Here is a 57,671-nt window from a genome sequence, read left to right on the forward strand (position 1 = left end):
GGGCCCAAACTGACGAGTAAGGCGCCAATTCACGAGTAAAAGTCGGAAACTCACGAGTAAAAGCACCAAATTCACGAGTAAAACGCCCAAACTCACGGGTAAAAGCACCAAATTCACGAGTAAAAGGCCCAATTCACGAGTAAAAGGCCCAAACTCACGAGAAAGGAGCCTATTCACGAGTAAACGCTCCAAAAAGTGATCATAAGAGGAGGATTACAGGTGTCAAAGGGATTTCTTCATCATATTGAGCTGTATGTTTCAAATTTAAAGAGGAGCATTGATTTTTGGGGCTGGTTTTTGGACGAGATGGGCTATGAGCCATTTCAGGAGTGGGAAAGCGGGAGGAGTTGGAGATTGGGTGAGATGTACATTGTTTTTGTACAAGCGGAAACAAGGTTTCTTGACATTCCCTATCATAGGGGACGAGTGGGTCTTAACCATTTAGCCTTTCACGCCGCTTCCCGGCAACAGGTTGATGAGGTTGCCAGGAAAGTTAAGGGGAGGAGTTACCACCATTTACGCCGATAAGCATCCATTTGCCGGCGGGGAGGAACATTATGCTGTATATTTCGAAGATCCAGATCGGATGAAGGTCGAACTCGTGGCCCCTTAGCAATAGTTGGCATAGCTATAATGGCGGTTATGTCCATCTTCCCCTTTCTCAGGTTCGGGTTCTGGGTCAAGTGAAAAGGCCTCGATCAATATGAATGCACCGAAAACTTGGGTCCAGCTGCCTAGTAAAAGAATATGTTCTCCCAACCGTACTTTTTCATTTAAAATGAAAATATTTCCGACCGATTCCAAAAAAGAACCGGCTGCAATGAGGCCATTTCCCTTGATCTCAAAAGAGCGTGAAATGGACTCCTCAGTCAGCGATGCCCCGAATGTTTCAAAAGCGGCACCCAGGCCTTGGATTCCACTGCCGATTGCATCGGTTCTGGTGCCCTCTTCCACTGAACCACTCAACTGCATATCTATTCCAACTGCATTTGCGATATTGCCAATGGCCTCAAGCCAAGCACCGAAAATGAAATAGGTTTCCGAACGTTCATTTTCCGGGTTCAGCATTTTTGAACGGCCGATCGCTTGCAGCGAATTTCCAACGGCTTCAATGCCATTCCCTTTGAGGACGAGATCTTTTCCGAGGTTAGTGCTCGTTAAAGTTTGCCGGGTTTGCCCGATTGCACCTACAAGTGTGCCGATGCCGAGTAACCATGCTCCTGAAATAAGGAGGTCATCTCCATGAGTGATCATATCTCAAACGCTCCTTAAAAGTGGTTAGATTATATTATTCAGGATACAGTGTTTGTTTACATATTGCTTTATCACTTTAGGTCCGGTTGAAAATTACCCACATATTGGTATAATGACAGCTGGAGGAGATGATATTGACTTTTAACAATTTTTTGCAAATGATTATCGCAGCAATTTTCTTTATGGTTTTTACGTTTTGTACTTGGTATGAAGGAAGCGAAATTCTGGATAGACCTTGGGAATGGAAGCATTCCACGCATTTCACACACATAAATGATGAACAGGCGATAGAGGCAGATGATATTTCGAATTTCGATCATTTCGTGTATGCCGCAAAATTCAAACCGTTATTTCCATTTCTTATGGTCACCACAGCATCGTACTTAATCATTCTTACGGGATATATCCTGTTCCAAAGAAGGATTAAAAAGATGGCCCTATTCTTGTTGGGATTTGGAGTCCTTTTTCTGTTTTCTAGCGGTTATGTATCCAATTCCCCAACTGTTGGAGGAAATATCTTTCAAGCATTTTTTCTGATAGGCGGAATGATAGCGATAATGGCTGCAGCCCTCTATTATTATCGGATGCCAAGAGGATTCAATACGCTCATGAAGTAAGCAAACTGCCGATGAGGCAGCTTTTTTTTGTGCAAATTGTTGACACAAAATAACGAAAAATAATAGTCATTTTTGCGAAATTCTTAGATTGAACTTCACTGTAATGTAGTTTATAGTTAAGTCGAAATTTAATAGACCAGTTGCTATAATACCGGCGGTGAACCTTATCGATTGGATAAACCAGTGATTGAAGAATAAAGCGAAAAGGTGATAATATGTCAGGCAAAACCAAAATTGAACAGCCAAAGATCCCCCAAGACTTAACAGAAGCGAACTTTCAGGAAATATATTATCAAGATGAGCCTTATCTTGAGTCCTGTATCATAACCAACTGCACGATCGATAGAGAAAAAATGGACAAAATCGTATTATCACAGGTTGTTTTTAAAAATGTGACGTTCAGTGATGTATCATTCAGGAATATCGAGCTGACGGATGTCATCTTTGATCATTGCGATTTAACGAATGCCGATTTCATGGGCGGCTCGATTCATCGTGTGGAATTCAAAGAGTCCAAACTTTTAGGCATTAACCTTTCTGACGCAAGCTTAGGGAATGTCTTCTTTGAGAATTGCAACCTGAATTTAAGTGCCTTTGGTTATTCCAGTTTAAAGCAAGTGAGGTTCGATCATTGCTCATTGGAAAGTGCTGATTATTATGAGTGTAAATTCATTAAAGTGAAGTTCGAAACATGCAGATTAAATGAAGTCAACTTTTCCCGGACACCGCTCAAGGGAATTGATATTAGCAGTTCTGCATTTCAAAGGATTACCGTATCCCCGGAAGATTTAAAAGGATGCGAAGTTTCCCCGGACCAAGCGATAGTCTTTGCAGCCATGCTCGGACTGAAAATTAAAGAGTGAACCTTTCAATAAGGCTGAAGCGAGGGACCGCCGAATTTGGCGGTCCTTTTTGAGTTATTTTTGGTGAATATAGGCAGAGTGAATAAAATGATATGTATAGAAAAGTACGGAATCTTTGCACAAATGCAGTATTGCTTTACAATATTTGTTAAGTGAAAGGGGGATTGAATGTTGATTATCAATAAGGTCACTTTGTATGGTCATGCCTGGAATGAAATGCGGAATTTTTATGTTGATGTGTTAGGATTTGAGTTACTATCGCAAACGGATGATGCTTTTGAAATTAAGGCAGGGGATAGTGTGCTTGAAATCAAAAAATATCATCACAAAGATAGGCCCTTTTACCACTTTGCCATGAACATTCCGACCAATTTATTTATTTCGGCAAAAGCATGGGCGAAATCAAAAGTGGAATTGACCAGGGAAGAGGATGATGACGAAGTTTATTTCAGCTTTTTAGACGCACGGTCTTTTTATTTTTTAGACCCTTCAGGCAACATTGTCGAGTTCATATCGAGATATTCCGTATCACCCGAATCCGCGGCTGAGTCTTTTTCAGCTCAAAACGTTCTTTGCATCAGTGAAATAAACATTACGACAGATGAAGTCAGGGCTTTGGGGAATCGGTTGATCAGCAATGGTGTGCCAGTAAGGAATGGTGAAGCGATAAGAGAAGATGGATTGAATTTCATGGGTGAACATGAAGCAGGTTCGTTTTTACTTTTAGGTCCAAGGAAACGGCGTTGGATTTTCTCGGATAAAGAGTCGGAAACCTTTCCGCTTTCGCTAGTCATAAATCAGCATCTATATATTTCATTGGATGGCGAAGGATTTATGGAAATGAAAAAGGTGGAATGATGTCGATTTATATTTTGGCAATAAAGCAGAAGCAGGGCTGCCTGCCATTGATGTATTTCCTATGATGGTTTTGTCTTCGGGATTGTAAAAGAATGAATAAAGAATAATCTCCAATAATAACAAGAAGAAGGTAATTTATGCTTAACATGATAATTCTCCTATTAAGTTACTTAATAGGTTCCATCCCATTTGCTTTGGTCATCGGGAAATCGTTTTACAATACCGATATCCGCGGATATGGGAGTGGAAATCTTGGCGCAACTAATAGTTTTAGGATATTGGGCAAGACAGCAGGGACGATTGTAGCATTTGCTGATTTATTGAAAGGCATCACAGCCTGCGTACTCCCGATAGCGCTGCATTCGAACGTTTCCCCTGCACTATGCGGCTTACTTGCGATAATTGGCCACGCCTTTCCTGTTTTCGCGGGATTTAAAGGGGGAAAGGCCGTGGCAACATCGGCGGGAGTGTTTTTATTTTTAGCTCCATTAGGTACATTCATTGCTTGCATGGTATTTCTCATTAGTTTGCTATCTTCAAAATATGTATCTCTCAGTTCGATGCTGGGGAGCATTTCCATATTGATATACAGCTTATTTTTTGAAGGCAGGCTCATCATTGCACTCTCATCATTTATTTGTTTATTCGTCGTCATTTTGCATCGAGAAAATATAAAGAGAATATGGAAGGGCACGGAAGCAAAAGTGGGCAGGACCTTTTGATAGCAGAAATGAATTACATACAAATTTTTATGGTTCGCTCAATATTCTAAGTGAATACTGCACCATAACCCAAGGAGCAAAGCCATGAAAAAAAGAAGTTTATTGATAGCGGTGGGCGTGATCGTTTTTGGGATCATTGCCTCGATAGCATTGGTTTCTCAAACCAAAAAGAAAGATGTCGCCGGTAAGAGGGCATTTCCCCAGCATACAGTCTATCAAGCGGGGACGATAAAACCTGACAATCCGTCACAGGAGGAAATGGATGCTGCCGTGACGACTTTTTATGAAACCTGGAAAGATAACTATCTTAAGCAGCCTGCCGATAAAAATGATGAATATTATATTTTTTACAATGATAAAGGATATGCTGAGCCAAAGAATGCAGTGACCGTTTCTGAAGCGCATGGTTATGGGATGATGATAACGGCAATCATGGCAGGCAGCGAGGACAAGAGATACTTTGATGGGCTTTATCGTTTTTATAAAACGCATGGAAGTGATCATGACCCTTCGTTGATGGCCTGGCAGCAAGTAAAGGATAAATCGGGTAAAATCATCAATACGCCAGGGGATGCCGATTCAGCAACTGATGGCGATATGGATATCGCCTATTCATTATTATTGGCTCACCGCCAGTGGGGTAGTGAAGGGGATATCGACTATCTTGCAAGTGCAAAGGACATCTTGGATGCGATCATGTCGAATGAAATAAATCGATCGCAGTCCCTTGTTAAACTAGGGGACTGGGCGGAAGATGAAGATGATGTCTACGGACAATCGACTCGTTCCTCTGACCTTCTTCTCAATCATTTTAAGACATTTGAGGCGGCGACTGGGAATGAAGAATGGAAAGATGTAAGAGATAAGGCCTATAAGGTCATCCTATCTATTTATAAGGAGAAAAGCGGCAATACTGGCCTCATCCCGGACTTCATTGTACAATCCAAGGGAGAATATCAGCCGGCAGAAGCGGACTTTTTAGAAGGGGAGAATGACGGCAATTATAGCTGGAACAGCAGCAGGACCCCATGGCGCTATACGCTCGATTACTTACTGACTGGTGATGAAAGAGCGCTGCCGCAATTAAAGAAGATGAATGATTGGATTAAAGCGGAAACGGATGGCAACCCTGAAAATATCCAATCCGGTTATACGCTAAGCGGAAAAGCCGTGGAAGAAGGGAATAGTACAAGCTTCGTCGCTCCATTCATGGTGAGTGCCATGGTGGATTCCTCCAATCAGCAATGGATTAACCGCTTATGGAACCKGACCATACAGGAACAAGATGATGATGACTATTTTGCCAATACGATAAAATTACAGACAATGATCGTGGCTTCGGGTAACTGGTGGGCGCCATGATTCAATGGAAGAAACCAATTAAAGATGAAAAGGAGTTTGATGAGGATGATGAAGGTCACAGCTTTCTTGATGTTCGAAGGTAATGCGGAGGAAGCGATGAATTATTACACATCTTTAATCGAAGGATCGAAAATAACCAGCATTGTTCGGTATGGTGCAAATGAATCAGGTATAGAGGGAGTAGCATGCAGGCTACCTTTACCTTGAAGGATCAGGAATTCATGTGCATCGATAGCAATGTTAAGCATCAATTTACATTTACACCATCGTTTTCCATTTTCCTTACATGTGATAGTGAAGAGGAAATTGACAGGCTTTATTCGAGCTTAACTGATGGAGGACAAGTGATGATGCCATTGGGTGACTATTTCTTTAGTAAGAAGTTCGGCTGGGTATCCGATAAGTTTGGTGTTTCCTGGCAGCTTACTCTCCCAATATGAATGAAATGAAAAGGCCACTGGATAGTGGCTTTTTTCAGTTTGTTGACCAAAGGGGGTCCGTAAGTGACACCCCGAACCATGAGGAACGGACGGATCGAAAAAAGTGCGTTAACAACGAAAAAACATAAACAAGACCTGGTTGTAACTATATGATTTCCACTCCAGGCACTCGCTTTCCGCGGGCGGTCCGGGAGCCTCCTCGACGCTCTTTGCGCCTGCGGGGTCTCCCTTGGACACGTTTTTCCCGCAGGAGTCTCGCACCTTCCGTTCCAATCAACTGGAATGTTTTTTTAAGAAAAAACTGTAGGCTGGCCTCATCCTGAACCTTGATTATGTTTTTTTAGTGTTTTATGAATCCACCCGCTAGATTGAAGAAATTTGCGACACTCCTGCCGAATAACTGGCTAGCCAAGACCCCACAGCCGCTTACGGTGAGGAGGCTTGGCAGACAGTCGGCGGAAAGGGAGCGGATTTCTGAAATCAATTGAATATTTTTTCAGACTGTAGAGGCATCGATTCACATCGTCGAATAGATTCCTGACAGTGAATTGATCATTTTTGAAAAAAGCTGCCACTATCATTTCATTGATGAAAATAGGGAATTCATTTCGAGGATTTCTTCTTTCATAAACGAGAGATCTGTACGGCGGCATCGCGAAAGCATATCCGGGCAAGAGTTAGATACTTTTAGGATAAACCGTTTGTGCTGTGAAGGAATTAATTATATATTAATCCTTGAGTACATTAATTCATGGATTAAAGTATGATGATAAGAAAAGCCCGGAGGAGACAATCATGAAAAATATCAATACAGAACAAGAATATCGTGAACAAATCAACCAAGAGGGACTGACGGTCGGGATTTTTACGACTACATGGTGCCCGGACTGCAAACGTTTAGACATGTTCATCGATGAGATCACTCAAGAACATCAAGACAAACAGTGGTTTACAATCGATCGTGACGAATTCCCTGAGATTTCCGAAGAGCAAACAGTAATGGGAATTCCATCACTTTTAGTATTTAAAAATGGGGAAAAGGTTGCGCACCTGCACAGTGCAAATGCTAAAACTCCAGAAGCGGTCAATGAATTTTTAAAAGACCTATAAAAGAAAAGGTGAACCCCATGGTGCTGTAATGAGGGGTTCATTTTTTTTTTTTAGAAATTTTTTCTGGAAATGACTTGATTTCTAAGGTGAAACGGGGTTTAATTATAGATACCTAATATCCATTATGGATATATGATATCCACATACATGCTAAAAGAGGTGAAATGATTTGCAATTAACAAAAGGGGTCGAGCAAGCTATATGCATCATCGTTATACTCTCTACCCAGGATAAAAATGTCCCGCTTTCGTCAAATGAGATCAGCAGGCGACTAGAGGTGTCTCCTTCTTATTTGAAAAAAATCATAAGGAAATTGGTCGTAAAGCAGTTAATCACTTCCGTTCCTGGTAATAACGGCGGCCTTACTCTTGCCAAAAGTGTAGATAAGATTAAAAACCTTGAAATTATTGAGGCGATGGAAGGTCCCATTTCGATGTTTCCGGATACAGGACTTATAGAAAAAGCGTTTAAAGATGGAGAGTATGCAGAGAAGGGAATGGACGTCCTTCGTCGGATGTTTTCTCGGGCGGATCAACTTTTAATAGAGTTCTTTTCCAGCCAAACAGTGGCGGATTTGCTTAAAGAAAGCTTTAGCACCACGGACATACCGACTCTTAATTGGAATACCGCGTCATTGAGTGATGTACTGCGTGAAAAGAAAGGTGAAAAGAAGTGAATATGCTTAAACAAGAATGGAAGCTTTTCCTTACGAATCGAAAATTGGTCGGTGTCGCAATCGTTTTACTGTTCGTCCCGATTATTTATGGGGGGTTATTCCTTAGTTCCGCTTGGAATCCATACGGAAAAACAGGCAAATTGCCTGTTGCAGTCGTGAATAAGGATGTAAAGGCGGAATATGAGGGGAAAACCTTAACAGTCGGTAATGAGCTAGTCGAGCAATTAAAGGACAATGATGATTTAGAATGGCATTTCGTAACGGAAAAAGCGGCGAAAAAAGGGTTCGATGATGGTACATATTATATGGTCGTCACCATTCCGAAGGACTTTTCAAAAAATGCTTCTACCGTCATGGATGATGAGCCTAAAAAAATGAATCTGACGTATGATGTGAATCCTGGACGCAGTTTCGTTTCTGAAACGGTCGGGAAACAGGCAACGAATAATTTGAAAACGGAAATTGCCGAAAGTGTCACAAAAGAATATGCGGAAGCGATCTTCTCCCAACTGGATGAAATCGGAGAAGGATTCGGCGATGCGGCAGATGGGGCATCCAAGCTTGATGACGGTACAAAAAAACTGCATGATGGAAACAAAGAAGTGACGGAAAATCTGAATAAGTTAGCTTCGAGCACATTAACTTTTAAAGATGGAGCGAATAAACTCCAAGTGGGCGTTGGCGAGTTTTTGGAAGGAGCCAACAAGCTTGAAAGTGGCGCGTCGGAATTGAATAAGGGGATTTCACAATATACCTCCGGTGTCGGTCAGTTGCAAAAGGGTGCGAACGAACTCGCATCAGGCACAGGGGAATTAACTAATAATAGTGAAGCACTTATAGAAGGTTCTTCCCAGCTTTCCACTGGGCTGGCCAAAGTGGTTCCAGGAGCGCAAACTTTAAATTCTGGATTGGCACAAGCGCAAACAGGCAGTGCGAATTTGAATGATGGGTTGAATCAATTATCACAAAATGCAAGCCAGCTGACGGATCAATCGACAGGAATTCCAAAATTGGCAGCAGGTCAGCATAGTTTAAATGAGGGAATCAATAAACTGGCAGGAGGAAGCCAGGCGCTAAATGACGGCCTGAAAAAAATGGATGGTCAATTGCCCGGAGAAGAACAGCTGGATCAGCTTAAGCAAGGACTGACAAGCATTCAAAGCGGTGTAAATCAATTGCAAGAAGCGGTTCCAGCAGGAAGCAGCGCGTCCGGTACCGTATCCGGCATTACCGAAGACCTCAATAACAGTCAAGCGGCGTTAACGGAACTTCAATCAACGATTGCGAATAATGGTCAGAGCACGATCAGTGCCGTTCAAAACACGGAAGCCTTCAAAAGCATGACCAGTGAACAGCAATCAGAAGTAATCGGAGCCATTCAAAATGAACTTCAAAGCCAAGCGGAGGCACAAAAACGAATTGCATCGGCTCTTGCTGCAAGTGTATCAGACTTATCAACGCAATTAACGGATAAGGTAATGCCTGTATTGAATGGATTAGGGCAGCTTCCGGAACAAGTGGCCCATTTAAATAATGCGGTGAATAAAGTCAATCCAAACGCCGTTTCAGCGTTAAACGGCTATACGTCAATAAGGAACGCACTTGAAGAACAATTGATTCCTGGTGCGACCCAATTAAATGGCGGCTTGAATGAAGCTGTAGAAGGCAGCAATCAATTAACGGCGGCAACGCAAAGTTTAAATGAACGGACACCGGAATTAGTGAAGGGGATCAACCAGTTAGCACAAGGCGGTTCCTCGTTGAATAATGGCCTTTCAAAACTAACTGAGGGATCTGGTCAATTGGTTGATGGAGTTTCACAACTGCAAGCAGGTTCGTCCTCCTTTGGGAGTGGTCTTGAGAAGTACGCATTTGGTGTTAGCCAAGTTGGAGAAGGGGCAAGCAAACTGGCTAATGGGGCCAATCAACTGGATGCCAACTCAGCGGCCTTGAACGAGGGCTCATCAGCACTTGTTAAAGGAACTGAACAATTGGCAGGCAATCTGCCTACTTTGAGCAATGGGGTCATCCAGCTTGCTGATGGCGCGGGTAAGATCAATGAAGGTTCATCAGCACTTGCTGAAGGTTCCGGTAAATTGGGTGAGGGAATCTCCTCACTTCAAGATGGAACGGTCGAGCTTTCGGAAAAACTCAGTGATGGTGCAAAAGAAATTAGTGAAAATAAAACAACCGATGATAACTACAGCATGATTGCTGAACCGACACAGGTCAAAGAACAAAAAAGCAGTGACGTGCCGAATTATGGTCATGCACTGGCTCCTTATGTCTTGTCTCTAGGGTTATTTGTTGGAGCCATTGCCTTCAATATGGGATTCCCGACAGGCTTGCCTTCTACTAGGCCAACATCAGGAGTGGCATGGTGGTTCAGTAAATTTACGGTCCTATTCATCCAAGCGACGCTTTCTGCTTTAGTGTTGGATGCGATCATGATTTGGGGAATGGATTTACAGGTAGAGAACATGGGGCAATTCATTGGGGTTTCCATACTGACTTCCCTAACGTTCATGTTCATCGTTACCTTCTTGACCGTAGGATTTGGAAATCCAGGTCGTTTATTGGCGATGATATTCCTTGTATTACAGCTAGGTGCAAGCGGAGGAATGTTCCCTGTGGAACTGACAAATAACTTCTTCAGTCATGTTCACCCGTTCATTCCGATGACATACTCTGTCATGGGCTTCCGCCAGGCGATGAGTACGAGCCTTGGGGCGGATGCATTGACAACAAGTATAGTGTTCCTTACTGGATGCATCATTGTCTTTAATCTGCTGCTATTGCTAACGATGGTCATCAAGAAGCGAAAAGCACATAATATTGAGATGAATGCATAAACAAAAACAAAAACCCCCGGTGCAATGCGCCGGGGGTTTTCTCATTATGATGGTTCAGTCGTGTCCTTTTCTTTTTCGATGACTTTCAATCCATTTTCCCCTGAATTTTCAATCACATGTTTAAGGATGGATAATTTGTTATCCCAGAATTGATCGTAAAAAGAAAGCCACTGTTTCAATTCCGCTAAAGGTTCCGGCTGAAGCCGAAAGCGTTTCTCTCTTCCTACCTTCCGGCCACTGACCAATTCAGCTTCAGAAAGGATATGAAGATGCTTGGCAATCGCCGTACGGCTCATGGAAAAGTGAGAAGTGATTTCTGAAATGGGTAAATCCCCTTCAGCAAGCAATTGCAGGACCTTCCTGCGGGTTGGGTCGGCGATAGCCTGGAATACATCATGTTTTTCTGATGCAGACACTTAGCCCTCAACAGCCTTTTTAAGACCTTGATTAACGATCTGTTCCCAGCCATGATTCATTCTATCGCGAATCACTGAGCTTTTTTCGTTCGGTTTCGTAAGAATCGTATCAGGCTCTTTCCAGCCGCCATGAATAAGGGTGAACTCCGTTTTGCCATCCACTTCTTTTAAAAGGAAGGAAATGAACCAACCGTCCGTATCCCAACTGAATGAAAGGCGATGAGGAGCATCTAACTCCGTTACCTTACAAGGAGATGGGCCGAAGGGTGATTGCACATGGAACTCATGTCCCACTTTCGGTTGAAAATCATTTGGCATGAACCATGAAGCTATGCCCTCTGCAGTGGAAACTGTATCCCAAACTTTTTGGATAGGTGCTTCAAGAATAACCGTCTTCTTGATATCCTGTAATGTATTTTCCATACTGATTCTCCTTTGTAAGTGAAAATATGAAACCAATTGGTTTTGCTTTGTTGATTATATAAAACCTTTTGGTTTCATGTCAATAATTTGTTTCAAGCGATTCCTTTTTATTCATTGCAGGAGGTTTAATTTCCCAACTCTTCGATTTGTTTTGCCAATCCCGTTATATTATCGATTGATTTCATTATCTCTGAATCTTCCAATGCCTTAGGATCAATTTGGCCCTTTTCAATATTATTCAGATATAATTCAATTCCATCTGACAGCTGTTGATTTGAGCTGACGATCTTCTCATGGATGCCTTCAGCGATTTGGGGTGGTTCAGTTGCATTGAATTCTTCAATCTCCGTTTTCATTAATTCCAGTTCTTTTTCAAGATTTGCTCTTGTTTCGGCATTCGTGATGGCGTCTTGTGACATGGCGGGAACCTCATTGGCAAAATCCTGAACGGTATTTACATACTCCGTCGCATCATCTGCATACTCCAATGATGAATTGACTTCTTCTAATGCTGAACATCCGCTTAATGTAAGGATGGACAGCAGAGCAATGGTCATTATTTTTTTCATATGTGCCTCCAATGTGATTTTTTATAGTAAGGATCAGATGGGCAGAAATCTTTTTTTATAAATTGCTGCAATGGAATTGAGTATGAAGCTGGGAATCTTCTTCGGAAAAAACGACTTCGAATAGAATAGGTGAAAAGCACTTTTCAAGTCGTGCCACTGATTACAGGATTTCACTTGCTTAAACCTTGCAACGTCAATGATCTTCACCTTTTTTTCAGAAGTGATGAAGATGTTTCGTAAGTGGATATCCGAAGGGTTCAATCCCTCTTTCCTTGCCAATTGCAGCGCATGGTCTATCTCCGCAATGTTTTCTTCCGTTATCGGGATTCCCAATGTTAAACATTCAAAAAGAGTGTTGCCTTCAATGTGATCTATAACCAGGTAATTTACCCCCGCATCATATAGGGTTGGATAGTATTCGATGGATTGGACGGTTTTGTATATTTCAGCTTCAACTTTAGCTGTGTGAGTATGATCCGGGAAAAACACTTTTAATGCCTTATTGGTGGAATGTATTCGGAAAACATATGCGCTTCGGCCTTTTCCGATCAGTGATAAAGATGGGTCGGCATCGAGCAATACATGCTTTTTATCATCGGAAATCTTAACGCTTTGAGCTAATTCATTATAGTTCTGCATACTTTTCACCTCTATTGTGCAATTTTTCGAATCAAAAAAGACGGTATAACCGATTATTGGTTATACCGTCTTAAATTAAAAGACCTCACCAAATAATCGGCAAGGTCTTGCAAACAACTAAAATCAGTTGCCAATAAAGCCGAGGATTCAATCCTGTACTGACGACTTTATTGTATAGCTACTCCCCTTAACAGAAGGATTCTTATAAGTTATATACAGTAATTATATAGGTCATTGCCTCGGTCCGTCAAATATAAGGATCGTGTGCCTACCCTTTATATATATTCGATTTAGGCAGAAAGATGCTCGTCTAAATTAGCATTAATTTGAGCGACAAGTAATTATATCAATATACTTAATAGTCATCATTTGCTTGTCGCATAAGTTTCATTGCAAATGTTTCTATATAATTACTTAAATGTCTGTTAGTTTACTATTGTGTTACAATCGCTTTTATCTCCCTATAGATCTAAAGGAATATGTTATATTTTAGACGAATAAGCATATTTACCTATATTATCATACTGATTTTAACCGATATTTAAATAAATGTTAAAAATATAATTCTTTAGTAGGGAGAATGGGATGAAGAAATTAATTATACCAACTTTCTGTTTTGCAGTGTTGTCCACAGTTGCTTTCGAAGAAAAAATATCTGCAGCTCCACTACATGCCGAACAGGCCAATATTGAGGACGTCATGTTTGTGCAGGTGAATTCCGGATCGCTCAATATGAGAAAAACCGGGGCGGAAGGTGCCAGCATAGTCGCAAAGCTGGCAAATGGCACACAGGTGACGGTGTATTCGGAATCCAAAGGCTGGGCGAAGATCAAGGCCAATGGAAAAGAAGGATATGTCAGTACCAAGTATTTATCGGCAACGAAGCCAGGGACTTTAACGAAAACAGCAGTAACCATTAAAACGACAACTAAATATGTGAATGTGAGCACAGGTTCACTTAATATGCGAAAAAGCGGGAGTGATAGTGCCAGCATAGTCGCAAAGCTGACAAGGGGTATACAGGTGACGGTGTATTCGGAATCCAAAGGCTGGGCGAAGATCAAGGCCAATGGAAAAGAAGGATATGTCAGTACCAAGTATCTATCGGCAACGAAGCCTGGAGCGGTAAAAAAGGCTGCGGCGACCGTTAAAACGACAACGAAATATGTGAATGTGAGCACAGGTTCACTTAATATGCGAAAAAGCGGGAGTGATAGTGCCAGCATAGTCGCAAAGCTGACAAGAGGCACACAGGTAACGGTCTATTCGGAATCCAAAGGCTGGGCGAAAATCAAAGCCAATGGAAAGGATGGATTTGTCAGCACGAAGTATCTATCGGCAACGAAGCCAGGAACAGTGACCAAAGCTGCGGCAACGGTTAAAACGACAACGAAATATGTGAATGTGAGCACGGGATCACTCAATATGCGAAAAAGTGGAAAGGCTACCGCAAGCATAGTTGCCATCCTTTCAAAAGGAACGAAAGTGACGGTGTATTCGGAATCCAATGGCTGGGCGAAAGTCAAAGCCAATGGAAAGGACGGATATGTCAGCACGAAATATCTGTCTGCTTCTAAGCCGGGATCGGTATCAACGGCAGCCACCCCTGTAAAACCGACAACGAAATATGTAAACGTAAGCTCTGGAACGCTCAATATGAGAAAAAGCGGATCGGAAAGCGCTAGCATAGTCGCAAAGCTGTCAAAAGGAACGAAAGTGACGGTGTATTCGGAATCCAAAGGCTGGGCGAAGATCAAGGCCAATGGAAAAGAGGGCCATGTCAGTACCAAATATCTATCTGCTACAAAGCCGGGCTCGGGATCAACGGCAGTCACGCCAKAAAAAACGACGACGAAATATGTGAACGTGAGCTCTGGAACGCTCAATATGAGAAAAAGCGGATCGGAAAGCGCCAGCATAGTCGCAAAGCTGTCAAAAGGAACGGAAGTGACGGTGTATTCGGAATCCAAAGGCTGGGCGAAAATCAAGGCAAATGGAAAGGATGGGTATGTCAGTACCAAATATCTATCGACAACAAAACCAGGAACGGGATCAACGGCAGTCACGCCTGAAAAAACGACGACGAAATATGTAAACGTAAGCTCTGGAACGCTCAATATGAGAAAAAGCGGGTCGGAAAGTGCGAGCATAGTCGCAAAGCTGTCAAAAGGAACGGAAGTGACGGTCTATTCGGAATCCAAAGGCTGGGCGAAAATCAAGGCAAATGGGAAGGATGGATATGTCAGTACTGACTACCTCTCAACGGCAAAGCCTGGAACGGACTCCAAACCATCCATACCTGAAATAACGACAACCAAATATGTAAATGTCAGCTCGGGTTCACTGAATATGCGGAATAAGCCGTCGGATAGTGCTTCCGTCATTGTGAAATTGGCAAGGGGTGTAGAGGTAGAAGTCATCTCGGAATCAAATGGCTGGTCAAAAATTAAAGCGTATGGCGGAGAAGGTTATGTCAGTACGAAATATCTATCAGCAACGAAGCCAGGTTCTGTACCGGGACTGAATCCAGATGGAGAAGCAAACACATTAGTTAAATATGTAAATGTAAGTGATGGCTCGAGTCTGAATATGCGTTCAGCAGCATCGGCTTCCGCTTCAATTATAGCCAAGCTCGTAAATAATACGACCGTAACGGTGTATTCAGAGTCTAATGGCTGGTCAAGAGTCACGGCCAATGGAAAAACCGGATATGTCAGTACGCAATATTTAACGGCCAAAGCACCGGAAGGTCCGGGAAGCTCGAATGGATCGATAATCAGGATCGATAAAGAGTATAATCTTACGATGGAAAAGATGGTTGGAATTCAAATGGCCGTAAACGGTCAGACGGATAAGAAGTATAAAACCTACATACGCGAAGATGGATTAACTTTAATCAATTCAACAAAAGGTACCGTTAAAGGAACCGGATGGCGTGTCAGGGGCGGAGCTGGATCGAATTATTGGGCAGTCGGCCCTGTAAGCAATTATCAATCATTGACCATTAAATCAAAAGTAAGGGGCTCTGACGGATATTATTGGTATGAGGTGGACTATAACAAGACATGGGTAAATGCCAGTCCGGAAGATATAGAATATAATCTTAACCCAAATAATTTCGTGAATGATCCAGTCCATTCATTCCAATTCGTCAAGCTCTCCCAAGTCACCAACATGAACGTTTCTGAAGTGAATGATAGAATCCTTTCAGGCAAAGGGATACTACAAGGCAAAGCGGCAACCTTCACTGCGGCAGGGGAAAAATACGGGGTCAATGAAATCTACCTGATTTCACATGCTTTGCTGGAGACCGGGAATGGCACTTCTCCATTAGCGACTGGCGTAAAGGTGAACGGGAAAACGGTCTATAATATGTATGGAGTCGGGGCGTTTGACGGAACGGCGCTAAGCAGCGGCGCTCAATACGCCTATAATGCGGGCTGGTTCACCCCGGAAGCGGCCATCATAGGCGGTGCTGAATTCATCGCCAAAGGATATATCTCTGCTGGGCAGGACACGCTTTATAAAATGAGGTGGAATCCTACAGCTGCAGAGAAATATGGATATGCATCACACCAGTATGCGACTGATATTGGCTGGGCAACAAAACAAGTGAAACAGATTTATAATTTATATAGTTTATTAGATTCGTATAAATTGACGATTGAGGTTCCTAAGTATAAATAACAGGAAAAAACACATGAGTCCGGCTCATGTGTTTTTTCGCTACTCAGTTTTATCCTTTTCCAGAATCCCCTTGACGACATCCTCGATCGTCACCGCTCCCAACGCCTTTTCCAAGGCAAGTTCAGCAACGGAAAAGATGGGTTCTATTGTATCTTGTATATTTCTTCCAACGGTGCATGCTGGATTAGGATTTTCATGAATTCCAAATAATTCTTTATCGGAGACAATGTTGACAGCGTGATAAACATCGAGCAAAGTGATATCAGACAATTCCTTGGCCAATGTCGCTCCTGCGATACCCGGCCGAACGTTAACTAAACCTGCATTCTTCAGCATGCCAGTGATTTTTCTGATTAAGGCTGGGTTGGTGTTTACACTTTTTGCAATAAAATCGGAAGTGTTAACGCCTTCTTTGTTTATTTCTAAAAGAGATAATATATGGATTCCTACGGAAAAGCGGGTACTGATGGACATCTCTTTTTTCTCTCCTTTAAAATCTCTATTCCTATATAGTATAAATTATTTAACATGTAATTCAAGTGGTTACAAGTTATAATGGTCTGCAAGAATAATATTTATCCATTAACCGTTTCCTTGTCAAGTCACGCCGTTGCTGCAAAGGCAAAAATAAAAGGTATGTGTAATTGACAAACAAGCATGGTGAAACTTATATTATAACGTGTAAATGAATCAGTTACAGGTGAAAGGTGCGGGAAAGGGGGAACTGAAATCGGCCGCCATGGCTGGATAAGGAATATCGACACAACTACAAGTGATGGAGGTATATGATGGCTAATAAAAAAAAGGGTAATCAAAAACAATCTTCTGCATTCACGTTTTGGATCATCGGGTTAATCGCTGTAATCATTATTGGCTTTATATTTTTAGCAAATGGGAAAAAAGACGAAGATACAGCCGTTAATGAAATCGATTATAAATCACAACCATATTTGGGAGAAAAATCGGCTCCTGTCCAAATAGTGGAATTTGGGGACTATAAATGTCCAGTCTGTAAGACATTCGAGAAGCAATTCTTCCCTTCTATACAAAGTGAATTGATTGATACAGGAAAAGCGCAATTTTATTTCATGAATTATTCGTTCATTAACGTCGATTCAACCAGATCCGCTAAATTCGCGGAAAGTGTTTATCAGGAATTAGGCAATGAGACCTTTTGGGAATTTCATGAGCTTTTGTTCGATAAGCAGCCAGCTGACTTGAAATATGAAAAGGAAGATGTCTTTACGGACAAATTCTTAGAAGAAACATTGAAAGAAATCGCAAATGACAAAGATGTGAAAAAAGTCGTTACCTCGTTTAAAGCCAAAAAGTCCGAGGACCAATGGAACAAGGATATGGAGTTGGCCGACGAATTAGGTGTTACTGGAACACCTTCCTTATTTGTCAATGGCAAGAAGTTTGAAGGAAATACAATCGATGATTTAGTGAAAATGGTTGATGATGCAGCGAAGGAGAAATAGTGATGAACAAGCCTCTATTATTTTCTTGGATCCTGTCCATCATCGCCACTGCCGGAAGTCTCTACTTTAGTGAGATTCTCCATTATGTACCCTGCACCTTTTGTTGGTACCAAAGGATCCTGATGTACCCGCTCGTCATCTTATTGGGCCGGGCCTTTTATGAACAGGACCTGAAAATCTATCGATACATCCTCCCATTATCGATTTTGGGCATGGCGGTGTCAGGGTATCACTATAGTCTGCAAAAAATTCCAGCACTACAGCATTTCGAAATGTGCCAAAGCGGTGTTCCCTGCTCAGGTGAGTATATAAATTGGCTAGKATTCATCACGATCCCGTTTTTGTCATTCATCGCCTTTACGCTCATCACAATCTGCATGGCACTGCTAATGAAAAAGAAAATCAGCATGTAATGAAGCGCACCATTCTAAAAGGAATGGTGCGTTTTTATTTATATCGGATGAAAAAACAGGATATACCTGCGTAAATCGGATTATATCGACGAAAAACAGCAATATACCAGCGAAAATCGGATTATACTGACGAAAATCGGCAATATATCAGCGAAAATCGGATTATATCGACGAAAAACGGCAATATATCAGCGAAAATCAGGATATATCTCCGAAAATTGCAATATATCGACAAACTGCGGATAATCTCCGAAACACCTCTAAATAATAAAGTTGACAAATCGTTAACCTGTAACTTATATTATTACATGTAAGTAATTTAGTTACAATTAATATTTCAAAAACAATATATAGGAGGAATGTAAAATGAAAATCGGTATTATTGGTGCGAGCGGAAAAGCTGGAAGTCTGATTTTAAAGGAAGCATTGACTAGGGGACATGAAGTTACGGCCATTGTCAGGAATGAAGCTAGAGTCCAAATTCAAGGAGCTTCCGTATTGGAAAAAGACGTATTCGATCTGAAAGAAGAAGATATTAAAGAATTCGATGTTGTAGTGAATGCATTTGGCGCTGCTCCGGGGAAAGAACATCTGCATGTGGACGCAGGAAAAATCTTGATTGAAGCAATGAAAGGCGCTCCACAAACGAAACTGATCGTTGTTGGCGGAGCTGGAAGCCTTTTTGTTGACGAAGCAAAAACGATTCGTGTCCTGGATACGCCTGAGTTTCCTAAAGAATACTTTGCAACAGCGTTTAATCAATCCAAGAACCTTGGAGATCTGCAAAACGCCACTGACATACAATGGACCTTCATCAGCCCTTCCGCCTTCTTTGATCCGCAAGGAAATAGAACAGGCAGGTATAAACTGGGTAAAGACAACCTTCTTGTAAACTCAAAGGGCGAAAGCTATGTAAGTTATGCCGATTTTGCTCTTGCAGTACTTGATGAAATTGAAAATCCGCAGCACATCAACCAACGCTTTACCGTTGTTGCCGAAGCTGAATAATTTAGTGACGTCTCTCCTCTGGGGTGACGTCTTTTTTTACGAAAGAAACTTCTGAATCGCGCATACTCGCCAAGGAAGCCGTTAATGTATATTTCATCGCTGATGAGGATCAAAGAGCTGACGGTGGGCACCGATAGGGAAGAAGCCAAGCGGAAATTTGAAGCGGGTGAGATGATCAATAATTGATAAGTCTTTAGATCTATGAGCTGTAAGTAAGAAAATAAGGCCTTTTCCTTAAAATTGGGGAAAGGCCTTAAATATTTTGGTTGCGTTTACAAATGAAGGAATTTTTTCTGTTAATATATTTACAAAAAGAGAGTCTATGTTACTATAAAAAGGATGATTCAGAAAAAAATGGGTTGTTTTGTTGATTTATCCTAATATGAAGGAGTTACAAAGAATGAAAAAAGTTAAAAAGGCCATTATACCTGCAGCCGGATTGGGAACCAGATTCTTGCCCGCAACGAAGGCCATGCCTAAAGAAATGCTGCCAATAGTCGATAAACCAACTATACAATATATTATAGAAGAAGCCGTGAAAGCGGGAATTGAAGATATAATCATTGTCACAGGAAAGAATAAACGAGCGATAGAGGATCATTTTGATAATGCGTACGAACTAGAGAATAACTTAAGTGAAAAAGGGAAATTCGATTTATTGGAGAAGGTGCGATACCCATCCAATTTGGCTAATATCCATTACATTAGGCAAAAAGAACCGAGAGGCCTCGGACATGCTGTTTGGTGTGCACGTAACTTTATTGGTGATGAGCCATTTGCCGTCCTTTTAGGCGATGATATCGTGGAAAGCGATGTGCCCTCCCTGCGTCAATTGATCAACGAATATGATGCGACAGGTTCGTCCATCATTGGTGTGCAGCCGGTGAATGAGAGCGAAACACATAGATATGGCATCATCGACCCGCTTACGCAAGAGGGCAGGAGATACGAAGTGAACCGTTTCGTCGAAAAACCAAAGCAAGGAACGGCACCATCCAACTTAGCCATAATGGGAAGATACATACTGACTCCGGAAATATTCGATTTCCTGGCCAAGCAGGAAACAGGGGCTGGCGGTGAAATCCAGTTAACGGATGCCATCCAAAAACTGAATGAAATCCAAAGTGTCTTCGCTTATGATTTTGAAGGGAAACGCTATGATGTCGGAGTTGTCGATGGTTTTGTGAAAACGACAATTGAATTTGCCCTGCAACGTCCCGAATTAAGAGACGACATTTTAAAAGTAATGGAAAATATCCTCGAAATGCACAAGGCAGTGGAAAAGTGATCTTTTAATTTAATAGAGTAATTAGTTTAGAAAAAATCTCCAACTATTGATCATTCATAGTTGTTATTTTTGGTTACTGAAATGCAAACATAATTTTGAATGGTGAATATAAATCCATAAAAGGGGATGCCTATTTAGTGAATAAGAAGGTAATAAAAAGAAAAGTCGATTTCCTTAAACAGCCTATTGTTAATTTCCTATTAAAGGAAAATCATCAGCGTGTAAATAGATATGCAAAGTATTATGAGAAATTAAGCATTCAAAAAAACACCATTCTATATGAGAGCCGTGATGGAAACAGTATGACCGACAATCCATACGCGATGTTTAAATATATGCTGGAAAATCAGGACTATCAAGATTTTGTGCACATTTGGTCCATCCAGGATTTCAGTGTCCTCTCAGGTGTAATGGCGAAGTATAAGGATATGCCGAATGTTCAATTTGTTCAACGTAATTCAAAGGAATATTTAAAGTGGTTGGCGACAAGTGAGTATTTAATCAATAATTCCACATTCCAGTCTTTCTTCATCCCTAAAAGCGATCAAATTTACATCAATACCTGGCATGGAACGCCCCTTAAGAATATGGGCTTTGATATACCCGGTAACCCTTCGGTCTCTCAAAACGTGGTCAGGAACTTCTTGAGTGCAGATTTCATTTTGAGCCCTAATGCCCATACTACCAACATATTTACACATAGCTATAAGTTAAATGGATTGTATAAAGGTGAAATAATAGAAGAAGGATATCCGAGGATCGATTTGACGCTGAATACGAATCCGGGGGAGTATAAGGATTATTTAAGGACCCTGGGTTTGAAAATCAGTGATGCTAAGGAAAATATTTTATATGCCCCGACTTGGAAGGGGACGAACCTGGCCAAGGTGGATAATGATCTTCTTCAAATCATTGCTGATATTCATTATTTACAAAGTCAAATCGGTGAACAATATAACTTATTAATTAAGGTGCATCCATTTCTATATAAAGAAGCGGCCAAGCATTCGGAAATCAAGGATCGGCTAATACCAGACCATGTGGATACAAATGAATTGCTTGCTGCAGTCGATTTGCTTATCACGGATTATTCCAGCATTTTCTTTGATTACCTTGTTACCGATAAGCCCATTCTATTTTACACTTGGGATACGGACGTTTATGCAGAGCAAAGGGGACAATATCTCCAAAATGACGAACTTCCGGGACCCATGCTTTTTAACTCAAAAGAATTGGCGCTAGCCATTAAAGATATTAAAGATGTGAAATTGAGATATTCCGATAAATATAAAAAAATGCAGGAAAAGTTCACGAACCATGAGGATGGAAAAGTAACAGAGAGAATAGTCAAAAATATATTCAATAAGTCTACGAAACAACTAAACATAATTACCGGGCTGGATTCTGCAAAGGAAAAAATATTAATTTATCCGGGCGGTTTGAGGGATAACGGGATTACATCCTCTTTCCTTAACTTAATGAATAATATTGATTATGATAAATATGATGTCAGCTGTTTTACGGGCACTCCTCACTCATACGAGGTTTTGAAAAATATGGGCAAGGTTAATAAGAATGTGCGTTTTCTATTCAAACCTGGCTTGCCTGTTTATAACATACTGGAAGTCTATAAAGATAAATTCATCCATAACAGAGGGGAAAGAGGTTTCTTAGGGAAGAAGCTTTACCCGGAAAATGCCTATATTAGAGAGCATGCACGTTTATTCGGCAAAACAAAGTTTGATTTTGTTATCGATTTTAGCGGTTATAGCCATTATTGGGCTAAATATCTGCTTGCGGCGGATGCAAAAAAGAAAGTTTGTTATATGCATAATGATTTGCTTTCTGATAGTGAACGCATCATTAACGGAAAGAGACCGCACCGGATTAATCTAAGGGGGATTTTTTCGGTATACAATCGATTTGATAAACTGGTAAGCGTGTCTGAGGGAACGATGGAATTAAACCGAAAGAATCTATTGGAGTATGCAGACTTCGATAAATTTGATTATGTAATGAATTCCATCAACCCGGATAAAATCCTTCAAATCGAGTCAAATGAGCCTGAAGGTAGCGAAAATGATGAAAAGGCGATGATCACAGAAAACTTCAAAGCGAGGGCGATTTTAAGGGATGTCAAGGATCATCCTGTTTGGAATACCCTTCCGGGAATTTCGAATGCCGCTCAATTTCCATTGGAAGAACGATTTGAAGGTGCTGAAATCGTGATTTCGAGGAAAACCCATGCTGATCAAAAGACTTTTTATAAATTCAGTCATGACAATCAAATAATAGGCTGGATTAGTGAAGAAGCTGTGGAGCTTCTGCCAGACAGCATCATTTATGAAAAAGAATTGGATAAAATAGCAAGGTTAGTAAGACCTCGATCGAACTATATTTGGTCCTTGCCGTATAAAGTTGAAGGAACGTACAAAGTTTCCGGCAGTCATGATTTTAAAGGGATCATTGTAAAAGTCGATAGGGAAGCAAAAACCCAGCATTCGATTTATAGCAGAATATCAGTAAAAGACAAGATCATAGGCTGGATAGATAATTCGGCTTTATCCGTGCTTGAACATTGTACAATCAATGAAGACATGAGCTATAATGACAAGCTGCAAATCATGATGAAAAGAAAATATATAATATCGAGAAACTATAAAAACAATAAAAAGTTCATCGATAAGATCGAGAATAGAACGCTGAAGGAAATAAACACCGGTAATCAGAAGTACGGTAAAATAACCAACCCGGAAGATCATACAATCTGGACGAAGGCATATCCGAACTACAAGGCTAAAAGAGTGAGCAAGGCAATCGATTTTGAAGGGCAAATCGTCAGAATCATCAAGTATAATAGAACCAACAAAGGCGGCTATTACCTTTTCGAGATAGACAATAAGATAATAGGCTGGCTAAATACTGGAGCATTTGAAATGATAGAAGAGCCAATGGTGTTAAAGGAACGGGAAGTGCGCGGCACTGCCGAAATTAAATTAGGCGATTATCATATATGGGATAAGCCTTATGGGCTGCAAGATGCCATGGTCTTGGAGAATGGGCCATCCTTTAATGGCCGGATCGTTGAATTCGATAAAGAAGCGGTTACTCAACTTGGTACGTATGCCCATATATCATTGGATGGGGTATCTATAGGCTGGATCGATAGACAGGCGTTAATCGTACAAGAGGTCCATGGGTTGGAAGTGAATGATCAATTCGTTCCATATCCTGATAAAAATGATTTTAACTTTGTCAATATGGGAAGGTTATCCCCTGAAAAAGGGCAAGATAATTTGATTCGTGCATTCGCAGGCTTTCATGGGAAACACAAAAATAGTAAACTGTATATTTTAGGACAAGGACCTTTAAAGGAAGATTTGCAGGCAATCATTGATGAGCTGGACTTAAATCATTCCATTCATCTTTTGGGTCAGCTTGAAAATCCATTTTCGTTCATGGAAAAATGTGACTGCTTCGTTCTTTCCTCACATTATGAAGGCCAGCCTATGGTATTATTGGAGGCAATGACCTTAGGAATGAAAATCATGGCTACTGATATAGTGGCTAACCGGACCGTTTTGGAAAACGGTAAATATGGTTTGCTTGTCGAAAATAGCATAGATGGACTGGAAAAGGGCTTATCTACCATGGTTAGTGATGATAATCCTGAACTAGCGAAGTTTGATTACACCCAATATAATGGACTGGCCATGGAAACCTTCAATAAATGCTTATAAAACGAGGGAGGTCCTTATAATTAGACCTCCCACTAATGACATATGCGAGATTTAAAGATTCATTCAAGCTTAAAGTAAAAGGGGTAATACTATATGATTTTGGTCGTTGGCGGTGCAGGATATATTGGAAGTCATCTTGTAAAAGAGTTAGTGAAAACTGAAGAGGTTGTCATTCTGGATAATCTCTCAACTGGATTTCGTTCGCTGGTTGATTCGAAGGCCACCTTGGTGGAAGGGAATTTAGGGGACGAAGCGGTCTTGAATGAAATTTTCCTTAAGTACCCGATTAAAGCGGTCATGCACTTTGCCGCTAATAGCTTGGTCGGGGAGTCTGTTCAAGATCCTTATAAATACTATGATAATAATGTAGGTGCAACTCTTACATTATTGAATACCATGCTTAAACATGATGTTAAGAATTTCATTTTTTCATCAACGGCAGCTACGTACGGGATACCAAATGTGGATATGATTGATGAAGATCAGCCAACGAATCCGATTAACCCATATGGCCGCTCTAAATTGATGGTGGAACAGATCTTAGGGGACTTTGCAAAGGCATATGGACTTCATTATGTCGTCTTGCGTTACTTCAATGCGGCCGGAGCACATGCGTCAGCAGAAATCGGTGAAAGCCATGATCCGGAAACACACCTGATTCCAATCATTTTACAGCATTTATTAGGTCAACGTGAGAAGATTTCCGTGTTTGGTACGGACTATGACACAGAAGATGGCACATGCATTCGCGATTATATCCATGTAACGGATCTAGCCCAAGCTCATATAATCGCGCTTCAAGCCCTATTAACCGGGAAGAAGGATACAGCCATCTACAACCTTGGGAATGGAAAAGGATTTTCGGTTAAGGATGTAATCGACACTTGCGAAAAAGTCACAGGAGTTAAACCGACAGTTGAGTATGCAGACCGTCGCCCTGGAGATCCAGCCCGCCTGGTTGCTTCGGCCGACAAGATATATGAAGAACTCGGTTGGAAGGCATCGATAAATTTGGAAGAAATCATTGAAAGTGCGTGGAAATGGCATAAATCTCAAATGAATTAATGGTCCCTTGGGACTCGGTAGTCATTTCGGACTGTAGACAAACTCGAAGAAAAAAAACGAGTTTGCCTGCAGTTTTTTTATTTGAAGAAGTTGCAGCTGTTTTCAGAAACCCGCCCCCTTTCCGCCAACTGTCTGAAAGCCCCAAGCGCCTGCTGTGTCGGGTCTTGGCTAGCCAGTAATACGGCAGTTTTCATTCTAAGCTTGAAGAGCTTTCCAGATTGATTTTTTCAGGGCTTTTACAAAATTTTGACGTGTTTCTTCGGTTAATTCCAATAGGGAAAGGTACGGATTTAAATCTTCCAGCTCTACTAATAAAAGTTCACCTTGCTCATTCCGACAGGCATCTACTCGTTGGATGCCCCAATCAAGATTGTTCCAATCAATAAATCGTTTAGCAAAAGCCAGGTCTGCTTCAGTAGGGACATATTCTTTTAATTCCCATCTTTTCTCTTTATCAGGCGCATAAAGGGCGTATTGAAATTCCTTATCGATAAAATAAAAAGAGACTTCATACTCAAAGTTGATAAATGGCTGTACCAATGTGTTCTTTGATTTTGCATCCATTTTATCTCCCAATTCTTCTTTCGCGGCAAATTCCAAACCGATGGAATCCGCGCCATCTTTAGGCTTCACTATATACGTTTCCACATTGGGAAGTTTATGTAAAGATTCAAGTGTATCGATGGTCGGAATGACAGGGAATTGTGCATTCGTCAGTTCAATTAAGTATTCCTTCCCGTTCATATCAGCTTTTCCAACAAATGAGTTGTATGTTTTCAAATGGCCAGYAGCCACTCTATTACGGAATGCTAGATACTTGTCTTTAAAATTGGCTACTGGACCGGCATTTCGAAAGACGATCAAGTCAAAATCCTTTTCAAACGTTTCAATGTCTTCAGGATGGCAAAGCACTAACTGAAAATCCTCCCTAAGCTTCGAGGTAAGGAACAAATCCTCCTCATAATAATTTCTTCCTTTTGCCTCATAGTATAAATCCGTTACGAATAATAGTGTCTGCATGACTCCTGCACCCGCTTTCCCGATATTTTCATTGATTGGTTTACATACAAAAAATCCCGTCTCATTAAGAGACGAGATTTGAACTCGCGGCACCACTCTTGTTTAATAATTAAACACACATCCCATTTAACGGGGGAAACCGGTAAAGCTTACTGAAGCTTCGGCTTTACTTCTCGGGGATGATATTCGGTCAGATTCTGGACACTGGCTTTCAGCAAAGCACCAGCTCTCTTTGGAACAGAACGATGACGTACTCCTTCCCTTCATGGAATTTTACATTTGATGAATTTGAGTAATTGTATAATAGTCAGAAAATAAAATCAATGGTTGTTTCACTTACTATAGGACGAAAAGGGAATATGGATAGAGATATAGAATTACTATTCAAGTGAAGCACCATCATTTAATAGGAGATGTTAGATTTGAAAACGGTAAGGGTTTTTCATTACGATGCGTTCAGCAGTAAACCGAATAAAGGAAATCCGGCAGGTGTGGTTTTAGATCCGGATGGACTGACCGAAAAGGAAATGCAGGATATAGCGATGAAGGTGGGGTTCAATGAAACCTCTTTTCCGATGAAATCCGATATTGCCGATCTTAGGATCCGTTATTTTACACCGGGACACGAAATGAATCTTTGCGGACACGCGACAATGGCTACCATCCATGCACTGAAGACCAGGGGATTATTGGATAAAGATGAGCTGATGATTGAAACAGGAGCGGGAATATTGCCAATCAAGATCCATGCGACGGCGGGGCCTGATATATATATTACGATGAAACAGGCCGCGCCGCAGTTTGAAGCGTTTAACGGAGATAAAGCTGGCTTAGCCAGTTCTCTCGGCCTTGATATAGAAGATCTGGAAAGTGAATTACCTATTGTTTATGGAAGTACAGGTTTATGGACTTTACTGGTTCCGGTAAAGGAAAGAAGTTCATTTAAAAGGATGAAGGCAAACAATAGCCTGTTTCCGCAATTATTAAAGGAAATGCCAAGAGCTTCCGTTCATCCCTTTTGCCTGGAAACGTACGATAATGATGCCCATATGCATGCCCGGCATTTTTCCTCGCCCTTTTCAGGTACGCTTGAAGACCCGGTTACAGGAACGGCTTCAGGTGTAATGGGCGCTTATTATGCAAAATACATAAAGGGTGATCTTGAAGATGAGGTGCATCTGTTAATCGAACAGGGACATGAAATCGGAAAGGATGGCAGAGTTCACGTTACAGCTACCAAGAACGATGGCACATACGATATTGAAATCACCGGGAATGCTGTCTACGTTAAAGAATTTGAAGTGGAAGTCTAAAGGTTCATACTGAGATATAAGTCTGAAAAAAAGTATATTGAAAAAACCCTGTGCCAAGACGTTACGTGTCTTAGCACAGGGTTATTGTAGATCAGAAACACGGGGTGGAAGCGCCAATCGCTGTCCTTTAGATGAGGGTCACGCCGCTAAGATCAACCTTTGCTCCATGTAAAAAGTTGTAAGTGAGTTTATCCATCGAAGCTCCTGTAAAGTCGATTTTCTTTAAATCGGACATCCGAAATTGAACATTGATGAGGGTGGCATCGCGGAATGATGCCTTTCTCAATGAAGAGCCTTCGAAAATGGTTTGTTTGAAAGTTTCCCCATCGAATATAAGTCCAGATAAATTACAGCTTTTAAAATGTGTTTTATTATAAATGCTGTTCTTGAAAGTTACGCCTTTTAAATTGGCACTTTTAAATAATGTGCCAGTTAAATTGGCATTTTCAAAGATGCAATGATCTAAGTTACTGCTTTTAAATGTGCTGTTCGTCAGGTCGGAATGGCTGAAGTCAGAACGGCTTAAATCGCAGAAATTAAACTTCCCATCATGCACCGAAACCGAGCGGAAGTCGGAATCCAATAAGCGTTGCCTGGAATAGTCCATGTTTATCGCCTGCTCAAGCACATTGTATTGCAGATTGAGTGATTCCATGAGCTCTGATACCTCCCCAATCGAATCCACAGTCAGTTTATACGCTTCCTGCTCGCTGGCACCATTCCTTCTATGGTCATTGTATTTTTCCAGTAAGTTTTGCAGCAGTTCTTCTTCCAATTCCGTTGCTGTTTTTGCACTTTTGTACGGAGCAAAAATGCCATGAACATGTGCATTCAGTTTTTCAATCACCTTTCATCTTCCCTTCTTAGAGAAGGCGCTCAAGTATTAGCTTGGCCTGCTCCCAGTCATTTTTATTTTGGATATATGTGTTTTCCCCGATTGGGGTGATTTTGTAATATTTCCTTCTTCCGCCTTGTGTGGCATCTCCCCAATAAGAGATGATGCATCCATCCTTTTCCAGTCGTTTTAGGCTGGAGTACATCGTCGCTTCCTTAATTTCATATTGCTCGTTGGAATTCGTATATATCAGTTTGCTGATTTCATAACCATATTTATCGCCACTTTGCAGGAGTTTTAGAATCATCGTATCTACATGTCCGCGAAGCAAGTCAGAGGATAGTTGTCGTTGAACCAAATCCTCACCTCCTTTGGTATATCTTATAGTATATTACTATGACAGTCAAGGTAGTTTGGTTACTATAGATCCTACAGATTTGGAGGGTTTATGAAAAGAAACATGCCAATTTTCGTGAATCACTGCATCGCATACTTTTTAATTGTACTAATTTTCCATCCGCTTGGAAGGGATTTATGATGTTTCATGGAAGAAGTATGTAAGGGGGTGGGCATGTTGAATAATTCGTGGAATAAAGTGGTTTATAAATTTTGGTCGCCCGTTTATGACAAAATCTTCAACTCTCATCTCTTTTTAGATGCCAGGAAAAGTATGTTTGAAGAGCTGGATTTTCATGATCATGCAAAGGTCCTGTTTGTGGGCGTAGGTACGGGGGCCGATTTGGAGTTGATCAAAAACCTTGACCTTGAGATAACGGCAATAGACCTGTCAGCGGATATGTTAAAAAAAGCGATGGGGAAGTTTGATGATGCATCGATCAAGTTCCTCGAGATGGATGCACAGCATATGGAATTCACTAATGAATCGTTTGACTATGTAGTGGGAAGTTTGGTTCTTTCCGTCGTACCTGATGCCAATGAATGTCTTCGGGAAATGATCAGGGTTGTAAAAGGCGAGGGGAAAATAATACTATTCGATAAGTTTATTTCTAAAGATGAAATGCTTTCAGTGCCCAAAAAGCTTCTGAGGCCGATCATTCGATTTTTAGGAACGGATATTGGCTTGAGGTTTGAAGACTTGTTCAGTGGACATGGGGATATTATGGAAATTGAAGAAGATCGGCCGATCATGTTGAATGGAATGTATAGAAAGATAATCATCATTAAACGGTTATGAGGACATCAGGATACCAGATAGAGCTGAGTTTTGTTTTTTGAAGCTAAACCGGATACGCTGTAAAGAGCATGTAATATTTGACATGCATGTATAAAACCCATGTCTTCACTAACATGGTTAATGAGCTGATCATCGGGTTATGGAGTAAGAACGGATCATACCATCAGAAGGCAGTTCGCATGCATCATTGATACCTTTAAATTCCAGTGAACATTATATAAACAACAAGGTCCAATGGTGTCTGAACGTCATATGTAACGAATTTTTGATGCGGCTGTTACAGAGGCACCGGGCGAAATCAGTATAATTAAATCGTGGGATAAAATGGAAGAGGTGATGGTTTTGTCGGAGACGATTACAGCCTATGAAGATCTATTGAACATGCTGGACTCATTATTGCGTGAACCAACTGGATTCTGGAATGGTTTTTATGAAGACCGCTCAAAAGGGGTTCCATTTTTCGAAAATTTCCCTGATGAGAATTTGGTTTCATATTTTGATGGTGGGTTAATTGGGCCAGGAAAGGTTCTTGAGCTTGGATGCGGACCTGGCAGAAATGCCATTTACCTTGCTCAAAAGGGCTGTTCGGTTGATGCGGTGGACCTTTCGAAGGAAGCCCTTGAATGGGGAAAAGAACGGGCAGGAGATAAAAATGTCCAAGTGAACTTCATTCAAGAGAATATATTTGATTTGGATATTGCAAAAGGACAATATGACTTCGTATATGATTCAGGTTGTTTTCACCATATTGCCCCACATCGAAGGATGAATTATTTGGAGATGGTGAAAAAGGCGTTAAGGCCTAAGGGGTTCTATTCGATCACTTGTTTTGTCGAAGGCGGCATATTGGGTGGTTCCGATATTTCAGATTGGGAAGTATATAGGCAAAGAAGCCTTAAAGGCGGTTTAGGTTTTACTGAAGAAAAACTCAGAATGATCTTCAAGGAATTCGAAGTGGTGGAAATACGGAAAATGAGGAAAATGGAACAATCGGATGAAACCTTTGGGGTGCAAGGTTTATGGACGGCTTTATTTATGAAATGAGAAGGAGAAATGGTTTTAAACCGAAGGATCTGGGATCAGGTCCTTTTTTGTGTGGAAATTGTTAACAAAAAATAAAAATGGTAAACTATAACAACACTATAAAGTTTTAGGAACGGGTATTTACCAGAATGATAGAGAAGGCTTTTGCTGATCTTTTTTTAAAAAACATGGTTTCAAAAACAGCTGGGAAGGTATATGGAAAGAGGGAGCCATCAGGAATCAGAGAGCATAAGGTTTTAAGTATGGAAGAGGTTGTCTTTGATGCTTGCTGTTTTGATAAATTAGATTTATCGATTGCTTTTTATAAAAAACTAAATAGGAGGAGTTTATGCACGTAAATAAAGAATTATATGCCTTTTTATTGGGTGTGGCAGCACAATTGACTGAGGATTGGTACGCATCCTTGAATAAAAGTGATAGTACTGGTGTATATTGCTCAACCGATCCCAAAGTGATTAAAAAACTTAAGCAGCAAAATAATGAATTCCATTTACGTTTCTTTCAGGTCTTTGATACAGAGGAGAGGGAATTCTTTAAGCAGCTTGGTGATTGGATTGAAGCGATCGGTCAGGATGAGCAGCATTTAAACACACCCATCTATTTTATATTGAGGGAGTTTTTCCGTACGCAAGAGCAATACCTGGGTTATATTGACCGGTTTGTGAAATTGCATGGAGATCAATATACACAGGAGGAAATAAACTCCTGGTATCGGATAGTGGTGAAGGTGTTCAGTGAAGTGATGGAGAGGTTTACGGAAGCGAATCATAGGTATGCCAATAAAATCATGAAAGCCCAACAGGCAACGATCGATGAATTGAGCACACCCATCATTTCCCTTAAAGATAACACGGCATTGCTTCCCCTGATAGGCGATATTGACACGACGAGGGGCATGTCCTTGCTTGAAAACACCTTACAAAAGTGCGCTGAAAAAAATGTCACCAGACTTTTCATTGACCTATCCGGCGTTCATTCAATAGATAGCGGATCCGCACACCAGTTGTCTCAATTGATTGAATCCTTGCATTTGATCGGAATTCAAACAACCCTTTCAGGACTTCGACCGGAAATAGCCATGACTGCCGTTAAGCTTCAATTGCCTTTTGATAAAGTGACGATAAAGTCCACTCTTGCCCAAGCGATCAGTACGATAAAATAATACATACATACCCTGGGCTCGGGCATGTTCGTTATACATTTCATCGAGAAGACCTCCATATGGCGGTCTTCTCGTATGTATTAGCCTTCAAAAGGAGCAAGAGCCGGAACCTGCCGGATTTTATTCAATATTGGCAAAGACGGCCAGATCTTCTTTATTGCCAACCACTAAAAGCATATCTTTTTCATGGATATCCTGATCCGGTGACGGTGCTATTATAATTTCTCCATTACTCACGATGGCAATGACGCTGATATTATATTTTGCCCGTAAATCAAGCTCCCTGAGGCTTTTTCCCTTCATGCTCATGGGGAGGATGATTTCCTCGATATTGTATTCTTTAGAAAGCTCTATGTAGTTCAGCATGTTAGGGGAAAGGAGCTGGTTCGCGACCCGTTCCCCCATATCCCTCTCAGGGTAGATGACCCAGTCGGCACCGACTTTTGTGAGCACCTGACCGTGATTTTTATTAAGTGCCTTGGCAATGACCTTTTTGATCCCAAGCTCTTTTAAAAGCAAGGTAGTTAAAATGCTCGATTGCATGTCATTTCCGATGGCTACGATGACACAATCGAAATTACGGATTCCGATTGCTTTCAATGTCTCTTCTTCGGTCGTATCCGCCATGACGGCATGGGTAACGTTCAGTTCCGCATTCTCGACTCTTTCCTCGTTCACATCAATACCCAAAACCTCTTGGCCTGCCGTATATAATCTATGGGCCACACTGGTTCCGAATCTGCCTAAACCTATTACGGCGTATTGTCGTTTTCCCATCTTTTACACTCCTTCATTCATTATTATCCAATCATGATTTTCCCTTTTGGACGTCGGAACGGATCTGGCTTGCGCCTCATGGCGATAGCAAAGGCCAAAGTCAAAGGGCCAACACGGCCTGCAAACATCGTGAAAATGATGAGCATCCGGCCAACCGGTGATAATTCCGGGGTCAAACCCATTGAAAGTCCCACGGTGGCGAATGCTGAAGTGGCTTCGAACAAAATCATCAAGAAATCAGTTCCGCTTTCAGTGATGGTCAGCAGAATGGAGATGATGGAAACCATGAATACACCAATGAACGTAACGGATAATGCTTTAAAGATCGTTTCACTCACGATGCGGTGACGGAACAAGACCACATCACCCTTACCTTTGATCTGTGACCAAACCGTTCCGACAATCGTCGCCAATGTTGTCGTTTTAATCCCGCCGCCAGTCGATCCGGGTGATGCCCCAACGAACATCAAGAAAATGATGAGCAGTAATGCAGGCTGAGTTAAATCAGGGATATTCAGAGTGTTGGAGCCTGCCGTCCGTGGTGATACCGATTGAAATAAAGACGACAGCATTTTACCCATGAAAGATAAAGGCTGCAATGTCTTGGCATTGCCGTACTCGAATAAAAAGATTAAAATCGCGCCGGCAATCGTAAGGGTCAAGCTAGTCGTCAGAACGATCTTCGTATGTACGGATAAACGATGTGTATTCCGATATTCGTATAGTTCATTCATCACGATAAAGCCTATCCCGCCAAACGTGATGAGGAAGGCAACGGTAAGGGTTACGAATGGATCCGATACATATGGGGTCAAACTCCTGAATTCCCCCATTAAATCAAAGCCGGCATTATTGAAATTCGAGACGGAATGAAAAACACCGTAATAGATCGCCTTGCCGGTTGGCATGTCAAAAGAAAAGCGAATCGATAAGATAAGGGCACCCATGCCTTCAATGATGGCCGTGAAAATTAAAAGCCGTTTCACTAATCTGACTACACCCGCCATGGATAGATTATTTAACGACTCCTGCAGAACTAACCTCCCTTTTAAAGAAATCTTTTTGCCTAATAATAAAAAGAAAAACGTCGCAAATGTCATGAACCCTAATCCGCCTACCTGAATCAGTGTTAAGATGACCAACTCACCAAAAGTGGTGAAGGTCGATCCCGTATCCACAACGACCAGTCCTGTTACACATGTAGCGGAAGTCGAGGTGAATAAAGCATCCAGAAAAGAAAGACCATGGCCATTTTCCGTGGAAATCGGCAGGGTCAATAAATAGGCCCCGATAAGTATCAGGATGGCGAAGCCGAGTACAAGTATTTTTGGCGGATCCAATAAATTTTTTGTCATTCTCAAATGATCATCCCTACTGTATGACTTTTAATCAACAATCTCTTTCTAATCTGTTTAAAGGCATAATAAAAAGACCTGCGAAAACATCGAATAGCTCTATTGCCACAAAAAGCGTGCAAAAAAGGCTCCCGAAATAGGCGGTCCTATGACCTCCTTCGCTTTAGCCGACGAAGTTAGCTGACGGGTAGGATGGCGAAAGAGCTGATCTCATCCCTTCTGCAAGGCAGAATTAACCCCAAATGATTGGGTCCTCCGTACTCATTTATAATGAGTTTTGGCCGAAATGCATTAAATTGATAAACGTATTCTACTCCCATCATTTAGCAGTTGTAAACCCCTAAATCGTAAAAAAATATTTCTTTAATAAAACTGAAAATTTACGTTTTATTTACATTAAAAAAACGTATTGACAAATATTAGTTGGCACATTATGATAGGTTCGATTAATCCAATTATGATAACCGGCATCGATATACTTTATTCAATAATTTCAAGCAGAACATGCTATTGCCAATCGAAATTTGTAATAGATATATTATGTTTCTTTTGTAAAAGATAAAGGAAAAAGCAGTACATTATTAGTTAAATTCAATACATTTTATTAAAAAGGCGGGCAATTATGGAGAAGACGTTCAATAGATATGTTATTAATGCTACAGGCAAGGGTGGCCAAACATATTTAACACAATGCCAGGATAAAGATGCACTAAGGAAATGGATAGCCGATCATGAGGATCAAATCATCATGAATGAATTAAGGATAACGGATAAGAAAAAGAATCCGTTTTTAAAACTGTTTTCCCCAAGGTAAATCAACTGATTCCAACATTCATAGCGGTATTCAATTATTGTAATCCCTGTGCTTTATCCAGGAACGGTGAGCGAAAAATCCATATCTTGTTTTGCTTTTAAACTCATTATATTTAATGAGTTTTTTTGCGTTATTTACAGTATTGAACCTTAGATGTTAAAATTTAGTAACTACTAATGTGGACGTGAAGCAGAGAAAAGTAAAATGAAATGACCACTTACCGAGAGCAGCCGAGGATTGTTGGGTATGAATGGGGGGCATCGCAAATTGGTCTCGTTCCTTGGGGACGGGGTTTTTTATTGTACAGTCAAAGGTGGAGAAGCGATGACATTAAAAAATGCATTGGTATCCTGGAAATCCCCTTCCATTCTTTTGTGCGGAATAGGTATCTCCAACTAAAATCGTTCATTGGATGAATGTGCGCAATTGGCTGATGAAGTTCAAGATTTTAAAATGGATTTTCGCCATTTCTTCCGCCGTTTGTTCTTCGCAGTTCTCCAGCCACTCAGTAATCACCCCTAAAATCGCCGATGTCAGGAAGGCGTGCATATACATGCGGAATGCTTCCTCTTTAGCTGCTGGATGCAGGCTGATCAAACGCTCCAACAGTACTTCCCCGAAAACCCGTTTTATTTTTTTCGCAAAAGAAGGGTCGCCCTGATCACCAAGAATGGCCCTTAATGCGTGAGCATGTTCACTGATGAATTGAAAAATCGCTTTGAAAGGCGGATAAAGTTGCTGTTGATTAAGAGCCAAAAAAGCCTCTTTAGGCAAAATGGCAGTAATGCGGGTTTGAAGTTCATGTAACAATTCCTGCTGTAAGTGATCCATCAATTCATATTTATCTGTGTAGTGCAAATAGAATGTGCCCCGATTAATATTGGCACGCTCTGCGATTTTCTTCACGGATACATGTGAGAACCCCTCTGCTTCAATAAGTGCAATAAAATGATGTTGTATCTGCTTTTTCGTCTTTTGTACCATATCCTCATGAATCGATGCCATGGAATGTCTCCTTCACTGAACATTTTTCCAAATGTGTTGATTGTATTAGACCGAATGCTACCTTAGAATGATGATACACTCAACACCGTGTTAATTAAAGAGGGAGGATGTGTGTGCAATGAAAAATGCGATTTCCATTGATGGAATTGCTAAGGGTTTTCAGCAGAAGAAGGTCATTCAGCCAATGAGCCTGAATATTGAAAAAAGTGGAATTTTTGGTTTGCTAGGTCCATCCGGATGCGGAAAGACTACCTTGATTAAAATGATTGTCGGATTAATTAAACCCGATGCGGGTAAAGTCACGGTTCTGGATCATGAAGTGCCAAATGAATCCCTGTTAATGGATGTCGGCTATATGGCACAGTCCGATGCTTTATATACAGAATTGACGGGAGCTGAAAACCTCGAATTTTTTGCGAAGCTATACCGTTTTTCGAAAAAGGAACGAAGGGAACGCATTCAATATGCAGCTGAAATCGTACAGCTGACGAATGATTTGAACGTTCGGGTTGCCCATTATTCAGGGGGAATGAAACGCCGTCTTTCACTTGCGGTTGCACTCATCCAAAATCCGGAGATTCTCATATTGGATGAACCGACAGTAGGAATAGACCCTTTGCTGAAACAATCGATTTGGGAGGAACTTGAACGTTTAAGGAATGAAGATGATAAGACGATCATCATCACGACGCATGTGATGGATGAAGCGGAACGATGCGATAAACTGGCGATGCTGCGTGAAGGTGAAATCATCGCGGCAGGAACCCCTGCAGCTTTAAAAACTCAATTTGCCGCGGAAACGCTTGATGATGTTTTTTTAAGGATTGGAGGCGGCCTAAAATGAGAATTGCCTCTCTTGTTACTCGTATTACCCAGCAGATGCGCCGGGATCGAAGGACGCTCGCTTTATTTTTCCTGGCTCCATTGCTCATTTTAACGCTCATGTATTTTATTTTCGATACAGAGGCAAGTGATTTGAAAATCGTTGTTACAGGCAGTGATGAAACGATCGTTAAAGCATTGAAAAAAGCGGATTTTCAAGTGACGGCTGCTGAGGAATTCTCACAGGAAAAGATGATTGAAAAGGATACGGATGGCTGGCTTCATGTTGAAAATGGGAAAATGAAACTCACACTTTTGAACGACGAACCGACCCGGGCAAAGGCCGTTCAAATGCAAATGATGCAAGGCTTGCAAGGGAATGAAAAAAACACTCCTTCAATTGAGGAGAAATATGTTTACGGAGACGCCAACACAAAGGGGTTTGATACATTCAGTCCGATGCTCGTAAGCTTTTTCGTTTTCTTCTTTGTATTTTTAATAGCGGGGATTGCGCTTTTGAAAGAGCGTACAAGTGGTACGTTGGAACGGCTGCTTGCCACACCGATTAAAAGATACGAAATCGTAGCGGGCTATGTGATCGGATATGGCTTATTTGCTCTAATTCAAACCATAATTGTCGTGCTATATGCTGTCAATGTATTGGATATCGTCCTTGTTGGCTCCATTTGGCTCGTTTTACTGACGAATATACTGGTCGCGCTCGTTGCATTATCCCTTGGTACATTACTATCGAGTTTCGCGACATCCGAATTCCAAATGGTACAATTCATTCCGTTGGTCATCGTGCCGCAAGTCTTCTTTACAGGGATTTTCCCATTGGATGGCATGTCAGACTGGCTCCAAAAAATCGGCAAGGTCATGCCTCTCTATTACGCATCGGATGCCATGAATGGCATTATGTACAAAGGTTTCACGTTCAATGAGGTCTTACTGGATCTGCTCATTCTCCTGGCCTTTGCCATCGTTTTTATCACCATCAATATCATTAGTTTAAAAAAATACCGTGCACTATGAAATCAACAACAACTTAACAAAAGAAGCCGGATTCCTGGAAAGTGAGGAAGCGGCTTTTTTTACTGGATACTTTTAGTTGAAAGGGATTTTGATACTTACACCTTTTTGACCATGAGCCTTTCATTGTTATAATCTGATTCGCCATTGAATGCAAAGCCGAATTTCCTATACAAATGAAGGGCAGCCTGATTATCTTCAACTATGCTTAAATAGATTTCAGGACAATCATATACCTCTATTATTCTTTTTATTAAAGCCTCCAACATGATACTTCCAAGCCCGAAACCCTGATGTGCAGCGTCAATGAAAAAGCGGTCTAACCACACTCTGCCATTTTCGCCTTCCCCAGGGAAAAATCCATACATCGCAAAGCCGACCAAGATATCATCATAATAGAGCCCAACTGGCCTGTAATATTTACATTCCTTAGCGTCTTTTAAACATTGTTCAGTCGTTTCAATGTAAGCCTTTTGCTTTTCGTTTATTCGCAATTTCAAAATATCCGTTACATTTTCTTTCGAGACTTCATTTATTTTGGTCTTCATCAGTTATTTTCCTTCCTCATTTCGCACTTGGTTATCCGCTTTGTTATCATGATATATAAATACCCTAAGGTATATGGTTACCATATAGTCAAGAGGAGAGATCGTAATGCCCGATGGAAATGTAGGCAAATATTTCACTACTGGCGAATTCGCCAAATTATGCAATGTAAAAAAACAAACGCTCATTCATTATGATGAGATTGGGCTTCTCACTCCCGATATAAAAAACGAAAAGGGCTATCGGTATTATTCCTATCAACAATTTGAAGTTTTTTCGGTCATCGCGCTTTTAAAAGAATTCAATATGCCTTTGAAAGAGATCAAATGGTTTCTTACCAACAGGTCACCTATGGAACTGATTGAGCTTTTCAAAGAAAAGACCATAGAATTAGAAAAAAAGATAAAGAACCTTCACAGAGTGCAGAAAATCATTGAAACGAAAATATCCTTCACTGAAAAAGCGATTTGTATGGATGACTCTCAAATCACCTTGAAACTTCAGGAGGAAGAACAGCTCTTCCTTAGTGAATCCATCCTGAACTCTTCTGATGCTGAATTCTTAAAAGCTACTTCTGACTTCATTGACTTCTGTAATGAAAATGAATTTTACACAGGATTCCCGATCGGGACCATGATTAGTAAAGAAAACATCATCGAAGGGAATCATGATGACTATTCCTTTTTGTACACGAAAGTCATGGAAAAGCACCCAGCATCCACCTTCTATTCAAAACCGAAGGGACTCTATGTTGTTGCCTATCATAAAGGCAGTTATAAAAATATCTCCGAAACGTACGAAAGAATCTTACAATTCATGAAGAGTGAAAACTTGAACCTCAAATCGTTTGCATACGAAGAATACATCTTGGATGAAGTCGCAGTAAAGGGGTATGAAAATTACCTGACGCAAATCATGGTTGAAGTGGAATGAGAATAGGGGGAGAGGACTGAAACATGCGAATGAATCATTCCAAGCAATGCCATTAGCCTTGAAAAAAATGACCCATGACGAGCATACTGACAGTTTTCTAAATGGCAGGTTTTTACTCTTCAGTTTGTTGACGGACTGTTAAAGTTGTCCTAGGATATAAGGATATGCAATGATTTGGAAAGAAATAGAAGGGGGGGAGTTATATGTCTCTAAAATCGGTCATGCTTTCCCTTTTGCTGTCGCAAGCATTGTTTTTGTGCGGTTTGCCTTTATTCCTTCAGCTTCTACTCTATTTGAATCCTTTAGTGATCATGGTTGTCTGGTTTTGTATCCTTCTTTTCGTTTCTTTTGCGGTTCTTTATTTTCGAGGTGAAACGGTCAGAGTTCCGCGCCTTTTAGGGCAGGCAGTATTGTTTGGCTACAGTTTATCATTATTGGTTTTGCTGTTCTTTCGGCCAGAAGGGCAGGTATATTCATATAATTTGATTCCTTTTTCTACGATGCTTTCCTATTTATCGAACGAAACGAACGGGCTTGTGTCATTTTATAACCTTAGCGCCAATGTGGGGCTGTTCATTCCATTTGGTCTGTATTTGTTGTCCAGGGAAGGGCAAGAGCCCTCCGCTAAAAGGAAATTCATTTATCCATTACTTTCGATTTCGAGCATCGAAATCTGTCAGTTTGTTTTTCGGCGAGGAAGTTTGGATGTTGATGACCTGATCCTGAATATGATTGGTGTTTACCTGGGGTACATTCTGTATCCTTTGTTCAAGAAAGTCGTAGTGTTCCGTTCTGGAAAAGTAAAAGGATGAGAGGCTTTAAAAATAGTTAAATGAAAGGGTGTATTTCCATGTATAGTACGTTAGAAGAATTATCGAGCCATCCGGTGTTTCACTATTTTGCAGCGATTTCCAAAATCCCGAGAGGATCGGCTAATGAAAAAGCGATCAGTGATTATCTGGTTCGCTTCGCTAAGGATAGGTACCTTGAGGTGATTCAGGATGAGGCGCTGAATGTGATTATCAAAAAACCTGCCACAATTGGATATGAGAGTGCACCTACAGTCATTATCCAGGGGCATATGGATATGGTTTGCGAAAAGAACAAGGGAACGGTTCATGATTTTGAGAAGGATCCGCTTCAATTAAGGATTGTGGGAGACATGTTGTATGCAACGGATACAACATTGGGGGCGGATAATGGAATTGCTGTTGCTTATGCTTTGGCATTATTGGATGCGAATGATATTCCGCATCCCTCTCTTGAAATAGTCATAACGACTGAAGAAGAAACGACAATGAACGGTGCACTTGCCGTGGATCCGGCTCACTTCAAGGGAAAAATGATGATCAATATCGATTCGGAGGAAGATGGGAAGCTGCTGGTCAGCTCTGCTGGAGGAATACGTGTGCGGCAGATCCTGTCAATCGGATGGGAATCAGCTTCCTTTGTTGATGCTGTATCTTATAGCATCAGGATTAAAGGGTTGAAGGGCGGACACTCCGGTATGTCCATTCATAAGGAAAGAGGGAACTCCAATAAACTTTTGGGCAGAGTATTACATGAATTAACGACAGACTTCCCTTGCTGCATCCAGCAAATCAACGGGGGCCTGAAAGGGAATGCAATCCCTCGTGAAGCGGATGCGACTGTACTGATTTATGTTAAAGATGTTCAGAAGATAACGGAGAGACTCCAGAAATGGGAGGATACTTTTAAAAAAGAATTGCAATCTTCCGACCCTGAGATATCAATTAGGTTTGAAAAAATTGAAACGATTTCTTCAAACGTTTTTTCCAAAGAGACKGTGACTAAAGCCATTACCTCMTTACTGATAATCCCTCATGGCGTTCAAGGAATGAGCATGGGAATAGAAGGGTTAGTCGAAAGTTCCACGAATCTAGGGGTCGTTACAACGAATGAAGCGGAAATGATATTCGAAAGTGAAATCAGGAGTTCGGTCAAAAGCATCAAATATAATATGGTCACGCAGGCAAAAGCGATTGCCGGCATGCTTGGGTGCGAGCTATTGGTCGACGCGGATTATCCGGAATGGCCCTATAATCCTGATTCGAAACTCAAGAAACTATTTGAAGAGACATACAATGAAAAATATCATGAAGAAATTGAAATCATCGCTGTGCATGCAGGGATCGAATGTGGGGTATTCATAGATAAGATACCAGGGTTGGATACTGTCTCAATCGGACCGGATATGTTTTCCGTACATACACCTGAAGAACACTTAAGCATCCCTTCGACCATAAACAACTGGGAATATTTTGTTTACACATTAAAGAGGATGAAGGATCTTTGAACAACTGCATGTTTGGGGCAAGGGCAAAATGATATTCAATAGATTTGGAGACATCCTATCGTTAATCGATGGGATGTCTCTTTTTTTAGATTTCCACTCCAGGCACTCGGTTTCCGAGGGCTGTCCGCCCTCGGCATCGCCTGCGGGGTCTCCCTTGGCCACGCTTTTCCCGCAGGAGTCTCGTACCTCAACTGGAATGTTTTCTAGAAAAAACTGTAGGCTGGTCTATTCGGAATCTAGTTTTAGACTAGTTTATCCTTTGAGTTATTCACTTGTAATCCTTATTGGATGGAAGAAATATGCGACACTCCTGCCGAAATACTGTCTAGCCGAGACCCCACAGGCGCTTACGCCGAGGAGGCTTGGCAGACAGTCGGCGGAAAGGGAGCGGATTTCTGGAATCAGCTGGAATGTTTTCTCGAAAAAACTTTAGGCTTCTCTTCGGATTTGTCAGCAGTCTGAAAGTAACAGAGGTTTCTTTACAATCGTTATAAAATAAACTATTGTAAAGAAAACCTATCATTCATTCTAAGTTATTGTTCTAAATCATTATGTATAGAGGAAGGTATATGGAAATATGGTTGTAAAGTATAGAATGGTCGTAGAACAAATGGAGAAAGAAATATTAGATGGAAAATATACATTAAATACTAAGTTGCCTACTGAAGAAGAGTTGATGAAGAAGTTCGATGTCAGCAGGAACACCATTAGAAAAGCAATCAACATATTGGTTGAGCAGGGGTATATCTATCAAGTTCAAGGAAGCGGCATATTCCTTAGGGAATTTACCAGACCGGGCTGCATTTCGATGAGGGATATGGGTGGCTTAACCAAAGTGTTTCCAAATGATGAAATGAAAAGTAAAGTGTTGAAATTAGAATTAATAGAAGCCGATGAGGAATTGGCCAAACGAATGAAATGCAATGTAAAAACCAAAATCTATAACCTGAAAAGGGTTAGATACTTAAATGGTCAACCCATTGTAATAGAAGAGTCCTTTTTCAATAAAGATATCATTCCCATCATAAATAAAGAAATCGCAAATGGTTCCATTTATGAATATATAGTCGAGGATTTGAAGTTGAATATCGGGTTTGCGGATAAAATCATTTCGTGTGAAAAACTTAATGACAATGATGCCAGGCTTTTGGACTTGCAGCCAGGTGATCCGACTTTAATCGTTGAAAGTACGGTCTTTTTAAAAGCGGGAGCCGTTTTTGATTTATCAATCGAGAAATATAATTACACTTCAGCCAAATTATTAACATTGACTTAAAAAGTGCAGGAAAATTCTTAAATAAGATTTTACGGTGTGAATGGGAGATATCGATTCACACCGTTTTTTCTTAAATTCATTTCTCTTTTTCCCCAACGATCCCATAAAACAAAATCCTCATAATATCCTCAGTCAAAGGCAGGATGCTTTGATAAACCTCTTCCCGTTGGATATATTCATTCATTGCTTTTATATAAAATAAAATCGCTTCATTAGATAAGTTCGGATCAACATATCCTTGTTCCTTCCCCTGGTTAAACAGATCGATAAAGCGGGGCAGGGCCTTTTCTGTATATATTTTTTCCATTAATTGACTCCGGAAGTATATTCCTTCATTAAATATTGATAAAAATCTTCATGAATTTGTTTGCTTATGGGCAGCTATCTTATCATCTCCGTTATTGGCGGTTTTCTCATGCTTGCGCTTGCTGACATCGGTCTTTGGGCAGTCGGGAATTCCGTGATGGATGAAGGGGTTGCTTTCGGCACTATATTTAGTGCAGCGATGGTCTACCTGCCTGCGATGTGGATCATGATTGGTATAGCCGTGCTGTTTACTGGATTTGCACCAAAATTATCCGGCTTGACTTGGCTTTACTTGACCTATTCAATCTTAGTCGTTTATTTAGGGGGAATGCTTCAATTCCCGGAATGGATGGGAAAACTAACACCGTTCGGCCATATTCCGAAGCTTCCTGTTGAAGATATGGACTTTATGAAAGTATCTATGCTTACAATCATAGCTATCTTATTACTTGCTGCAGGCTTTCTCGGATATAACAAACGGGATATCCGCGGTTGATGGTTCGACTATGATTCTATTATTGTTGCAAATTGTCTTCAGACTAAAGCCTGATTTCTTTGTTTAGAAATCAGGCTTTTATTGGTTATCAGTCATGGGGAATCAATAATAGTACACCTAGTGCAATGATGATGAAGAATAAATAACTTTCGAATTTCTTCGCGGGAATTCGCTTATTCATGAAGATTCCGAGACCTGTCGCAAGTAATATAGCTGGAATGGAATAAGCGTAAAGAATAAGTGAATCGGCTGTCCATAGTCCGCTTAGCGCATGACCCGTCACGACCAGGATCCCGGATATCAGGAAATGGGCTTGCAATGTTCCGCGGAATCGATCTGGATTCCACCTTCGCAAAGTTCCATAGACGACGACCGGAACCCCGTTAAAGTTATAGGCGCTGCCAAGGGCTCCTGAGGCAAAACCGAACGGCCATACCCAGCGCTTCGAGTTAAGTAATGGTTTATCCACAGTCTGAAAAAGTTTTTGCTTTAGAAGAGAATATCCTCCATATGCAATCAAAAAAACACCGAGTGCAGAAGTAATGATCAAAGAAGGTGCGTAATGGAGCAAAGCCAGGCCGGCTGGTATGCCGATGACCGTTGAAGCCGCCAGTCTGATTAAAACGGAGCGTTCGATATGCCGCCATCCGCTAACGACGGTTAGTGAAGCGACGGTAAGACCAGCCAATCCAATCAGGGAAACCGAAGTATTAAGCGGAATGTGAAGTAAGGCAAGCAGAGGCATGCTGACAATTGCTTCACCGAACCCGAACATCGTCCGCATCAAGGCGCCGATAAACACTGCCGCCACCACCAATATGATGCTGCTGATCGTCATTCGTTCACCTCCTAAAAGCACAGTATACCTTCTATTATTATACCATACCAATCCAGTTTTAGACCGAGGTAACCGCACTTAAAAACGGGTTATTTAAGGCGTTTTACGCTCTTTGTGAAGTGTTTGAAATGATATTTAATAGAGAGGTACACACCCCTTATTTTTGTTGCTTATGAGTCGAAAATAAGGCAGGGGAAGCGGGTGTATATCTTGAAGTGTTAATTCAGATGAAACTCCATTAATTTCTACTTTCGCATCAACTAAAACAAAAACAATTAGTCATACTGGAACTTTAGGAGTTTTAGGAGTCCCTAAGCCATAAAAGTGAAAGACAATAAACCCCTTGGCTACAAGTGGTTTATTTTGGTGTAACTGCGTACACTATCGCTAAGTTTCATCGAAAAAAACAATGAAAAAGTAAAATTAATAAAATAGGGGGACATGAAAGGGACAGTGATGGTTTTATTAGGGGAGTTTTCATGTACCCACAAAAACACTAGGCTTTGCCTATTTCAACAACTTAGTTGGGGACAGTTCTTCCTTATGCTCTTTCTTCTACCAACCTTTAAGTTATGACACTTTCCATTTAGATAAATCAAGTAGTTATTTTCCTGCATAAGAAAAGGCTGAAGTGGAAATACATCAGCCTAAAAAACCCTATATATATTAGCAGTCATATTAAGGTGTTTACGCACTCATTCTAGAAGAATATCCTTTAGCATTTACGAATCAATCTCAGGTCTTTTTTTCATTCAGTTAGTGAATTAATCATAAAAGATTAAATGCATATCACTGTTAGTCCTTGATTTCGCAAAAAATTCTGCTTCATTTCCTCCATCAACAAAGTTACCAATACCCCGGAAAATGCCACATTGGCCTCGATCTAAATATCTTACCCCTACATAATCATTATAACTGTCAGGATCATACTCCCATAATTCAACTTTTAACTTACCAGCTGGACCCACGTAAGAATCCCGACAAATCTTATAATCACCACCAGTAGAGGCAAACTGATCACTTTCAGCACCATTAGAATAAAGAGATTGTTCTCCTAAGTAATCCCAGCCACTTGCAAATGTAGAAGAAGGGAACAACAACGCAGCGACCAATGCCACAGCACTCATTTTAAACATTTTCATGCTCATTCCTCCTCACCCGTTTTGACTTATTATTCTCCATATAATTCTAATCAATATTTTTTATATTATCATCTATCCAAAGATTCACTTTTTCATGAAGCGTTTTTGTAGTATTCACTACTTCATGCCCAACATATGGAATTAGAGAAAAAGTGAAATGTGCTCGTCATTCAGTTTTGAAATGTATTTCTGAGTCATCTTTAAACTTTTAAGCCTTCCCGGATCAGGTAAACGAATTACCTCTGAATCCACCATTTGTGTAGAGACGTCTCGATTTCTAATACCAGCAATCAGCGGCATAGTTGCTGCTAAACTAACACTGCAATCCATGGAATAGGCCAATGCTGAAATTCTTTCATGCTCATAAGCTTTGAATCTTAAATGAATCCTTTCCCTCTGAATAATAGTTCTCTTCTGGATTACTTAGGCTTCAAAATCCCCCTCTAAAAATCGTATTATCATGCCTGCAGTCTCATTTAAAATACATGGACGCCCTCCATACATTCCCTGGAATTGATAGCTGCCATTATTATTTTTTTCCCTATATCCTTTACAGGCTTATGAATACATTCATTTAATGAGTGTTGAACGCAAAAAACATATTAGGGCTATCCAGGGAATAAAATGAAAGGGATATTTTAAAGGAAAGCGGGGCTGTGCATGTGAAAATCCATGTGGTGAATAGGGGGGATTCTTTGTGGGGAATTTCCCAGCAGTATGGTGTCAGTATCAACCGGATTGTTCGGATCAATGGCCTTGAAAATCCAGATAAGCTGGTGATTGGCCTAGCTCTTTTGATTCCTGAACCTTATCTTCAGTACAGGGTTCAGCAAGGGGATACTCTAAATAATATCGCAAATCAGTTTGGAATTACGGTACAGGAAATCATGCAATCGAATCGCATCACAAATCCTTCCGCTATCTATCCAGGGCAGAGACTAACCATCCCGGTTATTTATCATACCGTAAGGGAACGAGACACCCTTTATGATATAGCGAGACGTTATGGAACGACAGTTCAGGCCATTATGCAGATGAACAGGATTACAGATCCGTCCAATATCCATATCGGACGGATAATAAGGATTCCCCAGAAACCAAAACCCATCATTGAAGTAAATGGTTTTACAAACGTTTACGGGCAAGCCGGTGCGGAGCAGGTACGTGAAGTAGCCCACGATTTGACCTACGTAAGTCCATTTGGTTATAGAATGAGGCAAGATGGCAGCTTAGAAGTCATAGATGACATCCCGACGATCCGGGCGGCACAGTCGACTGGCGTCATACCCATGATGTGCATAACGAATTTTTCCGCGACGGAAGCGGGAACTCAGCTTGCCCATACGATACTTTCCGATTTAAGTTTAGTGGAAACATTATTAACCAACGTCATAAAAACGATGAAAGATAAAGGATACCGTGGATTGAATATCGATTTTGAAAGTGTAAGACCAGAGGACCGTGATTTCTATAATCGCTTTCTCCAAAGAGCGGTGGAACGATTGCATCCTGAGGGTTACTTTGTGTCATCCTCCCTTGCCCCAAAAACTAGCGCCAATCAAAAGGGGCCATTAGTTGAGGCACATGATTATCCAGTTCACGGACGGCTGCTCGACTTCGTGGTGCTGATGACATATGAATGGGGTTACCGAAAGGGGCCGCCGCAGGCAATCTCTCCCATTAATGAAATAAAGCGTGTCCTTGACTATGCCGTAACGGTGATACCAACAAATAAAATCTTCATAGGATTTCAAATTTATGCACGGGACTGGCTTATTCCTCATGAAGAGGGACAGGAAGCAGAGACTTTCGACATGCAGGAAGCCATCAGGCGCGCCGTCCAATATAATGCAGAAATAAAATATGACGAGACAGCCCAATCCCCTTATTATAGGTACAAAGATAATCAGGGACGCACACATGAAGTTTGGTTTGAGGACGCACGCAGTGCCAAAGCCAAATTCGATCTGGTGAAGATTTACAGGTCAAGGGGTATCAGTTATTGGGTACTTGGTTATCCGTTCCCCCAGAATTGGGAACTGCTTGGGGATACATTCATTGTACGGAAACTGTAGGGTGTTTTGTTACGGCAAGGTAGATCACATAATTGATATAGTGATGGGCAGCTTTTTTTATAAAGCTGTCTATTTTAGTGATTTCGAAATGCACTACAAGAATTACCGGTTTTTTATGACAACGTTTAAAATCGTCTGGAACCTGAGTAGATAAAGGGACTTAATCGAGGACGCCATATGGTGGTCCTTTTCATATTAATGAGAACTCTTTAAAAAACCAAGGGAATGGTCATTCAAAAAAGGAAAAGGGCTCCTCATTGTGGAATTAGGAGACTAGAATATCACTTACCGGAGGCACATTTTATGGAACTAACCATTATAAATACGTTTACAGATCAACCTTTTAATGGAAACCCTGCTGCAGTCTGCCTTCTTACCGGGGAAAGTGACAGCGAGTGGATGCAGAGAATAGCTAAAGAGATTAATATGCCTGTTACCGCTTTTATTCAACCTCATAATGGTGAATGGAAGCTGCGATGGTTCACACCTTCTATTGAAATCCCGATTTGTGGACATGGGACGCTGGCAAGCTCTTTCTTTTTATGGGATAAAGGATACGTGCCAAGGAATCAGCCGATTGCCTATCAGACGAAAAGCGGGCTTCTCACTGCAAAATTTGTTGATGGGATGGTTCAGTTGGAATTTCCGTCATTAAGGGAGAAGGAGACCGCTGCCCCTGATTTACTGATAAAAGCTTTAGGAGTTATGCCTGCGTATGTTGGGCACAACAAATGGGATCTTCTAGTCGAAGTTCAATCAGAGGAAATCGTAAGGAATTTAAAGCCGGATATAGACTCCATTGCCCAAGTGCCGGTTCGGGGCGTCATCGTGACGAGTCAATCCGATAACAATGAATATGATTTCGTTTCACGTTTCTTTTCCCCTGCCCAAGGCCTTGACGAAGATCAAGTAACGGGCTCGGCCCATTGCTGTCTGGGACCCTATTGGAAAAGCAAGCTGGACAAAAGTATTTTTATAGCTTATCAGGCATCGGAAAGAGGCGGACTGTTGAAAGTTGAAGTAACGGAAGACACAGTTAAACTTTCCGGACATGCCGTCACAATATTCGAAGGGAACTTAACCCTTTAATGCAGGGGGAAGATTTGAGTAGGTTCCATCAAAATTTTTAAAAAAGTTGATTGGAGCTGGTTTTCGAGACTCCTGCGGGAAAGGCGCTTCCAAGGGGGTTCCCACAGGCACAAAGGCACCGGGGGCGGACCGCCCGCGGAAAGCGAGTGCCTGGAGTGGAAATGAACGTTCGAAATTTACAACTCAGCAATCCTTTTTAATGAAGGTTTGCACCCTTACCCTTTTTAGTGTGTAAGAATCGAAATGGCACTATACACTAATAACAAAGCCATGATTACATTAAACTGACTTCTATACTTTGATAAAAACGTTTGAAAAACAGAACCGAACATACTCCAGCAGAACGTACTCATAAAACCAACGAAAGCCAGAAATAATGAAAAGAATAGTAAGCTGAAATTTGAAGAGTAATAAGGTAGGATGAAGGTCGATATTGCCGTGATGCCATATAAGATTCCTTTTGGATTTATGAATTGTAAAAGCATGCCTGCTATAAAACTATTGTTCTTGTCATCATTATCGTCCTTCGCTTTAGTTGAACTGGAAATGATTTTTATGGCCAGATACAGCATGTAAATTGCACCAAGGATTGTCATGATAAATTCAATCTTTGGTATGAAATTTTCAAGCAAAACATTAAAATAACTGCACAATAACATGATTACAAAAAAACCGGCACCTACTCCGAAACAAAATTTAATCGTCTTTTTTAACCCGTACTTGTTCGCAAATAACATGGCCATGATGTTATTTGGACCCGGAGTGAAACTTGTAACAAAAACAAATAGCAAAAAAGATAGTAATGGCATGGTTGACTCCCCTTTGTATGCTATAATGACCAAAAATGACACTATAACGATTTCCTTTTTATTGTACAATGCCGACGTTATATTGTAAATAAGGAGCATTTATATGGAAGAAATAAATTTTATTATTGCTAACAATTTAAAAGTCATCAGGGAAAGTAAGAAATTAAGTCTTGAAAAGGTTGCAGAATTGACTGGAGTAAGCAAAACGATGATTGGACAAATAGAAAGGGGAGGATCAAGCCCTACGATTACAACGATTTGGAAAATAGCCAATGGATTAAAGATTTCATTTTCTTCACTGATAAATAGTCCGCAGCCGGATACAAAAATTGTTTTAAAAAGTGAAATTCAATCATTATCTGAAGATAACGGCAAATATCGAGTTTATCCCCACTTTCCCTTTGAGGATGAGAAGCGCTTTGAAGTATATTCAGTCGAGATAGAAAAAGGTGGATTCCTAAGTTCCGATTCGCATAGGGAAGGAACAGAAGAGTACATAACTGTTTTTGAAGGGGAAGTGACAGTACGTGTAAATAACGAAGAATATACGGTCAGGAATGGTGATTCTATCAGGTTCAAGGCTGACAGACCGCATGCCTACCATAATTCAGGGGATACAATAACTCGATTAAGCATGATCTTATATTATCCAACTTAAAAAGTAATGTAGTTCTGTTAATATATCTTAGCAAATCCCCAATGGATTGACTGTTGGTATGGTCTGCCTGTTGGGGATTTTCTGGTTTTCTTACAGAATCGGCTCTTTTTATTTAGTCTTCTTCAAGCCCAATTACTTGAAGTGCAATATTTCACAATGTCTATAAACTATATTTAACCTTCCCCTACTAATATAGAAATGTACCTACTTATCCACTGTAAGAAACCCTTGGAGGATTCGTCCATCCTGCACCAAGGCGTCTCTTGATTCTCGCAATACGCCAATTTCCTATAACCCACATTGATGGAAGAAATTTGCGAAACTCCTGCCGAATAACTGGCTAACCAAGACCCCGGAGACGCTTGCTTTGATATGGATTGGCAGAAAGTCGGCGGAAAGGGAGCGGATTTCCGAAAGGGGGTATGTGTAATGATTTACACTCCAGGCACTCGCTTTCCGCGGGCGGTCCGGGAGCCTCCTCGGCGCTCGCCTGCGGGGTCTCCATTGGCCACGCTTTTCCCGCAGGAGTCTCGCACCTTACGTTCCAATCAACTGGAAACTTCTCTTTTTAGAAATATTTTAGGAAAACTGGCTCTTCTTCTCCAATTCGTCTACAGTCTGGCGGTTCCGCCAATTTTCCGGCAAAAGGAGTTGTGAATTGCTCTCGCCCCGAACCATGAATTTAAAAGAAGACTAGAATATCCTTAATGTTTTTTTACTATAATCCTCATTGGATGGAAGAAATCTGCGACACTCCTGCCGAAATACTGGCTAGCCGAGACCCCGGAGTCGCCTGAGTCGAGGAGGCTTGGCAGCCAGTCGGCGGAAAGGGAGCGGRTTTCTGRAATCAACTGGAACGTTCCTTGAAAAAAACTGTAAGCAAACTGGCTTTCTTAGAATTTGTCTACTATTAGAGGTTCGGAATAGTCTCATCCCGAACCAGGATTTTATAAGTAAACTAGTATCCTTAATGTTGTTTTTCAGTACCCCTCATTGGATGGAAGAAATTTACGACACTCCTGCCGAATATCTGGCTAGCAAGACCCCACAGCCGCTTGAGTCGATGAGGCTTGGCGGCCAGTCGGCGGAAAGGGAGCGGGTTTCTGAAATCAGCTGGAATGTTCTTTGAAAAAACCGCAGGCAAACTCGCTTTTCTTCGAATTTATGTACAGTCAGAGAGAGAGCAAAATCTCTCTCTTTTTTATTTTTGGTTAAATTAGGTATAAAGGCCAAGGGTGATACCGACCAAAACTGATGCTATTTTACTAGTGAATCGTTTTTTTGATATATCATCTATCTGTTACTAGGTATTTTAGGGTGACTATAATGAAAATATTCTGTTAATATTCGGTGTGGTATTGTAAATTTGTTTTAAAATTGGATTATTTTGTTGTAATATAGGAGATACACGAATCTTTAGAGGAAAAAAGTAGGGTGGATTTGTGTATGGGTAAGTAAATTTGTCGGAATTCAGTTTTTGGAAAAGCGTGTCAATTATATGGATAAGTTAGCAGAATGTTATGCCAGTATAGAACTAATGGGGGGATTACGATAATGGGGAAAAAGAAAATCGTAAAAATTGCTTCAGCTACCATAATGGCTGCGACAACGATCGTAGCAGTAGCGCCGGTACCATCGGATGCTGCCACTAGCCTGAATAGTAAAATCAAAACGGCCAAGGCCGCCATCAAAAAACCATTCGATACCTATTTCTACACTTCTAAACTCGCTTCAGTGTCCACTATTGAAAAACAAATCAAGTCTGCAAAACAAGCAAAAAAAGACATCAACTCTACCATTAAAAAATCAATGTTAAGCAAAAAAGAAAAAGATGCCAAATACAAAGAAATCGAAGCTTATGATAAGTACATTACTCGTTCGGAAGGTTATGTAAAAGGATATAAAGCGGCTGAGAAAGCAAAAGCTGCACATGGCAAATCGATTGGCAACCTTACGAATTCGATACTTGCCAAGAAATCCATTGATATCAGGAATCAATAMGAGGCACTGGATAAAGCCGTGAAAAAGGCAGATAAGGATATTAAAGATACGGTTTACGGTGCGAAAATCGAAAAGCTCCTATACGATAAATTCACTAAAGCGACCAAAACAGCTTTGAACGGTGACCTGAAAGTTCCATACTACTATGAAAAAGCTGCTTACTGGGTGAAGAAAGGTGATTTGAAGACCGCGGATAAGCGCATGCAAACCGTTTCTTCGCAATTGAAGAAGGTCAGCAAAACATCCAAGCTCGGAAAAGGCATACACGCCTATGTTAAAGAAGTGAAAGGTAAGTATGATGAGGCGGTATATGCAGAAAAGAAAAAAGAAGTGGCAAAGCGGGTCAATGCCTATGTAGCTCTTGCCAATGGGGAACTTAAAACGAAAGAACAGATAAACGCGGCTAAAAAAGCGAAAGCAGCGATTCATTTAAATGGAATCAAGGAGTCGGACCGAAAGGAATTCCTTTCGAAAATGGCATTGGCGGATAAGAAAGTCGCTGCCGCTGAAGAAGCTTTGAAAAATCCTGCGAAAGCGATCACGCTTTCCTTGATGCATACGAATGACACGCATGCCCACTTGGATAATGTGGCCAAAAGGGTGACGGCTGTTAAGGAAGTGCGTAAGAATAAGCCGCAAGCTCTTTTAGTTGATGCAGGTGATGTATTCTCGGGAACTCTCTATTTTAATGAATTGAAAGGGCAAGCGGATCTTCGCTTCATGAATTTAATGAAATATGACGTCATGACATTCGGGAATCATGAGTTTGATTTGGGTTCCAGCGCCGAAGGTCATCAAGCTTTGGCTGACTTCATCAAAGGGGCAAAGTTCCCGTTTGTCAGTTCCAATGTGGACTTCTCCAAAGATGATAAGTTCAAGGGACTATTCTCGGACCTGATTTCAAGTAAGCCGGAGCAAGGGAAGATATACAATGGCATCATAAAACAAGTGGATGGCCAAAAGGTAGGGTTCTTCGGGCTTACAACTGAAGAGACGAAAGATATTTCAAGCCCAGGAAGTATAGAATTCGAAAACTATCTAGAAGAAGCCGAAAAGGCGGTCAAGGCCTTCAAAGGCATGGGGGTCAATAAGATCGTTGCCGTATCCCATATCGGTTACGATGACAATGCAGCCTATGACAATGATTTGACAYTAGCTGCCAAGGTCAAGGGCATCGATGTGATCGTGGGCGGACATAGCCATACGCAGTTGGACGCCCCCGTTGTTGTCGACAAAGATGATAAAGGCAAAACGAAAGAGCCGACTGTCATCGTCCAAGGGTATCAATATAGCGACTATTTAGGAACGATCGATGTGGAATTCGATAAGCAAGGCAAGATTGTCGGACAAGCCGGTCAGCTGATTAAGCTTTCTGAAAAACAGGATGATGCCGAAGCGGCAAAAGTGCTCGAAACCTATTCCTCGAAGATTAAGGAACTGAAGGAAACGAAGACAGGTGCAACAGCTGTGAAGGCCTTGGAAACACCGCGTGATGCAGGGGATGCAACCAAGCCGAGCGTCCGCAAAAATGAAACGGAACTGGGTAATTTAATTACGGATGGAATGCTTAGTAAAGCGAAGGAATTCAATAAGGATACGGCAATCGCATTCCAAAATGGCGGGGGAATCCGCGCTGGCATCGATCAAGGTGAAATCACTTTAGGGGAAATCCTCACCGTTTTGCCGTTTGGGAATACGTTAGCGACGATGAAGCTTACGGGTGCAGAAATCAATGAAGCATTAGAGCATAGTGTAAGCCTCGCCCCTAAGGAAAATGGCGGCTTCCTGCATGTTTCCGGAATGAGATTCAGCTACGACACTTCGAAGGAAGCAGGCAATCGTGTGACAAAGGCAGAAGTCCTTGGACAAGATGGAACATATTCCGAATTGGATCCAGCGAAGGAATATGTCGTGGCGACCAATGCTTTTACAGCCAAGGGCGGAGATGGATTCACCGTTTTCAAGAAGGCTTATGAAGAAGGAAGAGTTACGGATATCGGACTCGCTGATTGGGAGAATTTACGTGATTATGTAAGCGGGCTGAAAACTGTCGATCCAAGCATCGAAGGACGCATCAAGGATGTGGCGGGAAGCCATACAGATCCGACTGTGGTATTGGCTAAAGACTTTGGCGGAACGGCTGATGCGCCAAAAACACATGAAGGCAATGTAGTTGTGGATATCGCGGATATTGCTTCATTGGAACATGCAGTGGTTAAAGGGAATCTTACATTAACGGGAACTCCTCCGGATGATTTTACTTTTTCAGAGGTTACAGTAGAGGGTGATTTGGATTTATCGGGACTTAACGGTAAGAACGTAAGCCTGAGCGGTGTCACGGTGAATGGCGAAACCATTCTTTAAGCGGTTTTCAAATGATTGCTGAGCCTATGGAAAAAAGTTGGAGGGGTTGAGATCTTGAAGAAGAACGGGATAAGCAAGCTTTTCTTTGCCATACTGATCGTACTGTCAACGGTTCTGCCAAATGCAGCCGCAGCAAATGCCGAAGGGACAATATCGGTCGTGGAAGCGATTAATAATAACAGCGGAACGGCGACGGTGAAGGGATATATCGTCGGTACAGCTAAAAGCGGTACAAGCTATCAACAAACATCGCCTTTTACTGAAAGTACGAACATAGGCATTGCCGATAGTCCGGATGAAACGGATGTTAAGAAAATCATGCCTGTTCAGCTTCCGGCCGGAAGTATCCGAACGGCCTTGAATTTGGTCGAACATCCGGAATTACTTAAAGCGCAGGTGACGATTACGGGGAAGCTGGAAAAGTACTTTTCAGTACCCGGCCTGAAATCCGCAACGGATTTCACGATCATCACTGATGGGGGAACAACACCTGAACAGCCTGATGTGAAGGTTCTTGATTCCATTGCCGAGGCGCGCACGAATACGGAAGATGTCGTGCAGGTCGATGGGGTGGTCACGACGGGACTTGGTTATTGGGGAGGAAAAGGTTTTTATATCCAAGATGAAACGGCAGGGCTATATGTTTATGGTTCTTCGTGGCCTGCGGAAGTAAAGCAAGGGGATAAGGTTAGATTAATCGGACAAGTATCCGCTTATAATAAGGAATTACAAATCCAACCAACTTCCCTTGAAGTCGTATCTTCTGATAATGAACTTCCTGTAATCCAAAAGATTGATGCCTCAGGGGTAAATGAGGATACACAAGGTGAGCTGGTCACTATCGATAAGGCGACCATTACAGAATTGGCCCCATCGGGCACATACGGAACATTCGAATTCAAAGCGGAAGATATTGAAGGGAAATCCGTCATCGTTCGCCATGATAACCGGACCGGTTCGAGCTATGAAGATTTCGTGAAAAGCTTTAAAGCAGGGGATGTCATTTCCGTAACCGGAATCGGATCGAGGTTCAATGACACGTACCAGTTGAAGCCGCGTGGTATTGAAGATTATGAACTGGTGAACAAACCGGCCGTTTACACGGATATTTTCCCTGGTACGGTTAGTGAAAATACAAAGGTATCACTTGAATCTGGTTGGGAAGGAGCGAAAATCCATTATACGCTGGATGGATCCGCACCAACGTCTTCAAGTGCTGTGTACACAGAACCTATCATTTTAACGAAAGATACGGTCATCAAGGCAATCGCTGTCAACGACAAGACATCGGAAGTTTTCACATTTGCCTATACCGTTAACAAAACCACTGAAGTGAAGATTCGTGACATTCAGGGGATGAATCATTTTTCATCTTATGAAACTCAACTCGTCTCAGGTGTGGAAGGTGTCGTCACTTATGTAAAAGATGCGAATAACTTTTACATGCAAGATCCCAACCCGGATAAGGACTTAACGACTTCCGAGGGAATACTTGTGTATAACAAAGCGCATGGCCTAAAAGCGGGCGATCATGTCAAAGTGGCAGGTAAAGTCGCCGAATGGTATATCGAAGGATACGCTGAAATGAAAACGACGGATCTGCCAACAACTGAATTGACCAATACGACGATTGAAAAGCTTGGCACTGCATCGATGCCAGAACCGATCGTCATCGGAAAGGATGTCATTCCGCCGTCTGAGAACATTGATGATGATAGATTGACAGATTTTAATCCGGGTGAAGACGGTATTGATTTCTACGAGAGTCTGGAAGGAATGCTTGTAGAAGTATATAACCCGAAAGTGGTTGCTCCCCAAGACTATGGTGAATTGGTCGTGATCCCAGGGAATATGGAAACGACGACTGCAGTTGGAGGCGTCAAAATAACGGAAATGGATTTCAACCCTGAAAGAATTACCCTGGATATAAATGATGAATCATTTGCAGCCAAAACGGGTGATTTCTTTGAAAGCCCKGTTACCGGTGTAATCAGCTATGGATATAGCAACTATAGGGTAGTGACGGATAAAGCTAAGCTGCCTGAGTTAAAGGATGGCGGTGCGGTCCGGGAAGTGACATCTTTAGAGAAGGATGCTGATGAGCTATCGATCGCTTCCTATAATATAGAGAATTTCTCCACTCAAACCGCTAATTCGAAAGTTGAAACGATCGCAACATCCATCATTGCCAATCTTAAACAACCCGATATCATCGGGGTAACTGAAATGCAGGATAACGATGGGGCAACAGATAGCGGGACAACCGATTCTGCCCAAAGTGCCAAGATGTTAACCGACAAAATAAAAGAGCTGGGCGGACCGCAATATCAATACATCGATATCGCTCCGGAAGATAAACTTGATGGCGGTGCACCTGGCGGGAATATACGTGTAGGCTTTTTATATAATGTCGACCGTGTCAAATTGACTGAAGGAACGAAAGGGACGGCAACACAGGCCGTGGCTTTCAAAGATGGAAAACTCACCTTGAACCCTGGACGAATCGAGCCTGCCGATCCCGCCTTCAAATCAAGCAGGAAGCCCTTAGCGGCTCAATTCGAATTTAAAGGCGAAAGCGTAGTGGTGGTGGCCAATCATTTCAATTCCAAGGGCGGTGACCAGCCGTTATTCGGCAAAAACCAGCCACCTGTCCTTTCAAGTGAAACGCAAAGGCTTCAAATTGCCTCGATCGTCAATCGGTTTGTCAGTGATATCAAGTCACAGGATGCCGAAGCGAATATCGTCTTGCTTGGAGACTTTAATGATTTTGAATTTTCGGCTCCGCTTAAAACATTGAAGGGCAAGGATTTAACCAATATGATCGAGAAAGTCCCTTTTGAAAAACGTTATTCTTACACATATCAAGGCAACTCACAAGTACTGGACCATATCCTGGTATCGAATAATATGGCCGCGGCCACAAAAGTCGATATTGTCCATATTAATTCATCCTTCATGGAAGTT

At 41.4% G+C, this 57,671-nt stretch carries 51 protein-coding genes, 2 pseudogenes, 1 riboswitch and 1 other annotated feature (1 of these 55 running past the window's edge); of the genes and pseudogenes, 36 read left to right on the forward strand and 17 right to left on the reverse strand.

The window, feature by feature from the left end; genetic code table 11:
* The first annotated feature begins 219 nt into the window (after window positions 1-219).
* A pseudogene (locus tag AC1DVB_RS04820) lies at window positions 220-613 on the forward strand (VOC family protein).
* On the opposite strand, the gene AC1DVB_RS04825 reads toward AC1DVB_RS04820, so the two are convergent.
* Window positions 610-1,254: a DUF6944 family repetitive protein gene (locus AC1DVB_RS04825; RefSeq protein WP_239859559.1), complete on the reverse strand. Its 645-nt coding sequence runs from the start codon at window positions 1,252-1,254 to the stop codon at window positions 610-612. The pseudogene AC1DVB_RS04820 and the gene AC1DVB_RS04825 overlap by 4 nt on opposite strands.
* A 134-nt stretch (window positions 1,255-1,388) precedes the next feature.
* Here AC1DVB_RS04825 and AC1DVB_RS04830 point away from each other — a divergent pair, with 134 nt between their 5' ends.
* From AC1DVB_RS04830 to AC1DVB_RS04870, 9 genes and pseudogenes are all read left to right on the forward strand, one after another.
* Window positions 1,389-1,871: a DUF4306 domain-containing protein gene (locus AC1DVB_RS04830; protein ID WP_239859557.1), complete on the forward strand. Its 483-nt coding sequence runs from the start codon at window positions 1,389-1,391 to the stop codon at window positions 1,869-1,871.
* A 215-nt stretch (window positions 1,872-2,086) separates the two neighbouring features.
* Complete coding sequence (locus AC1DVB_RS04835; protein ID WP_057279125.1) at window positions 2,087-2,734, forward strand: pentapeptide repeat-containing protein; 648 nt, start codon at window positions 2,087-2,089, stop codon at window positions 2,732-2,734.
* Window positions 2,735-2,902: 168 nt separating this feature from the next.
* Entirely contained in the window at window positions 2,903-3,592 is a 690-nt protein-coding gene (locus AC1DVB_RS04840; RefSeq protein ID WP_239859555.1) for a VOC family protein, read from the forward strand.
* A gap of 137 nt (window positions 3,593-3,729) precedes the next feature.
* Entirely contained in the window at window positions 3,730-4,314 is a 585-nt protein-coding gene (gene plsY, locus AC1DVB_RS04845) for a glycerol-3-phosphate 1-O-acyltransferase PlsY (protein ID WP_239859554.1), read from the forward strand.
* An 84-nt stretch (window positions 4,315-4,398) separates the two neighbouring features.
* A complete protein-coding gene (locus AC1DVB_RS04850) occupies window positions 4,399-5,676 on the forward strand; it encodes a family 8 glycosyl hydrolase (protein ID WP_477588357.1) in 1,278 nt (425 codons plus the stop codon).
* Between the two features lie 45 nt (window positions 5,677-5,721).
* Window positions 5,722-6,116, forward strand: a pseudogene (locus AC1DVB_RS04855) (VOC family protein).
* 747 nt (window positions 6,117-6,863) lie between these two features.
* Window positions 6,864-7,226, forward strand: a complete 363-nt coding sequence (locus tag AC1DVB_RS04860) for a thioredoxin family protein (RefSeq protein WP_371748549.1) — start codon at window positions 6,864-6,866, stop codon at window positions 7,224-7,226.
* 169 nt (window positions 7,227-7,395) lie between these two features.
* Window positions 7,396-7,902 carry an Rrf2 family transcriptional regulator gene (locus AC1DVB_RS04865; protein ID WP_057279121.1) on the forward strand — a complete coding sequence of 169 codons (507 nt, stop codon included), beginning with the start codon at window positions 7,396-7,398 and terminating at the stop codon, window positions 7,900-7,902.
* Window positions 7,903-7,904: 2 nt separating this feature from the next.
* Window positions 7,905-10,754, forward strand: a complete 2,850-nt coding sequence (locus AC1DVB_RS04870; protein ID WP_477588427.1) for a YhgE/Pip family protein — start codon at window positions 7,905-7,907, stop codon at window positions 10,752-10,754.
* Between the two features lie 44 nt (window positions 10,755-10,798).
* Here the strand turns inward: AC1DVB_RS04870 and AC1DVB_RS04875 are convergent, their stop codons facing one another.
* The 4 genes from AC1DVB_RS04875 to AC1DVB_RS04890 form a co-directional block, all read right to left on the reverse strand.
* Window positions 10,799-11,170, reverse strand: a complete 372-nt coding sequence (locus AC1DVB_RS04875; protein ID WP_063589905.1) for an ArsR/SmtB family transcription factor — start codon at window positions 11,168-11,170, stop codon at window positions 10,799-10,801.
* Complete coding sequence (locus AC1DVB_RS04880; protein ID WP_095391274.1) at window positions 11,171-11,599, reverse strand: SRPBCC family protein; 429 nt, start codon at window positions 11,597-11,599, stop codon at window positions 11,171-11,173.
* A gap of 119 nt (window positions 11,600-11,718) precedes the next feature.
* The gene (locus AC1DVB_RS04885) at window positions 11,719-12,162 is read right to left on the reverse strand and encodes a DUF6376 family protein (protein ID WP_054399099.1); all 444 of its coding nucleotides are present in this window, start codon (window positions 12,160-12,162) and stop codon (window positions 11,719-11,721) included.
* A gap of 33 nt (window positions 12,163-12,195) precedes the next feature.
* Window positions 12,196-12,801, reverse strand: coding sequence for a protein kinase family protein (locus tag AC1DVB_RS04890; protein WP_057279117.1), 606 nt, complete (start codon window positions 12,799-12,801; stop codon window positions 12,196-12,198).
* 585 nt (window positions 12,802-13,386) lie between these two features.
* On the opposite strand from AC1DVB_RS04890, the gene AC1DVB_RS04895 reads away from it, so the two are divergent.
* Window positions 13,387-16,488, forward strand: a complete 3,102-nt coding sequence (locus tag AC1DVB_RS04895) for an SH3 domain-containing protein (protein WP_477588361.1) — start codon at window positions 13,387-13,389, stop codon at window positions 16,486-16,488.
* Between the two features lie 39 nt (window positions 16,489-16,527).
* On the opposite strand, the gene AC1DVB_RS04900 is transcribed toward AC1DVB_RS04895, so the two are convergent.
* Window positions 16,528-16,962 (reverse strand): Rrf2 family transcriptional regulator, encoded by a 435-nt coding sequence (locus AC1DVB_RS04900; RefSeq protein ID WP_057279116.1) that lies wholly within the window; start codon window positions 16,960-16,962, stop codon window positions 16,528-16,530.
* 314 nt (window positions 16,963-17,276) lie between these two features.
* Between AC1DVB_RS04900 and AC1DVB_RS04905 the strand changes: the two genes are divergently transcribed.
* The 6 genes from AC1DVB_RS04905 to galE all read left to right on the forward strand — a co-directional run bounded on the left by AC1DVB_RS04905 (window position 17,277) and on the right by galE (window position 25,483).
* Entirely contained in the window at window positions 17,277-17,969 is a 693-nt protein-coding gene (locus AC1DVB_RS04905; protein WP_057279115.1) for a DsbA family protein, read from the forward strand.
* Window positions 17,970-17,971: 2 nt separating this feature from the next.
* A complete protein-coding gene (locus AC1DVB_RS04910) occupies window positions 17,972-18,382 on the forward strand; it encodes a disulfide oxidoreductase (RefSeq protein WP_477588364.1) in 411 nt (136 codons plus the stop codon).
* A 366-nt stretch (window positions 18,383-18,748) separates the two neighbouring features.
* Window positions 18,749-19,390 (forward strand): NAD(P)-dependent oxidoreductase, encoded by a 642-nt coding sequence (locus tag AC1DVB_RS04915; RefSeq protein WP_454861858.1) that lies wholly within the window; start codon window positions 18,749-18,751, stop codon window positions 19,388-19,390.
* Window positions 19,391-19,790: 400 nt separating this feature from the next.
* Window positions 19,791-20,678 (forward strand): UTP--glucose-1-phosphate uridylyltransferase GalU, encoded by an 888-nt coding sequence (gene galU, locus AC1DVB_RS04920; protein WP_328175626.1) that lies wholly within the window; start codon window positions 19,791-19,793, stop codon window positions 20,676-20,678.
* Window positions 20,679-20,815: 137 nt separating this feature from the next.
* Window positions 20,816-24,418 (forward strand): CDP-glycerol glycerophosphotransferase family protein, encoded by a 3,603-nt coding sequence (locus AC1DVB_RS04925; protein ID WP_477588366.1) that lies wholly within the window; start codon window positions 20,816-20,818, stop codon window positions 24,416-24,418.
* Window positions 24,419-24,511: 93 nt separating this feature from the next.
* Window positions 24,512-25,483 carry a UDP-glucose 4-epimerase GalE gene (gene galE / locus AC1DVB_RS04930; RefSeq protein ID WP_063574911.1) on the forward strand — a complete coding sequence of 324 codons (972 nt, stop codon included), beginning with the start codon at window positions 24,512-24,514 and terminating at the stop codon, window positions 25,481-25,483.
* Between the two features lie 195 nt (window positions 25,484-25,678).
* Here galE and AC1DVB_RS04935 read toward each other — a convergent pair whose 3' ends face one another.
* Window positions 25,679-26,503, reverse strand: coding sequence for an ATP-grasp domain-containing protein (locus AC1DVB_RS04935; protein ID WP_477588368.1), 825 nt, complete (start codon window positions 26,501-26,503; stop codon window positions 25,679-25,681).
* A 64-nt stretch (window positions 26,504-26,567) separates the two neighbouring features.
* Window positions 26,568-26,779 (reverse strand) — a binding site (T-box leader).
* Between the two features lie 146 nt (window positions 26,780-26,925).
* On the opposite strand from AC1DVB_RS04935, the gene AC1DVB_RS04940 reads away from it, so the two are divergent.
* On the forward strand, window positions 26,926-27,816 hold the full coding sequence (locus AC1DVB_RS04940; protein WP_477588370.1) for a PhzF family phenazine biosynthesis protein: 891 nt from the start codon (window positions 26,926-26,928) through the stop codon (window positions 27,814-27,816).
* Between the two features lie 127 nt (window positions 27,817-27,943).
* Here AC1DVB_RS04940 and AC1DVB_RS04945 read toward each other — a convergent pair whose 3' ends face one another.
* Together AC1DVB_RS04945 and AC1DVB_RS04950 are read right to left on the reverse strand one after the other, a co-directional pair.
* The gene (locus tag AC1DVB_RS04945; RefSeq protein ID WP_477588372.1) at window positions 27,944-28,663 is read right to left on the reverse strand and encodes a pentapeptide repeat-containing protein; all 720 of its coding nucleotides are present in this window, start codon (window positions 28,661-28,663) and stop codon (window positions 27,944-27,946) included.
* Window positions 28,664-28,679: 16 nt separating this feature from the next.
* Window positions 28,680-28,958: a PadR family transcriptional regulator gene (locus AC1DVB_RS04950; RefSeq protein ID WP_374116857.1), complete on the reverse strand. Its 279-nt coding sequence runs from the start codon at window positions 28,956-28,958 to the stop codon at window positions 28,680-28,682.
* A gap of 267 nt (window positions 28,959-29,225) precedes the next feature.
* Between AC1DVB_RS04950 and AC1DVB_RS04955 the strand changes: the two genes are divergently transcribed.
* The 4 genes from AC1DVB_RS04955 (at window position 29,226) to AC1DVB_RS04970 (ending at window position 32,052) form a co-directional block, all read left to right on the forward strand.
* Complete coding sequence (locus AC1DVB_RS04955) at window positions 29,226-29,846, forward strand: class I SAM-dependent methyltransferase (RefSeq protein WP_477588374.1); 621 nt, start codon at window positions 29,226-29,228, stop codon at window positions 29,844-29,846.
* Window positions 29,847-30,188: 342 nt separating this feature from the next.
* Window positions 30,189-30,890 carry a class I SAM-dependent methyltransferase gene (locus tag AC1DVB_RS04960; protein WP_477588376.1) on the forward strand — a complete coding sequence of 234 codons (702 nt, stop codon included), beginning with the start codon at window positions 30,189-30,191 and terminating at the stop codon, window positions 30,888-30,890.
* Window positions 30,891-31,018: 128 nt separating this feature from the next.
* Window positions 31,019-31,228 (forward strand): hypothetical protein, encoded by a 210-nt coding sequence (locus tag AC1DVB_RS04965; RefSeq protein WP_477588378.1) that lies wholly within the window; start codon window positions 31,019-31,021, stop codon window positions 31,226-31,228.
* On the forward strand, window positions 31,219-32,052 hold the full coding sequence (locus AC1DVB_RS04970) for an STAS domain-containing protein (protein WP_477588379.1): 834 nt from the start codon (window positions 31,219-31,221) through the stop codon (window positions 32,050-32,052). Before AC1DVB_RS04965 ends, AC1DVB_RS04970 begins: the two co-directional genes overlap by 10 nt.
* 120 nt (window positions 32,053-32,172) lie before the next feature.
* On the opposite strand, the gene AC1DVB_RS04975 is transcribed toward AC1DVB_RS04970, so the two are convergent.
* Window positions 32,173-32,829, reverse strand: a complete 657-nt coding sequence (locus AC1DVB_RS04975) for a potassium channel family protein (protein ID WP_034310793.1) — start codon at window positions 32,827-32,829, stop codon at window positions 32,173-32,175.
* 23 nt (window positions 32,830-32,852) lie between these two features.
* Window positions 32,853-34,184, reverse strand: a complete 1,332-nt coding sequence (locus AC1DVB_RS04980) for a TrkH family potassium uptake protein (RefSeq protein WP_477588381.1) — start codon at window positions 34,182-34,184, stop codon at window positions 32,853-32,855.
* A gap of 150 nt (window positions 34,185-34,334) precedes the next feature.
* Window positions 34,335-34,477: riboswitch (cyclic di-AMP (ydaO/yuaA leader) on the reverse strand.
* 329 nt (window positions 34,478-34,806) lie between these two features.
* On the opposite strand from AC1DVB_RS04980, the gene AC1DVB_RS04985 reads away from it, so the two are divergent.
* Window positions 34,807-34,998, forward strand: a complete 192-nt coding sequence (locus AC1DVB_RS04985; protein ID WP_034310797.1) for a hypothetical protein — start codon at window positions 34,807-34,809, stop codon at window positions 34,996-34,998.
* Between the two features lie 405 nt (window positions 34,999-35,403).
* Here the strand turns inward: AC1DVB_RS04985 and AC1DVB_RS04990 are convergent, their stop codons facing one another.
* Window positions 35,404-36,003 carry a TetR/AcrR family transcriptional regulator gene (locus tag AC1DVB_RS04990; RefSeq protein ID WP_477588383.1) on the reverse strand — a complete coding sequence of 200 codons (600 nt, stop codon included), beginning with the start codon at window positions 36,001-36,003 and terminating at the stop codon, window positions 35,404-35,406.
* A 118-nt stretch (window positions 36,004-36,121) separates the two neighbouring features.
* Here AC1DVB_RS04990 and AC1DVB_RS04995 point away from each other — a divergent pair, with 118 nt between their 5' ends.
* Both AC1DVB_RS04995 and AC1DVB_RS05000 read left to right on the forward strand, forming a co-directional pair.
* Complete coding sequence (locus AC1DVB_RS04995) at window positions 36,122-36,847, forward strand: ABC transporter ATP-binding protein (RefSeq protein ID WP_057279103.1); 726 nt, start codon at window positions 36,122-36,124, stop codon at window positions 36,845-36,847.
* Complete coding sequence (locus AC1DVB_RS05000) at window positions 36,844-37,860, forward strand: ABC transporter permease (RefSeq protein WP_057279102.1); 1,017 nt, start codon at window positions 36,844-36,846, stop codon at window positions 37,858-37,860. Before AC1DVB_RS04995 ends, AC1DVB_RS05000 begins: the two co-directional genes overlap by 4 nt.
* 95 nt (window positions 37,861-37,955) lie before the next feature.
* On the opposite strand, the gene AC1DVB_RS05005 is transcribed toward AC1DVB_RS05000, so the two are convergent.
* Window positions 37,956-38,405, reverse strand: a complete 450-nt coding sequence (locus tag AC1DVB_RS05005) for a GNAT family N-acetyltransferase (protein ID WP_454861849.1) — start codon at window positions 38,403-38,405, stop codon at window positions 37,956-37,958.
* A gap of 106 nt (window positions 38,406-38,511) precedes the next feature.
* Between AC1DVB_RS05005 and AC1DVB_RS05010 the strand changes: the two genes are divergently transcribed.
* From AC1DVB_RS05010 to AC1DVB_RS05025, 4 genes are all read left to right on the forward strand, one after another.
* Window positions 38,512-39,336: a MerR family transcriptional regulator gene (locus AC1DVB_RS05010; RefSeq protein ID WP_454861848.1), complete on the forward strand. Its 825-nt coding sequence runs from the start codon at window positions 38,512-38,514 to the stop codon at window positions 39,334-39,336.
* Between the two features lie 203 nt (window positions 39,337-39,539).
* Window positions 39,540-40,148 carry a VanZ family protein gene (locus tag AC1DVB_RS05015; RefSeq protein ID WP_477588387.1) on the forward strand — a complete coding sequence of 203 codons (609 nt, stop codon included), beginning with the start codon at window positions 39,540-39,542 and terminating at the stop codon, window positions 40,146-40,148.
* Between the two features lie 38 nt (window positions 40,149-40,186).
* Complete coding sequence (locus tag AC1DVB_RS05020) at window positions 40,187-41,653, forward strand: aminoacyl-histidine dipeptidase (protein WP_454861846.1); 1,467 nt, start codon at window positions 40,187-40,189, stop codon at window positions 41,651-41,653.
* Between the two features lie 577 nt (window positions 41,654-42,230).
* On the forward strand, window positions 42,231-42,929 hold the full coding sequence (locus AC1DVB_RS05025) for a GntR family transcriptional regulator (protein ID WP_413004217.1): 699 nt from the start codon (window positions 42,231-42,233) through the stop codon (window positions 42,927-42,929).
* Window positions 42,930-43,005: 76 nt separating this feature from the next.
* Here AC1DVB_RS05025 and AC1DVB_RS05030 read toward each other — a convergent pair whose 3' ends face one another.
* On the reverse strand, window positions 43,006-43,236 hold the full coding sequence (locus AC1DVB_RS05030; protein ID WP_413004219.1) for a hypothetical protein: 231 nt from the start codon (window positions 43,234-43,236) through the stop codon (window positions 43,006-43,008).
* Window positions 43,237-43,302: 66 nt separating this feature from the next.
* Between AC1DVB_RS05030 and AC1DVB_RS05035 the strand changes: the two genes are divergently transcribed.
* Complete coding sequence (locus AC1DVB_RS05035) at window positions 43,303-43,731, forward strand: hypothetical protein (protein WP_454861845.1); 429 nt, start codon at window positions 43,303-43,305, stop codon at window positions 43,729-43,731.
* Between the two features lie 88 nt (window positions 43,732-43,819).
* Here AC1DVB_RS05035 and AC1DVB_RS05040 read toward each other — a convergent pair whose 3' ends face one another.
* On the reverse strand, window positions 43,820-44,569 hold the full coding sequence (locus AC1DVB_RS05040; RefSeq protein ID WP_413004223.1) for a sulfite exporter TauE/SafE family protein: 750 nt from the start codon (window positions 44,567-44,569) through the stop codon (window positions 43,820-43,822).
* A 764-nt stretch (window positions 44,570-45,333) separates the two neighbouring features.
* Window positions 45,334-45,711, reverse strand: coding sequence for a hypothetical protein (locus tag AC1DVB_RS05045; RefSeq protein WP_095395134.1), 378 nt, complete (start codon window positions 45,709-45,711; stop codon window positions 45,334-45,336).
* 662 nt (window positions 45,712-46,373) lie between these two features.
* On the opposite strand from AC1DVB_RS05045, the gene AC1DVB_RS05050 reads away from it, so the two are divergent.
* Entirely contained in the window at window positions 46,374-47,786 is a 1,413-nt protein-coding gene (locus tag AC1DVB_RS05050) for a glycoside hydrolase family 18 protein (RefSeq protein WP_477588391.1), read from the forward strand.
* A gap of 303 nt (window positions 47,787-48,089) precedes the next feature.
* Window positions 48,090-48,875 (forward strand): PhzF family phenazine biosynthesis protein, encoded by a 786-nt coding sequence (locus AC1DVB_RS05055; RefSeq protein ID WP_477588393.1) that lies wholly within the window; start codon window positions 48,090-48,092, stop codon window positions 48,873-48,875.
* A 224-nt stretch (window positions 48,876-49,099) separates the two neighbouring features.
* Here AC1DVB_RS05055 and AC1DVB_RS05060 read toward each other — a convergent pair whose 3' ends face one another.
* Window positions 49,100-49,684: a LysE family transporter gene (locus tag AC1DVB_RS05060; protein ID WP_328118117.1), complete on the reverse strand. Its 585-nt coding sequence runs from the start codon at window positions 49,682-49,684 to the stop codon at window positions 49,100-49,102.
* 103 nt (window positions 49,685-49,787) lie between these two features.
* Between AC1DVB_RS05060 and AC1DVB_RS05065 the strand changes: the two genes are divergently transcribed.
* The 4 genes from AC1DVB_RS05065 to AC1DVB_RS05080 all read left to right on the forward strand — a co-directional run.
* Complete coding sequence (locus AC1DVB_RS05065) at window positions 49,788-50,342, forward strand: helix-turn-helix domain-containing protein (protein ID WP_477588395.1); 555 nt, start codon at window positions 49,788-49,790, stop codon at window positions 50,340-50,342.
* A gap of 808 nt (window positions 50,343-51,150) precedes the next feature.
* Window positions 51,151-51,471 (forward strand): hypothetical protein, encoded by a 321-nt coding sequence (locus tag AC1DVB_RS05070; protein ID WP_477588397.1) that lies wholly within the window; start codon window positions 51,151-51,153, stop codon window positions 51,469-51,471.
* A 425-nt stretch (window positions 51,472-51,896) separates the two neighbouring features.
* Window positions 51,897-54,707 carry a bifunctional metallophosphatase/5'-nucleotidase gene (locus AC1DVB_RS05075; protein ID WP_477588399.1) on the forward strand — a complete coding sequence of 937 codons (2,811 nt, stop codon included), beginning with the start codon at window positions 51,897-51,899 and terminating at the stop codon, window positions 54,705-54,707.
* Window positions 54,708-54,761: 54 nt separating this feature from the next.
* Window positions 54,762-57,671, forward strand: partial view of an endonuclease gene (locus AC1DVB_RS05080; protein ID WP_477588401.1) — the 5' portion only. It continues 1,422 nt past the right edge of the window; only the first 2,910 of its 4,332 coding nucleotides appear in the window; its start codon is at window positions 54,762-54,764; its stop codon lies beyond the right edge, outside the window.

This window comes from Peribacillus sp. P4_D6, assembly GCF_056401795.1.

Bases quoted from the DNA above. Each gene is read 5' to 3' on its own strand.
- AC1DVB_RS05015 (WP_477588387.1), top strand. From the start codon at position 39,540: ATGTCTCTAAAATCGGTCATGCTTTCCCTTTTGCTGTCGCAAGCATTG.
- AC1DVB_RS04990 (WP_477588383.1), bottom strand. From the start codon at position 36,003: ATGGCATCGATTCATGAGGATATGGTACAAAAGACGAAAAAGCAGATA.
- AC1DVB_RS04915 (WP_454861858.1), top strand. From the start codon at position 18,749: ATGAAAATCGGTATTATTGGTGCGAGCGGAAAAGCTGGAAGTCTGATT.
- AC1DVB_RS05045 (WP_095395134.1), bottom strand. From the start codon at position 45,711: ATGAAAATGTTTAAAATGAGTGCTGTGGCATTGGTCGCTGCGTTGTTG.
- AC1DVB_RS04905 (WP_057279115.1), top strand. From the start codon at position 17,277: ATGGCTAATAAAAAAAAGGGTAATCAAAAACAATCTTCTGCATTCACG.
- AC1DVB_RS04840 (WP_239859555.1), top strand. From the start codon at position 2,903: ATGTTGATTATCAATAAGGTCACTTTGTATGGTCATGCCTGGAATGAA.
- AC1DVB_RS04975 (WP_034310793.1), bottom strand. From the start codon at position 32,829: ATGGGAAAACGACAATACGCCGTAATAGGTTTAGGCAGATTCGGAACC.
- AC1DVB_RS05010 (WP_454861848.1), top strand. From the start codon at position 38,512: ATGCCCGATGGAAATGTAGGCAAATATTTCACTACTGGCGAATTCGCC.
- AC1DVB_RS04890 (WP_057279117.1), bottom strand. From the start codon at position 12,801: ATGCAGAACTATAATGAATTAGCTCAAAGCGTTAAGATTTCCGATGAT.
- AC1DVB_RS04835 (WP_057279125.1), top strand. From the start codon at position 2,087: ATGTCAGGCAAAACCAAAATTGAACAGCCAAAGATCCCCCAAGACTTA.
- AC1DVB_RS05030 (WP_413004219.1), bottom strand. From the start codon at position 43,236: ATGGAAAAAATATATACAGAAAAGGCCCTGCCCCGCTTTATCGATCTG.
- AC1DVB_RS04900 (WP_057279116.1), bottom strand. From the start codon at position 16,962: ATGTCCATCAGTACCCGCTTTTCCGTAGGAATCCATATATTATCTCTT.
- AC1DVB_RS05035 (WP_454861845.1), top strand. From the start codon at position 43,303: ATGGGCAGCTATCTTATCATCTCCGTTATTGGCGGTTTTCTCATGCTT.
- AC1DVB_RS05055 (WP_477588393.1), top strand. From the start codon at position 48,090: ATGGAACTAACCATTATAAATACGTTTACAGATCAACCTTTTAATGGA.
- AC1DVB_RS05065 (WP_477588395.1), top strand. From the start codon at position 49,788: ATGGAAGAAATAAATTTTATTATTGCTAACAATTTAAAAGTCATCAGG.
- AC1DVB_RS04985 (WP_034310797.1), top strand. From the start codon at position 34,807: ATGGAGAAGACGTTCAATAGATATGTTATTAATGCTACAGGCAAGGGT.
- AC1DVB_RS05040 (WP_413004223.1), bottom strand. From the start codon at position 44,569: ATGACGATCAGCAGCATCATATTGGTGGTGGCGGCAGTGTTTATCGGC.
- AC1DVB_RS04995 (WP_057279103.1), top strand. From the start codon at position 36,122: ATGAAAAATGCGATTTCCATTGATGGAATTGCTAAGGGTTTTCAGCAG.
- AC1DVB_RS04870 (WP_477588427.1), top strand. From the start codon at position 7,905: ATGCTTAAACAAGAATGGAAGCTTTTCCTTACGAATCGAAAATTGGTC.
- AC1DVB_RS04970 (WP_477588379.1), top strand. From the start codon at position 31,219: ATGCACGTAAATAAAGAATTATATGCCTTTTTATTGGGTGTGGCAGCA.
- AC1DVB_RS04885 (WP_054399099.1), bottom strand. From the start codon at position 12,162: ATGAAAAAAATAATGACCATTGCTCTGCTGTCCATCCTTACATTAAGC.
- AC1DVB_RS04825 (WP_239859559.1), bottom strand. From the start codon at position 1,254: ATGATCACTCATGGAGATGACCTCCTTATTTCAGGAGCATGGTTACTC.
- AC1DVB_RS04965 (WP_477588378.1), top strand. From the start codon at position 31,019: ATGATAGAGAAGGCTTTTGCTGATCTTTTTTTAAAAAACATGGTTTCA.
- AC1DVB_RS05025 (WP_413004217.1), top strand. From the start codon at position 42,231: ATGGTTGTAAAGTATAGAATGGTCGTAGAACAAATGGAGAAAGAAATA.
- AC1DVB_RS05060 (WP_328118117.1), bottom strand. From the start codon at position 49,684: ATGCCATTACTATCTTTTTTGCTATTTGTTTTTGTTACAAGTTTCACT.
- AC1DVB_RS05000 (WP_057279102.1), top strand. From the start codon at position 36,844: ATGAGAATTGCCTCTCTTGTTACTCGTATTACCCAGCAGATGCGCCGG.
- AC1DVB_RS04980 (WP_477588381.1), bottom strand. From the start codon at position 34,184: ATGACAAAAAATTTATTGGATCCGCCAAAAATACTTGTACTCGGCTTC.
- AC1DVB_RS04950 (WP_374116857.1), bottom strand. From the start codon at position 28,958: ATGATTCTAAAACTCCTGCAAAGTGGCGATAAATATGGTTATGAAATC.
- galE (WP_063574911.1), top strand. From the start codon at position 24,512: ATGATTTTGGTCGTTGGCGGTGCAGGATATATTGGAAGTCATCTTGTA.
- galU (WP_328175626.1), top strand. From the start codon at position 19,791: ATGAAAAAAGTTAAAAAGGCCATTATACCTGCAGCCGGATTGGGAACC.
- AC1DVB_RS05005 (WP_454861849.1), bottom strand. From the start codon at position 38,405: ATGAAGACCAAAATAAATGAAGTCTCGAAAGAAAATGTAACGGATATT.
- plsY (WP_239859554.1), top strand. From the start codon at position 3,730: ATGCTTAACATGATAATTCTCCTATTAAGTTACTTAATAGGTTCCATC.